The sequence below is a fragment of the Mycobacterium sp. URHB0044 genome (assembly GCF_000620625.1).
Lineage (GTDB): Bacteria > Actinomycetota > Actinomycetes > Mycobacteriales > Mycobacteriaceae > Mycobacterium.
The window spans coordinates 56,630-113,850 of sequence record NZ_JIAW01000003.1; the positions used below are offsets into that span (position 1 = coordinate 56,630).

General features: G+C 67.7%; 58 protein-coding genes (2 of these 58 running past the window's edge). 23 read left to right on the forward strand and 35 right to left on the reverse strand.

Annotation, left to right across the window (positions count from 1 at the left end):
- The 4 genes in view from N536_RS0107055 to N536_RS0107070 are tightly spaced (at most 58 nt apart) and all read right to left on the reverse strand, a layout consistent with a single transcriptional unit that may run on beyond the window.
- A protein-coding gene (locus tag N536_RS0107055; RefSeq protein ID WP_029112974.1) for a cation-translocating P-type ATPase crosses the window boundary here: on the reverse strand, positions 1-152 show its start. 2,236 nt of this gene lie to the left of the window's left edge; only the first 152 of its 2,388 coding nucleotides appear in the window; its start codon is at positions 150-152; its stop codon lies beyond the left edge, outside the window.
- Positions 149-1,738 (reverse strand): serine hydrolase, encoded by a 1,590-nt coding sequence (locus N536_RS0107060; protein ID WP_029112975.1) that lies wholly within the window; start codon positions 1,736-1,738, stop codon positions 149-151. Before N536_RS0107060 ends, N536_RS0107055 begins: the two co-directional genes overlap by 4 nt.
- Before the next feature lie 58 nt (positions 1,739-1,796).
- Positions 1,797-2,906, reverse strand: a complete 1,110-nt coding sequence (locus tag N536_RS0107065) for an MBL fold metallo-hydrolase (RefSeq protein ID WP_029112976.1) — start codon at positions 2,904-2,906, stop codon at positions 1,797-1,799.
- A complete protein-coding gene (locus tag N536_RS0107070; RefSeq protein WP_029112977.1) occupies positions 2,906-3,637 on the reverse strand; it encodes an enoyl-CoA hydratase in 732 nt (243 codons plus the stop codon). The genes N536_RS0107065 and N536_RS0107070 overlap by 1 nt, the downstream gene beginning before the upstream one ends.
- Before the next feature lie 37 nt (positions 3,638-3,674).
- On the opposite strand from N536_RS0107070, the gene N536_RS0107075 reads away from it, so the two are divergent.
- Complete coding sequence (locus tag N536_RS0107075) at positions 3,675-5,153, forward strand: carboxyl transferase domain-containing protein (protein ID WP_029112978.1); 1,479 nt, start codon at positions 3,675-3,677, stop codon at positions 5,151-5,153.
- Between the two features lie 26 nt (positions 5,154-5,179).
- Positions 5,180-5,872 (forward strand): hypothetical protein, encoded by a 693-nt coding sequence (locus N536_RS0107080; protein ID WP_029112979.1) that lies wholly within the window; start codon positions 5,180-5,182, stop codon positions 5,870-5,872.
- Here N536_RS0107080 and N536_RS0107085 read toward each other — a convergent pair.
- Entirely contained in the window at positions 5,869-6,429 is a 561-nt protein-coding gene (locus N536_RS0107085; protein WP_029112980.1) for a TetR/AcrR family transcriptional regulator, read from the reverse strand. The genes N536_RS0107080 and N536_RS0107085 overlap by 4 nt on opposite strands.
- 125 nt (positions 6,430-6,554) lie before the next feature.
- On the opposite strand from N536_RS0107085, the gene N536_RS37630 reads away from it, so the two are divergent.
- The gene (locus tag N536_RS37630) at positions 6,555-7,196 is read left to right on the forward strand and encodes an NADPH-dependent F420 reductase (RefSeq protein WP_051574302.1); all 642 of its coding nucleotides are present in this window, start codon (positions 6,555-6,557) and stop codon (positions 7,194-7,196) included.
- A gap of 30 nt (positions 7,197-7,226) precedes the next feature.
- Here the strand turns inward: N536_RS37630 and N536_RS0107095 are convergent, their stop codons facing one another.
- Both N536_RS0107095 and N536_RS0107100 read right to left on the reverse strand, forming a co-directional pair.
- Positions 7,227-7,916: a PIG-L deacetylase family protein gene (locus N536_RS0107095; protein WP_029112981.1), complete on the reverse strand. Its 690-nt coding sequence runs from the start codon at positions 7,914-7,916 to the stop codon at positions 7,227-7,229.
- Positions 7,913-8,467: a TetR family transcriptional regulator gene (locus tag N536_RS0107100; protein WP_029112982.1), complete on the reverse strand. Its 555-nt coding sequence runs from the start codon at positions 8,465-8,467 to the stop codon at positions 7,913-7,915. The genes N536_RS0107095 and N536_RS0107100 overlap by 4 nt, the downstream gene beginning before the upstream one ends.
- A 102-nt stretch (positions 8,468-8,569) precedes the next feature.
- Here N536_RS0107100 and N536_RS0107105 point away from each other — a divergent pair, with 102 nt between their 5' ends.
- Complete coding sequence (locus N536_RS0107105; RefSeq protein ID WP_029112983.1) at positions 8,570-9,709, forward strand: FAD-dependent monooxygenase; 1,140 nt, start codon at positions 8,570-8,572, stop codon at positions 9,707-9,709.
- A 31-nt stretch (positions 9,710-9,740) separates the two neighbouring features.
- Positions 9,741-10,571 (forward strand): VOC family protein, encoded by an 831-nt coding sequence (locus N536_RS0107110; RefSeq protein WP_029112984.1) that lies wholly within the window; start codon positions 9,741-9,743, stop codon positions 10,569-10,571.
- A 6-nt stretch (positions 10,572-10,577) separates the two neighbouring features.
- Here the strand turns inward: N536_RS0107110 and N536_RS0107115 are convergent, their stop codons facing one another.
- The 4 genes from N536_RS0107115 to N536_RS0107130 form a co-directional block, all read right to left on the reverse strand.
- Complete coding sequence (locus N536_RS0107115) at positions 10,578-11,624, reverse strand: cupin domain-containing protein (protein WP_029112985.1); 1,047 nt, start codon at positions 11,622-11,624, stop codon at positions 10,578-10,580.
- Positions 11,625-11,763: 139 nt separating this feature from the next.
- Entirely contained in the window at positions 11,764-12,168 is a 405-nt protein-coding gene (locus N536_RS0107120) for a hypothetical protein (RefSeq protein ID WP_029112986.1), read from the reverse strand.
- 44 nt (positions 12,169-12,212) lie between these two features.
- Positions 12,213-13,826 carry an AMP-binding protein gene (locus N536_RS0107125; RefSeq protein ID WP_029112987.1) on the reverse strand — a complete coding sequence of 538 codons (1,614 nt, stop codon included), beginning with the start codon at positions 13,824-13,826 and terminating at the stop codon, positions 12,213-12,215.
- Positions 13,823-15,517 carry an AMP-binding protein gene (locus N536_RS0107130; RefSeq protein ID WP_029112988.1) on the reverse strand — a complete coding sequence of 565 codons (1,695 nt, stop codon included), beginning with the start codon at positions 15,515-15,517 and terminating at the stop codon, positions 13,823-13,825. The genes N536_RS0107125 and N536_RS0107130 overlap by 4 nt, the downstream gene beginning before the upstream one ends.
- Before the next feature lie 58 nt (positions 15,518-15,575).
- Here N536_RS0107130 and N536_RS0107135 point away from each other — a divergent pair, with 58 nt between their 5' ends.
- Entirely contained in the window at positions 15,576-16,427 is an 852-nt protein-coding gene (locus tag N536_RS0107135; RefSeq protein WP_081809114.1) for a LuxR C-terminal-related transcriptional regulator, read from the forward strand.
- A 528-nt stretch (positions 16,428-16,955) separates the two neighbouring features.
- On the opposite strand, the gene N536_RS0107140 is transcribed toward N536_RS0107135, so the two are convergent.
- The 6 genes from N536_RS0107140 to N536_RS0107165 form a co-directional block, all read right to left on the reverse strand.
- Positions 16,956-18,776 (reverse strand): ABC transporter ATP-binding protein, encoded by a 1,821-nt coding sequence (locus N536_RS0107140; RefSeq protein WP_029112990.1) that lies wholly within the window; start codon positions 18,774-18,776, stop codon positions 16,956-16,958.
- A 28-nt stretch (positions 18,777-18,804) separates the two neighbouring features.
- Entirely contained in the window at positions 18,805-20,727 is a 1,923-nt protein-coding gene (locus N536_RS0107145) for an ABC transporter ATP-binding protein (protein WP_369798392.1), read from the reverse strand.
- A gap of 118 nt (positions 20,728-20,845) precedes the next feature.
- Positions 20,846-22,726 carry an ABC transporter ATP-binding protein gene (locus N536_RS0107150; RefSeq protein WP_029112992.1) on the reverse strand — a complete coding sequence of 627 codons (1,881 nt, stop codon included), beginning with the start codon at positions 22,724-22,726 and terminating at the stop codon, positions 20,846-20,848.
- Positions 22,727-22,834: 108 nt separating this feature from the next.
- Positions 22,835-23,380, reverse strand: coding sequence for a chromate transporter (locus N536_RS0107155; RefSeq protein WP_029112993.1), 546 nt, complete (start codon positions 23,378-23,380; stop codon positions 22,835-22,837).
- Entirely contained in the window at positions 23,377-23,946 is a 570-nt protein-coding gene (locus N536_RS0107160) for a chromate transporter (protein WP_029112994.1), read from the reverse strand. The genes N536_RS0107155 and N536_RS0107160 overlap by 4 nt, the downstream gene beginning before the upstream one ends.
- Complete coding sequence (locus tag N536_RS0107165; protein ID WP_029112995.1) at positions 23,939-24,928, reverse strand: phosphatidylserine/phosphatidylglycerophosphate/cardiolipin synthase family protein; 990 nt, start codon at positions 24,926-24,928, stop codon at positions 23,939-23,941. Before N536_RS0107165 ends, N536_RS0107160 begins: the two co-directional genes overlap by 8 nt.
- Before the next feature lie 125 nt (positions 24,929-25,053).
- On the opposite strand from N536_RS0107165, the gene prrA reads away from it, so the two are divergent.
- Both prrA and N536_RS0107175 read left to right on the forward strand, forming a co-directional pair.
- Complete coding sequence (gene prrA, locus N536_RS0107170; protein ID WP_029112996.1) at positions 25,054-25,755, forward strand: two-component system response regulator PrrA; 702 nt, start codon at positions 25,054-25,056, stop codon at positions 25,753-25,755.
- Between the two features lie 4 nt (positions 25,756-25,759).
- Positions 25,760-27,100, forward strand: a complete 1,341-nt coding sequence (locus tag N536_RS0107175) for a cell wall metabolism sensor histidine kinase WalK (RefSeq protein WP_029112997.1) — start codon at positions 25,760-25,762, stop codon at positions 27,098-27,100.
- 98 nt (positions 27,101-27,198) lie between these two features.
- On the opposite strand, the gene N536_RS42535 is transcribed toward N536_RS0107175, so the two are convergent.
- Positions 27,199-27,492: a BON domain-containing protein gene (locus tag N536_RS42535; protein WP_029112998.1), complete on the reverse strand. Its 294-nt coding sequence runs from the start codon at positions 27,490-27,492 to the stop codon at positions 27,199-27,201.
- Positions 27,493-27,544: 52 nt separating this feature from the next.
- Between N536_RS42535 and N536_RS43315 the strand changes: the two genes are divergently transcribed.
- The gene (locus N536_RS43315; protein ID WP_255358409.1) at positions 27,545-27,667 is read left to right on the forward strand and encodes a hypothetical protein; all 123 of its coding nucleotides are present in this window, start codon (positions 27,545-27,547) and stop codon (positions 27,665-27,667) included.
- Between the two features lie 73 nt (positions 27,668-27,740).
- On the opposite strand, the gene N536_RS0107190 is transcribed toward N536_RS43315, so the two are convergent.
- Positions 27,741-28,109, reverse strand: coding sequence for an FKBP-type peptidyl-prolyl cis-trans isomerase (locus N536_RS0107190; RefSeq protein ID WP_036435817.1), 369 nt, complete (start codon positions 28,107-28,109; stop codon positions 27,741-27,743).
- A gap of 31 nt (positions 28,110-28,140) precedes the next feature.
- On the opposite strand from N536_RS0107190, the gene N536_RS0107195 reads away from it, so the two are divergent.
- Positions 28,141-28,389, forward strand: coding sequence for a DUF2630 family protein (locus tag N536_RS0107195; protein WP_029113000.1), 249 nt, complete (start codon positions 28,141-28,143; stop codon positions 28,387-28,389).
- A gap of 36 nt (positions 28,390-28,425) precedes the next feature.
- Entirely contained in the window at positions 28,426-29,988 is a 1,563-nt protein-coding gene (locus N536_RS0107200) for an NAD(P)/FAD-dependent oxidoreductase (RefSeq protein WP_081809082.1), read from the forward strand.
- On the opposite strand, the gene N536_RS0107205 is transcribed toward N536_RS0107200, so the two are convergent.
- The 8 genes from N536_RS0107205 to pdxH all read right to left on the reverse strand — a co-directional run bounded on the left by N536_RS0107205 (position 29,985) and on the right by pdxH (position 39,890).
- The gene (locus N536_RS0107205; RefSeq protein WP_029113002.1) at positions 29,985-33,140 is read right to left on the reverse strand and encodes an adenylate/guanylate cyclase domain-containing protein; all 3,156 of its coding nucleotides are present in this window, start codon (positions 33,138-33,140) and stop codon (positions 29,985-29,987) included. The two genes, N536_RS0107200 and N536_RS0107205, sit on opposite strands and share 4 nt — an antisense overlap.
- Before the next feature lie 79 nt (positions 33,141-33,219).
- Positions 33,220-33,639, reverse strand: coding sequence for a MarR family winged helix-turn-helix transcriptional regulator (locus tag N536_RS0107210; protein WP_029113003.1), 420 nt, complete (start codon positions 33,637-33,639; stop codon positions 33,220-33,222).
- Positions 33,629-35,062: an MFS transporter gene (locus tag N536_RS0107215; RefSeq protein ID WP_036435818.1), complete on the reverse strand. Its 1,434-nt coding sequence runs from the start codon at positions 35,060-35,062 to the stop codon at positions 33,629-33,631. Before N536_RS0107215 ends, N536_RS0107210 begins: the two co-directional genes overlap by 11 nt.
- Before the next feature lie 89 nt (positions 35,063-35,151).
- Positions 35,152-36,459, reverse strand: a complete 1,308-nt coding sequence (locus N536_RS0107220) for a citrate synthase (protein ID WP_029113005.1) — start codon at positions 36,457-36,459, stop codon at positions 35,152-35,154.
- Positions 36,460-36,522: 63 nt separating this feature from the next.
- On the reverse strand, positions 36,523-37,248 hold the full coding sequence (locus tag N536_RS37640; RefSeq protein WP_051574303.1) for a TetR/AcrR family transcriptional regulator: 726 nt from the start codon (positions 37,246-37,248) through the stop codon (positions 36,523-36,525).
- A complete protein-coding gene (locus tag N536_RS37645) occupies positions 37,241-37,918 on the reverse strand; it encodes a TetR/AcrR family transcriptional regulator (RefSeq protein ID WP_064751524.1) in 678 nt (225 codons plus the stop codon). The genes N536_RS37640 and N536_RS37645 overlap by 8 nt, the downstream gene beginning before the upstream one ends.
- Before the next feature lie 34 nt (positions 37,919-37,952).
- Entirely contained in the window at positions 37,953-39,224 is a 1,272-nt protein-coding gene (locus N536_RS0107235; protein WP_029113006.1) for an MFS transporter, read from the reverse strand.
- Positions 39,225-39,227: 3 nt separating this feature from the next.
- Positions 39,228-39,890 (reverse strand): pyridoxamine 5'-phosphate oxidase, encoded by a 663-nt coding sequence (gene pdxH, locus N536_RS0107240; RefSeq protein WP_029113007.1) that lies wholly within the window; start codon positions 39,888-39,890, stop codon positions 39,228-39,230.
- A gap of 84 nt (positions 39,891-39,974) precedes the next feature.
- Here pdxH and N536_RS0107245 point away from each other — a divergent pair, with 84 nt between their 5' ends.
- Positions 39,975-41,111 (forward strand): citrate synthase 2, encoded by a 1,137-nt coding sequence (locus tag N536_RS0107245; protein ID WP_029113008.1) that lies wholly within the window; start codon positions 39,975-39,977, stop codon positions 41,109-41,111.
- Positions 41,108-41,716, forward strand: a complete 609-nt coding sequence (locus N536_RS0107250) for a maleylpyruvate isomerase family mycothiol-dependent enzyme (RefSeq protein WP_029113009.1) — start codon at positions 41,108-41,110, stop codon at positions 41,714-41,716. The genes N536_RS0107245 and N536_RS0107250 overlap by 4 nt, the downstream gene beginning before the upstream one ends.
- Here the strand turns inward: N536_RS0107250 and N536_RS37650 are convergent.
- Complete coding sequence (locus N536_RS37650; protein WP_064751525.1) at positions 41,647-43,083, reverse strand: cytochrome P450; 1,437 nt, start codon at positions 43,081-43,083, stop codon at positions 41,647-41,649. The genes N536_RS0107250 and N536_RS37650 overlap by 70 nt on opposite strands.
- A gap of 128 nt (positions 43,084-43,211) precedes the next feature.
- On the opposite strand from N536_RS37650, the gene N536_RS0107260 reads away from it, so the two are divergent.
- Positions 43,212-43,673: a VOC family protein gene (locus tag N536_RS0107260; RefSeq protein WP_029113010.1), complete on the forward strand. Its 462-nt coding sequence runs from the start codon at positions 43,212-43,214 to the stop codon at positions 43,671-43,673.
- A 9-nt stretch (positions 43,674-43,682) separates the two neighbouring features.
- Here N536_RS0107260 and N536_RS37655 read toward each other — a convergent pair whose 3' ends face one another.
- Both N536_RS37655 and eccA read right to left on the reverse strand, forming a co-directional pair.
- Entirely contained in the window at positions 43,683-44,786 is a 1,104-nt protein-coding gene (locus tag N536_RS37655; RefSeq protein WP_064751526.1) for a MinD/ParA family protein, read from the reverse strand.
- A gap of 14 nt (positions 44,787-44,800) precedes the next feature.
- Positions 44,801-46,618 (reverse strand): type VII secretion AAA-ATPase EccA, encoded by a 1,818-nt coding sequence (eccA, locus tag N536_RS0107270; RefSeq protein ID WP_029113011.1) that lies wholly within the window; start codon positions 46,616-46,618, stop codon positions 44,801-44,803.
- 186 nt (positions 46,619-46,804) lie between these two features.
- Between eccA and N536_RS0107275 the strand changes: the two genes are divergently transcribed.
- The 9 genes from N536_RS0107275 (at position 46,805) to N536_RS0107315 (ending at position 52,488) form a co-directional block, all read left to right on the forward strand.
- On the forward strand, positions 46,805-47,128 hold the full coding sequence (locus tag N536_RS0107275; protein ID WP_029113012.1) for a hypothetical protein: 324 nt from the start codon (positions 46,805-46,807) through the stop codon (positions 47,126-47,128).
- Entirely contained in the window at positions 47,125-47,481 is a 357-nt protein-coding gene (locus N536_RS37660; protein WP_036435727.1) for a YbaB/EbfC family nucleoid-associated protein, read from the forward strand. Before N536_RS0107275 ends, N536_RS37660 begins: the two co-directional genes overlap by 4 nt.
- Positions 47,482-47,991: 510 nt before the next feature.
- Entirely contained in the window at positions 47,992-48,276 is a 285-nt protein-coding gene (locus N536_RS0107285) for a hypothetical protein (protein ID WP_051574304.1), read from the forward strand.
- A 136-nt stretch (positions 48,277-48,412) separates the two neighbouring features.
- Positions 48,413-49,603: a hypothetical protein gene (locus tag N536_RS42085; RefSeq protein WP_155948478.1), complete on the forward strand. Its 1,191-nt coding sequence runs from the start codon at positions 48,413-48,415 to the stop codon at positions 49,601-49,603.
- A gap of 21 nt (positions 49,604-49,624) precedes the next feature.
- Positions 49,625-49,921, forward strand: a complete 297-nt coding sequence (locus N536_RS37670) for a PE family protein (RefSeq protein ID WP_051574306.1) — start codon at positions 49,625-49,627, stop codon at positions 49,919-49,921.
- 52 nt (positions 49,922-49,973) lie between these two features.
- Entirely contained in the window at positions 49,974-51,053 is a 1,080-nt protein-coding gene (locus N536_RS0107300; RefSeq protein WP_029113014.1) for a PPE domain-containing protein, read from the forward strand.
- Entirely contained in the window at positions 51,050-51,862 is an 813-nt protein-coding gene (locus N536_RS0107305; protein WP_029113015.1) for an ESX secretion-associated protein EspG, read from the forward strand. The genes N536_RS0107300 and N536_RS0107305 overlap by 4 nt, the downstream gene beginning before the upstream one ends.
- 53 nt (positions 51,863-51,915) lie before the next feature.
- Positions 51,916-52,185: a hypothetical protein gene (locus tag N536_RS0107310; RefSeq protein ID WP_029113016.1), complete on the forward strand. Its 270-nt coding sequence runs from the start codon at positions 51,916-51,918 to the stop codon at positions 52,183-52,185.
- Between the two features lie 15 nt (positions 52,186-52,200).
- Positions 52,201-52,488: a hypothetical protein gene (locus tag N536_RS0107315; RefSeq protein ID WP_029113017.1), complete on the forward strand. Its 288-nt coding sequence runs from the start codon at positions 52,201-52,203 to the stop codon at positions 52,486-52,488.
- 66 nt (positions 52,489-52,554) lie between these two features.
- On the opposite strand, the gene N536_RS37675 is transcribed toward N536_RS0107315, so the two are convergent.
- From N536_RS37675 to N536_RS0107340, 5 genes are all read right to left on the reverse strand, one after another.
- Entirely contained in the window at positions 52,555-54,807 is a 2,253-nt protein-coding gene (locus N536_RS37675; RefSeq protein WP_051574307.1) for a hypothetical protein, read from the reverse strand.
- Positions 54,804-55,145: a hypothetical protein gene (locus N536_RS0107325; protein WP_029113018.1), complete on the reverse strand. Its 342-nt coding sequence runs from the start codon at positions 55,143-55,145 to the stop codon at positions 54,804-54,806. The genes N536_RS37675 and N536_RS0107325 overlap by 4 nt, the downstream gene beginning before the upstream one ends.
- 112 nt (positions 55,146-55,257) lie before the next feature.
- On the reverse strand, positions 55,258-56,787 hold the full coding sequence (locus tag N536_RS42875; protein ID WP_231514446.1) for a hypothetical protein: 1,530 nt from the start codon (positions 56,785-56,787) through the stop codon (positions 55,258-55,260).
- 4 nt (positions 56,788-56,791) lie between these two features.
- Positions 56,792-57,019: a hypothetical protein gene (locus N536_RS0107335; protein WP_155948480.1), complete on the reverse strand. Its 228-nt coding sequence runs from the start codon at positions 57,017-57,019 to the stop codon at positions 56,792-56,794.
- A protein-coding gene (locus N536_RS0107340) for a hypothetical protein (RefSeq protein WP_029113020.1) crosses the window boundary here: on the reverse strand, positions 57,019-57,221 show its 3' portion. The gene runs 52 nt beyond the window's last position; only the last 203 of its 255 coding nucleotides appear in the window; its start codon lies beyond the right edge, outside the window — the gene reads right to left on this strand; its stop codon occupies positions 57,019-57,021. Before N536_RS0107340 ends, N536_RS0107335 begins: the two co-directional genes overlap by 1 nt.

Below are 57,221 nucleotides of genomic sequence, written 5' to 3' on the forward strand. Positions count from 1 at the left end.
CCGAGGATCGCGTTGATCCGCGTGAAGACGTTGGCGCGCACGATCTCCGAGGCACTGCGGGCTGCACGCGCGGGCACGTCGTTGGTCTTGCCCTCGGCGACGCGCTGGGCGACCTCGGCGTCCGACAAACCTGCGGCGAGGGTGGTGGTCATCGCGAGAATGTCCCCGTGCCGTGCTCGTCGTAGTACTCGAGGATCAGCTTGTCGCCGTCGAAGGTGGCCTTGGAAATCGTTCCAGGCGGCGCATTCTCGGTGACGAACGAGAAGGTGAACACGTTCCCGTCCCAATGCTCAAGCGGAACAACCAATTTCGGGCCGATCGCCAACTCGAGGGCGCCGTCCTTCTCGGTCACGCGCGCGGGTCCCCAGTAGTCGTTCTGGTAGGTGCCGACGTAGCCGGCGAGCGGCCCGGGCGGGGCCGGTTTCGCCGGGGGCTGCTGTCCCACCAGCGAGCCCTCGGGTTTCTCCATCGGCACCATCAGGCCTTGGTACAGCTTGAACCAGTCCTCGCGAATCTCGCCGAACTGCACCAGATCGGCGAACTGTGCCGTCAGCGCCTCTGGCACTCCGGCGGGTGTCGCGTTGGTCAGCGCAACGATCGCGACGTCGGCCGACGGCAGGATGACGACGTTCGTGCCCGCCCCGAGTTCGAAGGCGCCGGAATGGCTGAACTCCATCCGGGCCGCCGACGTCGGACCGACGTTGAAGCCGAACCCGTAGAAGCCCGAACGCATCGCGGGCTCACTCGGCGGACTGGACACGATCTGCGGGGTGAGCGCGGGAAGCAGCGCCTTGGCGTCGACGATCTGCCTGCCGTCGTAGCTGCCGTCGCCGAGCACCATGTTCATCCAGTGGGTGAGGTCGTTGACCGAACTGCTGACACCACCCGCGGGCGCCTCCGGCTGCGGGTCGCGGACGTAGCGCGGATCGTAGCGGCCGTCGACGTGGATGTGGCCGACCGCACGGTTGGGGCGGGACACGAACTCGTCGAACCGCGAACTCGTCGACGCCATGCCCAGCGGACGGTACAGCACGTCCTGACTGAGGTCCTCCCACGACTTGCCCGCACCGACGGCCACCGCCTCTGCGCCGGCGGTCAGGCCGAAGTTCGTGTAGGCGTAGGAGATTCGGAACGGGTCCAGCGGCAGTTGGCGCAGCCGCTCCAGGATGTAGCGGCGGTCGTACCCCATGTCCTCGAGCATGTCGCCGGAGTGGTCCGGCAGGCCCGACCGGTGCGAGTACATGTCACCGACCGTGACCATCCGGGTGACGGCCGGATCGGCCAACGCGAACCACGGCAGCTTCTCGACGATCGGGGTGTCCCAGCTGATCGCGTTCACCCCCACCTGATGGGCGACCACCGTCGCGCCCAACGGCTTCGACAACGATGCCAGTTGGAACACCGTGTCGGGATCCACCCGATTGTCGGCGCCGTCCCCGTTGCGGACGTCCTTGACCCCGAACCCCTTCGCGTACACGGTCTTTCCGCCGTGCACCACGGCGACGGCCATGCCGGGGATGCCCGACTTGGTCATCAGGTCCTGCGCCAGGCCGTCCAGCTTCGCGACGGCGTTCTCGACGGCGTTGTCCGGCAACGGCATCGCGGGCACCAGCGGCGGTGGCACGTCGGACAGCGTCTGCGTGGTCGAGGGCTTCGGCGGCTCCGGCGGGGCGGAGCCGCAGCCAGCCGCCAGAACCACGAGTAACGCGATGGCGACGGCCTTGGCCTGTGCGGTCATGGGTGCACGGTAACGGCCGAATGCGCTGCGCATCGGGCAACGCGACGACGAGACGGGCCTAGAGCCGCCACCACGGTTCGAGCGTCGACCCGGGCCCCACCTCGACGCGCTGGCCCGGCTTCGGGACCGCGACCGTGACACCCTCGGCGTCGGCGGCCGCAAGCGTCCGCTCAACGGGCTCCGACCACGGATGCGGCGCAAGTCGGAACGTCGCCCAGTGGATCGGCAGCAACACGCCTCTGTCGGAGACGTCGCGGTGGGCGCGCACCGCATCCTCGGGATTCATGTGAATGTCCGGCCAGCCGGGGTGATAGGCGCCGACGGGCATCAGCGTCAGGTCGAACGGCCCGTGGTCGGCGCCGATGTCCGCGAAGCTCTTGGTGTAGCCGGTGTCGCCGCCGAAGAACGCCCGGTGTCGGGGGCCGATCAGCGCCCACGACGACCACAGCGTCACGTTGCGGGTCAGGAATCGACCGGAGAAGTGCCGCGCCGGGGTGCAGACCAGGGTGAGTTCGCCGAGCTCGGCGCTCTCGTTCCAGTCCAGTTCGACGATCCGGTCGTCCGGGATGTGCCACGACCGCAGGTGCGCGCCGATGCCGAGGGGAACGAAGAACTTGGCGCGCTGCGTGCGGGCCAACTGCTTGATCGTGTCGATGTCGAGGTGGTCGTAGTGGTCGTGGCTGATGATGACGGCGTCGATGGCGGGCAGCGCGTCCAGCGGTGCGGGTGCGGGGTGCAGCCGCTGCGGGCCCACCGCGCGGGAGGGCGAACACCGGTCGCTCCACACCGGATCGGCGAGCACGCGATAGCCGTCGATCTCGATCACTGCCGACGAATGGCCGTACCACGTGACCGCGAGGTTGGCGGCAGGCAGATCGACGGCCGGGGTGACCAACGGGATAGGCGCCGACGGGTGCTGGCTGGAGCCGCCGCCGATGACGTCGCGCACCAACAACCACTGCTCGCGGCGGGTGAGGCTCGCCGTCGACGCGGGTTCCAGATTCTTGAAGGCGCCGTCGTGGCGGTTCGGCGAGCCCTTCACGACTGCCTCGATCTCGACCGGTGAGGCGCCCAGTGCAGCGGGGGCGCCCTGCACGGCACGGAGCACCCAGCCGCCACCGACGAGCGCTGCCGTTCCGCCCGCCAGCCGGACCGCCTCCCGCAGCATCAGGCGCCCTTGAAGTTGGGTTGCCGCTTCTCCATGCGCGCCACCTGCGCCTCGATGACGTCCTGACTGCCCCACGCCTTGTCGAAACCCTCCTTGTGGGCGGGCCACTGTTCCTCGTACGCGCCGTCGTCGTTGAGCACGCGCTTGCTGTGCCGCACCGACAACGGCGCAAAGCCCGCGATCTCGGCAGCCCATGCCTGGGCGTCCTCCAGGGTGCCGATGCGGTTGGCCATCCCGGTCTGCAGCGCCGCCTCGGCCGTGAGCTTCTCCGCCGCGATCAGCATTCCGCGCGCCCGCCCGTAGCCGACGAGCGACGACAATCTGCGGATGCTCCAGTTGTCGAGGGCCAGGCCATATTTCGCGATCGGGAACTGAAAGAACGCCTCGGGCGCGACGACCCGCAGATCGGAGATCATGGCCAGCTGCACACCGGCTCCGATGGCGGGACCGTTGATGGCGGCGATCACCGGGATGGGGACGGCGTCGATGGCCTTGTTCAGCGCGATCGCCTTGTCGGGGAAATTGGCGGCGAAGACGTCACCCGACAGGTCCGCGCCCGCACAGAACACCGTGCCCTGACCGGTCAGGACGATGGCGCGGACGTCGTCGGTGTCGACGTTTTCGATCGCTTCCCGCAAACTGTCGGCTAGTTCGCTGTTGAGCGCGTTGCGGCGCTCGGGGCGTTGTAGCTCCAAGGTCACGACGTGGCCGTCGCGGCTGACTCCGATCATGGGTCAACCCTATCGAGCCGTCCGATAGCCTCTTCCCGTGAGCCGGATCGGCGCCGTAGCGCTGCGCGATGCCGTACTGGACGAGGGCTCGTTCCGCAGCTGGGACACCACCCCGTTGGACGTCGGCCCGGACGACGCGTACCTGGCCGAGCTGGCCGAGGCCGCGGCGGCAACCGGTTTCGACGAATCGGTGCTGACCGGCGAAGGCCGCGTGTTCGGCCGACGCGTCGCCGTCGTGGCGTGTGAATTCGACTTCCTCGCCGGATCGATCGGCGTGGCCGCCGCGGAGCGGATCACGGCGGCCATCGAGCGCGCGACGGCCGAGGGACTGCCGCTGGTGGCGTCGCCGAGCTCGGGCGGCACCCGCATGCAGGAGGGCACCGTCGCGTTCCTGCAGATGGTCAAGATCGCGGCCGCCGTGGAACTGCACAAGCGGGCGCATCTGCCGTACCTCGTCTACCTGCGGCATCCGACCACCGGCGGGGTGTTCGCCTCCTGGGGCTCGCTGGGCCACGTCACCGCCGCCGAGCCCGGCGCCCTCATCGGGTTCCTCGGCCCGAGGGTGTACCAGCACCTGTACGGCGAACCGTTCCCGTCGGGGGTGCAAACAGCGGAGAACCTGCTCCGGCACGGCGTGATCGACGGCGTCGTGCCGCTGGAACTGCTGCGCGACACCCTGGACCGCGCGCTGAAGGTGGTGTCCGACGAACCGGGCGCTCCGCCGCAGGCGCCGGATGCCGAGCCCGTCCCCGACGTGCCCGCATGGGAATCCGTCGAGGCGTCCCGCCGGCCGGATCGCCCGGGTGTGGGGTATCTACTCCGGCACGGGACCAGCGACCGGGTGCTGCTGTCGGGGACCGGTCTTGGCGAGGCGGCCACGACGCTGTTGGCGCTGGCGCGGTTCGGCGGGCAGCCCGCCGTGGTCGTGGGTCAGCAACGCGTGGTCGGCGGAACCGTCGGGCCCGCGGCACTGCGGGAAGCGCGACGCGGCATGGCGTTGGCGGCCGGGCTGCGGCTGCCGTTGGTGCTCGTCATCGACACCGCAGGTCCCGCCCTGTCCGCCGAGGCCGAGCAGGGCGGTCTGGCCGCCGAGATCGCCCGCTGCCTGGCCGAGCTGGTCACGCTCGACACGCCGACGGTGTCGGTGCTGCTGGGCCAGGGCAGCGGCGGCCCGGCGCTCGCGATGGTGCCCGCCGACCGAGTGCTGGCCGCGCTGCACGGCTGGTTGGCTCCCCTGCCACCGGAAGGGGCGAGCGCCATCGTCTACCGCGACACCGATCACGCCCCGCAACTGGCTGCGGCGCAAGGCATTCGGTCGGTGGACCTGATGCGGCACGGGATCGTCGACGCGATCGTGCCCGAACACCCCGACGCCGCGGATACCCCGCTGGAGTTCACCGCACGGCTGTCGGCGACGATCGCCGACGAACTGCACAAGCTGCGTGCGCTACCCGCCGACACCCGGATGGCCGATCGGCTTCGCCGCTACCGCAACATCGGCCTGCCGGGGCGCTAGTTCGAAGCGGTGGCATTCTGGAAGCTGTGGAGGCGCTGCTGCATTTCGCAGGAAACTTCTGGTGGCTGATCTTTCCGCTGGGCGGGGTGATCGGTGGTGGCGTCAGGGCGGTCGCGGCGGCCAACGAGCGGCGCGCCGAACGCCGGCTGGAGCGGTACCGGATCAAGCAGCAGACGAAGATCGCGCTGGCCGAGGCGTCCGGCCGCGGCAAGATCGACGAAGCCGCGTCCCGACGGGAACTGACCAAGCTGCTCGCGCAGCACGACCGCATCGACGCGCGCTGGCTGGACTACGAGATGGACGTCGCCAAGCTGCTCGACTTCCCGATGATGACGGACATGCGCCAGCCGCTCACGGTGGCGTTCCACAAGGCCCGCAGCCACGCCGACCTGCTGCGTCCGGCGACCGTCGACGACGCGATCGGTGACCGCGGCACCCAACTCGACTACCGCGACGCCGTCCACGAGTACGCGGCCGCGTTCGACGTCGCCGAGGCCGAGGCGATCCGGCGGCGGCGCAGTGACTTCTCGGCCGAGGGACAGCAGCGACTGGAACGTGCGCAGCGTCTGCTGCGGGTGGCCGCCGACGAGTCAGCGACGCCCGACGAACGCCGCAGCGCGTACGCCAAGGCCCGTCACGAGCTCGATGGCCTGGTGGTGCTGCCCGCCGTCACGCGCGCCGGCATCGAGCGCAGGATCGCCGGGGAGATCGAGGCTTAGGCGGGCCCGGCCTCTGGCCACGCGCGCAACGCGATGTCGGCCACTGCCCGTAGTCGCTCTCGCGGCACACCGTCGCGTGCACGGGCCGCCAATCCGTTGAGCAGTACGACGAGGAACTCGGCAAGGTCGTCGGGGTCGTCGTCGCCGGGAAGGTCGCCGGTGCTCTCGGCGTGCCTCAGCCGGTCGGCGATCACTGCGCGGCCCTCGTCGCGTCGAGCACCCAGCAGCGGGTCGGCGTTGATCAGGCAACCGGGCGGATGCTCGTCGCTGGTGTAGTCCTGCACCGCCGCATCGAGCATCTTTTCGACGACCTCTCGCGCCGTCGCGGCGGTGATCGATTGTGCGACAGGAGCACTCGGACGTTCGGCGTAGCTGGCGACCACTTCGTCGAACAGACTCTGCTTGCCGCCGAAGGCGCCGTACAGGCTGGGCGAGGAGATGCCCATGGCCGACGTCAGCTCGCTGATCGACGTGCGGTCGAACCCGCCGCGCTCCCAGAACACGGCCATCGCCTGCTCGAGCGCCGTCGCGCGGTCGAACTCTCTTGGGCGGGCCATCGCCGCAGTCTACGTGTTTTGTGCAGACCGTTATGAAACCTGTTAACCTCCGATCCCGCGGGGTTTCATAACGGACAACACAAAACCCCCACTGCAGGCCACAGTCGCGGAGAGGACCCACCTTCATGAAGTACGCCATCATCGGTTCCGGCAACATCGGCTCGGCCGTGGCCCGTCAGTTCGCCCGCATCGAGCTGCCGGTCGGCGTGGCCTCCGGCAGCGGTGTCGGCGCCGTGGCGCGACTCGTCAGCGAGTTGGGTCCCACCATCACGCCCGTCGAGGTGGCGGACGCTCTACGGGCCGACGTCGTGATCCTCGCGGTGCCGTTCGAAGCCGTCCGCGGGCTCGTCGAGCAGGTGCCGGACTGGAACCGGCGCATCATCGTCGACGCCACCAATGCCATTGACTACACCGACTTCTCGCCTGCCGACCTCGGCGGTCGTCCGTCGTCCGACTTGGTCGGTGAGTGGGCGGTCAACGCCCGGGTGGTGAAGGCGTTCGGCTCGACGTGGGCGAAGGTGCTCGCTCGGGAGCCCGGCGCCGATGGCGGAGGTCGACGCGTTCACTTTCTGTCCGGCAACCATTCCGACGCCAACGCCGAAGTGAGCGAGTTGATCGACGCCATGGGCTTCCATCCGATTGACTTGGGCCGCAACGACGCCGGCGGCCTGCTGCAACAGTTCGGCGGTCCCCTCACGACGCTCAGCCTTATCTCGCAACCGATCGGCGGCGATTCGCCCCGTGAGATGGACCTCGTCACTCCCTGACGGGCAGCAGCGGAGCCGCGATGATGTTCATCATCCGTATGGGGTTCTGCTCCGCTTCAAGATGAACTCCACCGTGCGCCGGCCGCCGAACTCGGGCCGCGGCTTCGTTGCCGCGTCGATCTGCTGGCGAGCCTGCTCCTCGACCGGAGTGTCGGGATCGAGCACCGAGAGATAGTGGAAATGGGCCGCCAACGACTCGACTGCCACGTCGATGAACCCGTCCACAACCTCGCCGTGGGTGATCTCGGGACCACTCTCGAAAAGCCATTGCGGCGGATCGGTGACTGAGTCATAGGCGGCGGCAACGGCATTGGCGAACTCGATGTGGTCGCGCTGGTTCGGTGCGCCCGGTTCCCATTCCGGCCCGCTGTAGAGGGTGATCACCGCATCGGGCGCCACCTCGGTGATGGTTTCTGCGATCTTGGCGCGCAGCTCTGCAGTGTTGCGGATGTTGGTGTCGGGGAAGTCCCAGAAATCCACGTCGTCCACCCCGACGATCGCCGCGGCTCGTCGCTGCTCGGCTTCGCGCAACGGACCGGCTTCCTCCGGTGGCATGCCTTCGATGCCGGCTTCGCCGCGGCACGCGAAGACATAACGGACCGTCTTGCCCGCGAAGGTCCACTTGGCCACAGCCGCAGAACATCCGTACTCGGGATCGTCCGGGTGCGGCACCATCACCAGCGCCGAACGCCAGTCCGTGGGAAACGGTTGGGGAGTCACGGCGTGCGCTCCGGTTCGTCGAGGTAGCGCTGCAGCGTCGGTCCGAGCCAGCCTACCAGCTCGGGTTGGGTCATCTCGACGACCGGCGGTAGTCGCAGCACGAAGCGGCAGAACGCCATGCCGAGCATCTGGGTGGCGATCAGGCCGGTCCGACGTGGCGCGTCGTCGGATATCAGCTTCGCGACCACGGGCAGGAGCTGCACCGCGAACATCTCCTTCATCCGTTGTGCGGCTTCGGCATTCGTGGTGGCCGAGCGCAGCAGCACGATCAACGCATCGTCGCCCTCCCATCGGGCCAAGAAGTGCTTCACCATCGCCGCACCCAGCTCCGACCTCTCGACGTCGGAGAGATCCGGAAACCGCAGGTCGAATTCCGCCGCCGCCGCGAACAGCTGGTCCTTGTTGCCGAAGTAGCGCATCACCATCGACGGGTCGATGTTCGCGTCGGCCGCGATGGCCCGGATGGTGGCTGCCTCGTATCCCGACTCGGCGAATCTCTCACGTGCCGCGGCAAGGATCGCCGCCTTGGTCTGGTCGGCCTTCGTACCCATGTCAACGAGTGTAGGCCAACAACTGTTGACTTTTCTACGGACACGGCGCACCATAGAAATGCCAACGCACGTTGGCAAAGAACTCACCAAGGGAGTCCGACCATGAACGACACCGACGTCCTCATCGTGGGAGCCGGCCCCACCGGCCTCACACTCGCCGCATCACTGCTGGTCCGGGGCGTGCACGCCACGATCGTCGACGGGCAGGCCGCCGGCGCCAACACGTCGCGCGCCGCCGCCATCAACGCCCGCACGCTCGAGGTCCTCGAAGGCCTCGACGTGTCCCGCCGGATGGTCAAGGAGGGCATCGCCGCGCCGCGGTTCACCATCCGCGACGGCAAGCGGTCGCTGATCCCGATTGACTTCAGCACGTTGCCGACCGCCTACCCGTACACCCTGACGCTGCCCCAGTGCGACACCGAACGACTGCTCCTGGACCGCCTCGTCGAACTCGGTGGCGAGGTGCTCAGGCCCAAGGTGCTGGCGTCGACCACACAAGACGCCGAGGGCGTGACGGCCATCTTCACCGACGGCGACACCATCCGCGCCCGCTACGTCGTCGGCGCCGACGGCGTGCACAGCACGGTGCGCGAGCAAGCCGGAATCGGGTTCGCCGGTGGCCAATACGAGGATTCCTTCGTGCTGGCCGACGTGCGCCTGACCGGTGAGGCCCCCACCGACGAGGTGATCCTGTTCTGGGCGAAGGCCGGGCTGACGGTCGTCGCGCCGTTGCCCGACGGCACGCACCGCGTCGTCGCGCCGGTCGACGACGCCCCGCAGGAGCCGACCGTCGAATTCATCCAGCAGATCCTCGACGACCGCGGCTTCGGCCCCGGCCGGACGACGGTCACCGAACTCACGTGGGGCTCGCGGTTCCGCATCCACCATCGCGTGGCCGACACCTACCGCGCCGGACGCATCCTGCTGGCCGGCGACGCCGCCCACGTGCACAGCCCCGCGGGCGGACAGGGCATGAACCTCGGCATCCAGGACGCGGTCGCGCTGGCCGACGCCCTGACCGCCGCGCTGGGCGGAGGTGCCGACAGCGTGCTCGACGACTACGCCGCCGCGCGCCGGCCGATCGCCCAGCAGGTGGTCGACCTGACCGATCGACTCACCCGGCTGGCGACGCTGCCGCGGGCGTTGCGGCCCATCCGCAACGTCGCCATGGGCGTGGCGGGACGCATCCCCGCGGTGCGGCGGGCCCTGGCGCAGCGGCTGTCCGGATTGGTGTACCGCTGAGCGTGTCGGTGCCGTGGGGAACGATGGCGTCGTGCCCGAGCCAAAGACCTATCCCCACGGCGTGCCCAGCTGGATCGACACCGTCACCCACGACCTCGACGACACGCGCCGGTTCTACGCCGGCCTCTTCGACTGGACGTTCACCGACGTCGGGCCCGCACCAGGGAGCTACCAGATCGCCACCATCGGTGGGCACGACGTCGCCGCCATCGCGTCGGCGGAGTCCGACGACGAGGCCGCCACGTGGCGCACGTACGTCGCCGTCGTCGATGCCGACACCACCGCCAAGGCCGTCGAAGCGGCCGGAGGCACCATCACCGTCGCACCCGTCGATGCGGGGCCCGGCGGCCGGCTGGCCGCATGCGTCGACCCCCGCGGAGGACAGTTCCGGCTGTGGCAAGCACGCCTGCGCCTCGGTGCACAGATCGTCAACGCGCCTGGCACGTGGAACTTCAGCGACCTGCTCACGTCGGACCCGACCGGCGCCGCCGCGTTCTATGCGCCGCTGTTTGGTTGGGAGATCGACGATGTCGGGTTCGCGACGGTGATCCGCAGGCCCGGCTACGGCGAACACCTCGCCTCGACCGTCGACCCCGGCATCAGGGAGCGGCAGTCCGCCATCGCGGCACCCCCGGGGTTCGAGGACGCCGTCGCCTGGCTGGCCGACGCCCCGGACGGCCAGCCCGACTTCTGGCGGGTGACCTTCGCCATCGCCGACCTGGACGCCTCCGCGGCCACCGCGGAGACCCTCGGCGCCACCATCCTCGCCACCGACGTCACCGAGTGGACGAAGACGGCGACCGTCCGGGACCCGCAGGGTGCGCAGTTCGTGCTGAGCCAGTTCACGCCGCCGACGGGCTAAAACACCCTATGCGTCAACGGGATTGATGCGGTCGACGATCAGCGGGTCGGCGGGGGTGAACGGGAAGTCGGGCAGGTCGTCGATGTGGGTGTTGAACGCCGCGGCCAACACCTTCCGCGAGTAGGCACTCGCCGAGGCGCGGTAGCCGATGTCGGCGGGGAAGGGCTGGTCGAAGAAGATGAGGAAGTGCCATGGATCGGTGCCGATGTTCTCGATGTGGTGCGGGTAGGCGCGAGGGATGAAGTACATGTCGCCGGTGGTCATGGTCCAGGTGTCGAGGGTGCCGTCGGGGTTCATGACGGTCATGCGGGCGTCACCGTGCTGGACGTAGCCCATCTCCGCAGTGACTGGATGCCAATGTGGTTCGCGCATACCGTCTTCGGTGACGCGCAGCGAGTACATCGAGATGTCCTTCAGCACCGGCCAGAACTGATCGCGGGCGAAGCGCGCGTTGCCGCTGACGTAGTTCAGCCCCGGCGCCTGGGCCTCGATGTCGAACTTGTGCGGGTCCTTGAAGTACGCCGCCGCCGGGATGTCGGGGGCGCCGATCCGGGCGGCGAGTTTGTGGTCGGTGGTGTCGCGGCGGATCTTGGACAAGTCGGACGCGGGCAGGTCGTAGGTGTTGCCAAGCACGGCATCGGAGAAGGCACCGAGCGTCGCACCGAACCCGAAGTCCTCTGGCCGCTCGTTGCGGAAGGCGATGATGAACTCCGCGACGTCGTCGCCGATGTTCTCGATGTGGTGCAGTGAGCCGGACTCGGCGTGGAACATCTGCCCCGCCGTGACGATGAACGTGGAGAACTTGCTGCCGTTGTCGAGGATCGAGACCAGCGCCGTTCCCGACACGCAGTAGGTAAGTTCGTTGGCGTTGGCATGCCAGTGCGGGGTGCGCATCGCGCCGGGGTTCAGCAGCACCCGCTTGATGGACAGGCCCTTGAGGATCGGCAGGTTGTCGGCGGTGACGCGTCGCATTGAGCCGAGGTCGGATTCCTCGACGATCTCGCCGTCGTGCAGTGACGTGGTGTGAGTGCTACGTGTGATGGACGTGGTCATGATCGTCTCCTTCGGTGTCTCCGCTGAGTGTCTGTCACCGGCGCCGAACCGGCGGGCATGACGAGTACTTTCGTCGAGAAAACTGCCGCCGTCGTCAACGCTGGCGGCACCATCGCCTACCGGCTAGCCCCCAGAAGCGCTACGGAACGAGGCTGACCGCGCGCCCCCGGGTATGGACCAAGAGCACCGCGGTGGCCACCACGGCTTCGAATAGCGACACCGCGGTCGCGACCGTCATCAGCGTGGAGGTGGGGATTGTCGCGGCGACGTCGACCACGCCAGCGTGGTGATGGCCAGGCGCCGACCAGTGCACCGCGACCATGCCGAGGTTCATCACCGCGACGACGCACCAGGCCCGTGTCGAGCTCGTCTTCCAGAGGTCGCGCGCGCAGTAGAGGCATGCGGCCGCCATTGCGATGACGAGCACCACCAGGACGGCGCTGTTCGTGCGGCCGAGCATCAGCCCGTGCACCACCGCCGAACCGACGGCGACCAGCGCGAACGCCCGTCTACCGACGACGGCGGAGCTGGTCGCGGTGGACATCGTTCAACTCTGACACCGGTGTGACGGCGGCGCCACCGGTGTGGTCACAGGCCGAGCAGCCGGACGGTGTGCTCGCGCATCTCGACCTTGCGAACCTTGCCGGTGACGGTCATCGGGAACTCGTCGACGACGTGGACGTAGCGCGGAATCTTGTAGTGCGCCAGCTTGCCTGCCGCGAAGGCGCGCACGGCCTCGACGTCGAGCGGCTCGGTGCCCGGCTTCATCCGGATCCAGGCGCAGACCTCCTCGCCGTACTTCTCGTCGGGAACGCCGATCACTTGCGCATCCTCGATGTCGGGGTGGGTGTAGAGGAACTCCTCGATCTCGCGCGGGTAGACGTTCTCGCCACCGCGGATCACCATGTCCTTGATCCGGCCGACGATGTTGCAGTAGCCGTCCTCCCGCATGACGGCCAGGTCGCCGGTGTGCATCCAGCCCTCGGAATCGATTGCCTCCGAGGTCTTCTCGTCGTCCTGCCAGTACCCGAGCATCACGGAGTAACCGCGGGTGCAGAATTCGCCGGGTTCGCCGCGCTCGACCACGACACCCGTTGCGGGGTCGACGATCTTGATCTCGACGTGCGGGTGTGCCCGGCCGATCGACGACGTACGCCGGTCCAGGTCGTCGTCGATCAGGGTCTGACAGGACACCGGCGACGTCTCCGTCATGCCGTAGGCGATGGCGACCTCGGTCATGTGCATGTCCTCGACACAGTGCTTCATCACCTCGACCGGGCAGACGGCGCCCGCCATGATTCCGGTGCGCAGCGACGACAGGTCACGGTCGGCGAACTTGGGGTGATTCTGCATGGCGATGAACATGGTCGGCACGCCGTACACGGCGGTGCACCGCTCCTGCTCGATCGCGGCGAGCGTCAAGCCCGGATCGAAGCCGGGCGCGGGGATTACCATCGTCGCGCCGTGCGAGGTGCAGCCGAGGTTGCCCATCACCATGCCGAAGCAGTGGTAGAACGGCACCGGAATGCACAACCGGTCACCGCGGCCGAGGTTGATGAGCTCGGTCGTGAAGAATCCGTTGTTGAGAATGTTGCGGTGCGACAACGTGGCACCCTTCGGGAAACCCGTTGTACCGGAAGTGTATTGGATGTTGATCGGCTCGGTGCTGGTCAGGCTGGCGAGACGGTCGGCCAGCGCGTCGGCCGGCACCTCGTCGGCCCGCGCCCGCAGCGCGGCCCAGTCGTCGGTGCCGAAGAAGACGACGTCGGTCAGGCCGGGCACCTCGGCGCGCACGGCGTCGACCATGGCCACGTAGTCGGAGTTCTTGAACGCGGTGGCCGCGAACAGCATGCGCGTGCCGGACTGGTTGAGCACGTAGGCGAGTTCGTGCGTGCGGTAGGCAGGGTTGACGTTGACCAGAATCGCGCCGATCTTGGCCGCCGCGTACTGGGTGATGGTCCACTCGGCGCAGTTCGGCGCCCAGATCCCCACCCGGTCGCCCTTGTCGATGCCGAGAGCCAACAAACCCCGTGCGACGACGTCGATCTCGGCGTTGACCTGTGCGTAGGTGAAGCGCACACCCTGGGCGAGGTCGACGAGCGCTTCGTCGTCCGGGTACCGCGCGGCGGTCCGTTCGAAGTTCGCGCCGATGGTCTCCTCGAGGATCGGCGCGTCCGTCGGGCCTGCGTCGTAGGACTTCATCCGTTCACCAGATCCTCGTAGCGGTACTCGGTCGCGATCGGCGTGCCGGCGGCGTGCGCGTCCTCTTCGCGCCCGCGCAGCTCGACGCGGCGGATCTTGCCCGAGATGGTCTTCGGCAGCTCGTAGAACTCGACGCGACGCACCTTCAGGTACGGCGCGAGATGGTCGCGGGCGTATTCCATGATCGCCTTGGCGGTTTCGCCGTCGGGATTCCAGCCGTCGGCCAGCGCGACGTAGGCCTTGGGCACCGACAACCGCGTGACGTCCGGTTGCGGCACCACCGCCGCCTCGACGACGGCGGGATGCTCGATGAGCACGCTCTCCAGCTCGAACGGCGACACCTTGTAGTCGGAGCACTTGAACACGTCGTCGGTGCGGCCGATGTAGGTGATGTAGCCGTCGTCGTCGCGCTGGGCGACGTCGCCGGTGTGGTAGTAGCCGCCCGCCATCACCGCCTCGTTGCGCTCGGGATCGGCGAGGTAGCCGGTCATCAGATTGACGGGGTTGGCTTGCACGTCAAGGCATATCTCGCCTTCGTCACCGGGCTGCCCGCTGACCGGGTCGATCAGCACCACGGGAACGCCGGGCATGGGCCGTCCCATCGACCCTGGCTTCACCGGCTGGCCGGGCGTGTTGCCGACCTGCAGCGTGGTCTCGGTCTGGCCGAACCCGTCGCGGATCGTCAGGCCCCACGCCCGTTCCACCTGAGCGATGACGTCGGGATTGAGCGGCTCACCGGCTCCGAGGATTTCGCGCAACCCTTCAGGCTTCGGGCCCAGGTCGGATTGAATCAGCATGCGCCACACCGTCGGTGGCGCACAGAACGTGTTGACGCCGGCCCGACGGATCTGATGCAACAGGGCCGCGGCGTCGAATCGGCGGTAGTTGTAGACGAAGATCGTCGCCTCGGCGATCCACGGCGCGAAGAAGCAACTCCACGCGTGCTTCGCCCAGCCCGGCGAGCTGATCGCCAGGTGTACGTCGCCGGGGCGCACGCCGATCCACGCCATCGTCGACAGGTGGCCCACCGGATAGCTCACCTGGGAGTGCTCCACCAGCTTCGGCTTGCTCGTCGTGCCCGACGTGAAGTAGATCAACATCGAATCGTCGACGGTGGTGCACGCGTCGAACCGGCCCGTTGGGGCGACGGCGTAGGCAGCCGAGTACGAGTGCCATCCGTCGACGGGGTGGCCGACGACGATGCGGCCGTAGTCGCCGGCGACGTCGTCGAACTTGGCGGTGTCCTCGTCGTTGGCGATGACGAACTTGGCACCACCGCGGTCGATGCGGTCGGAGAGGTCGGCTGGGCCCAGCGCACCGGTGGTCGGCATGATGACGGCGCCCAGCTTGGCGACCCCGAGCATCGATTCCCACAGCTCGACCTGGTTGCCGAGCATCAGGATGACGCGGTCGCCCTTGCCGACGCCGAGCCCCGCGAGCCACGTCGCGACCCGGTCGGAGCCTTCGGCCATCTCCGCGAAACTGACCTTCTGTTCGGCGCCGTCTTCCTCGACGATCCAGAGCGCCGTGCGGTCGTTGTCCCTGGCAATGACGTCGAACCAATCGGTGGCCCAGTTGAAGGTGCCGCGTAGCTGCGGCCAGGCGAAGGCATCGACCGCCTTCTCGTAGTCGCCGATCAGGTCGACAAGCTGGTCGCGCGCGGTGCGATACAGATCGGTGTTACTAGCCATGCCCGTAGGATCTACGTCACAGTAACTCGTCCGCTACCCCCGAAAGAGGGTGTTCGCCGTGTCCGCCTCGCTGCTGCGCCCGCGCGACGGTGATGCATTGCGGGCCGAACTCCGCCAGGTCGCGGATGCCACCGGGCTGCCACTGGCGTTCGGCGGCGAGGTGCACGGCGACACGTTGCTGCTCACGGAGTTCTTCGGCGCCCGCACGGGCGGCATGCGCGGGTTGGCGGTCCGGCCGAGCGCCGGGCTCGGTGGGGCGACGATGGTCGCCGGGCGGCCGATGGCGGTCGCCGACTACCGCCATGCCGCCACGATCACGCATGACTACGACGGGCCCGTGGTCGAGGAGGGCATCCGGTCGATCCTCGCGGTGCCGGTGGTGGTCGACGGCCGGGCGCGTGCGGTGCTCTACGGTGCGTACCGCGCTTCCGCTCCGATCGGCGGCAGGGCTGCCGACGCGATGCTGGCCTCGGCGCGGCGCCTGGGACACGAGTTGCGGGTGCGCGACGAGGTCGATCGGCGGATGCGGCTGCGGGAGGCGCAGTTGGCGAACTTCGCCGACGCGGTGGCCAATCCCGAGCAGATCCGCGAGGTGCACGCCGAACTTCGCCGCCTGGCGGCGGAGCCCGACGCCGCGCCGGCGATACGTGGCCAATTGCGCGAGCTGGCCGACCGGCTTGCGGGCGCCCTCGATGGCGATGGCCGGCCGGAGTCGGCACCACTGACGGCGCGCGAACTCGACGTGCTCTCGCAGGTTGCGCTCGGCTGCACGAACGCCGAAGCTGCCCAACGTCTTTCGCTGCGGCCAGAGACGGTGAAGAGCTACCTGCGCAGCGCGGCTACCAAGCTGGGCGCCCGGTCCCGTCATGAGGCAGTGAGCAAGGCGCGCCGGTCGCGACTGCTGCCGTAACGCACCGCCTCTCGTCCAACCTCCCGCTCCGCCCGTACCGCACCCTCCCCTGCCACCTATCCCGCGCCGCACCCTCCCCTGCCACCTATCCCGCACCGCACCCTCCCCTACCTCGTCGAAACTGCTGTCAGATCGTGAGTTTCGGACTTTTTGCGGTCTCACAGCAGTCTCGACGGAGCGGGCGGCGAACGACGAGCCTAACCCACGCTGGCTCAACCACTATTGAATTTGCCCACCTACGAGCGACTTTCGTCGATCACTGCCCACGCGCTCCTACCCAGTGGCCCGAAAGTCGCTCGTAGGTGGGCAAATAACGCAACCTATATTCCGGAGGCAGGTGGTGCGCATGTTGTCCACAATGTCCTCTGCGCACCTCGAAACTGCTGTGAGATCGCAATTTTCGCACTTTTTGCGATCTGACAGCAGTCTCGGCGCGGAGGTGTGGGGTGCGGCGGCCCGGGCATGGGCGCTGGCGCGGACGGCAGGCTGGGGCGGGGGTGCCAGCGCGGGCCGGGCGAGCACCGCCCCTCAGGCCAGGGAATCCACCCAGGCTCGGTGCAGGGCGGCGTACCTGCCGTCGCTGCGAATCAACTCGTCGGGCGGGCCGTCCTCGACGATCTGGCCGTGCTCGAGGACCAGCACCCGGTCGGCGATCTGGACCGTCGACAACCGGTGCGCGATCACCACCGCGGTGCGGTCGGCCAGCACGGTCGCGAGCGCCCGCTGTACCAGCCGCTCGCTGGGGATGTCCAACGACGACGTGGCCTCGTCGAGGATCAGCACCGCAGGGTCGGCGAGGAACGCGCGCGCGAACGCAATCAACTGCCGCTGCCCTGCCGACAGTCGGCCGCCGCGCTTGGCCACGTCCGTCTCGTACCCGTCGGCGAGCGTGTCGATGAACCGGTCCACGCCCACCGCCGTGGCAGCCGCCCGCACCTCGGCGTCCGTCGCATCGGGACGGCCGAACCGGATGTTGTCGGCGATGGTGCCCTCGAACATGAAGTTCTCCTGCGTCACCATCACCACGTGGTGACGCAGATCGGCCTGCGAGAGATCGCGGAGGTCGACGCCATCGAGCGTCACCGAGCCCGCAACGGGGTCGTAGAACCGGGCGATCAGCTTGGCGATCGTGGTCTTGCCCGCCCCCGTGGTGCCGACCAGTGCCACGGTCTGGCCCGCCGGTATTTCCAGGTGCAGATCGGGCAGCACCGGCCGGCCGGGTTGGTAGGAGAAGTCCACGTGATGAAAGCCGATGTCGCCCTTCACGTTCTGCAACTGCACCGGGTGCGGCGGATCCTGGATGCCGGGCTCCTCGGCCAGCACGCCCGCGATCTTCTCCAGCGCCGCGGCCGCGGACTGGAAGGTGTTGAAGAACTGCGAGATCTCCTGCATCGGCTCGAAGAAGATCCGCAGGTACAACAGGAACGCCGTCAGCGTGCCCAGCGTCATCTCGCCCTGCAGCACCCGATAGCCGCCGTACAGCAGCACCACTCCGGTGGTGATGTTGCCGACCAGCCGGACCCCCGGCATGAAGACCGCGAGCAACTTGAAGGCCCGCTCGTTGATGGTCTTGTACTGGTCGGCGACGTCTTCGAAGATCTCCTGGTTGCGCGGCTCCCGGCGGTACGCCTGAACCGCCTTGATGCCCGTCATGGTCTCGACGAACTGCACGATCACCAGCGCGGCGCTCTCGCGCACCTTCTTGTACGTCTTCGACGACTGCGCGCGGAACCACCACACCAGCAGCACCAGGACGGGGAAGGCGCACAGGCACATCAGGCCCAGCCGGACGTCGAGCACGACGAGCAGCACCGCCGTGCCGCACAGCGTCAGGATCGCGGTGATGAGACCGTCGAACCCGGTCTGCAGCATGTCCTGGATGGCCTCGACGTCGTTGGTCGAACGGGCGACCACCCGGCCGGACGTGTAGCGGTCGTGGAACGCGACGTCGAGACGCTGGAAGTGCCGGAACAGCCTACGGCGCAACTCGAGAAGCACCTTCTGGCCGATCCGTCCGGACCGGCGCAGGAAGAACATCCGGCTGGTGGCCTGAATCAATACGACACCGCACAGCGCCGCGACGATCGTCAGCAGCTCGCGGGACGAGTGGCCCTCCACGATGGGCGGGATGCCGTGGTCGATCCCGCGCTGTACGAGCAGCGGTACGGACAGCCGCGCGGCGTTCTCCGCCACCACGACGATCGCCAACAGCGCGACCGTGGTGACGTAGGGCCGCAGCAGTGAACCCAACAGCGAGCGGGCCTCGCGGCGGCGCGAGACCGATTCGTCGATGGGCAGGTCGTCGTCGTCATTGGTGACGGCGCGGCCGCGCCAGTCCGTCGTCGTCATGACCGTTTGCTCTTCGCGCAGGCGCTCATCATCGGCGTTCCGCCGCTTCCCGCTCGCGGCCGTCCTCGTGGGCCTCGGCCGCCTCGCGCTCCAGGTATAGGCGATCCAGACGGTTGCGGTCTTCGTCCTGCGCCCAGTCGCAGCTGCGCTCCACGTCCTCGTCGAGGTCGTCGTCGGCGGCCAGCAGGTAGCGGTACTCCGGTGCGGTGGCGAGCAATTCGGCATGGGTGCCGACGTGCGTGATGGTGCCGGCTTCGAGCAGAGCCACCCGATCGGCGAGCAACACCGTCGAGGCGCGGTTGGCAATCACCACTCCGGTCAGCGACCCCAGCACCCGGCGCAGCGCCTCGGTGACGACAGCCTCGGTGTGCACGTCGAGCGCCGAAAGGGTGTCGTCGAGCACCAGGATCGACGGACCCGCCAGCAGCGCGCGTGCCAGCGCGAGGCGCTGCCGCTGCCCGCCGGACAGGCTCATGCCCTGCTCGCCGATGCGGGTGTCCAGGCCGAACGGCAATTCGTAGACGAAGTCGGCCGCGGCGACCTCGACGGCCTCTGCGAGCTGCTCGTCGGTGGCGTCGGGCCGGCCCAGCCGCAGGTTCTCGGCCACCGACATCGAGAACAAGGTCGGATCCTCGAACGCCGTCGCAACGGCCTGCCGCAGCGCGGGCAGCGACAAGTCGCGGATGTCGCGGCCGTCGATGAGGATGCGGCCCTCGGTGACGTCGTAGAGCCGCGACAGCAGCGACGCCAGCACCGACTTGCCCGAGCCCGTCGACCCGACCAGGGCCAGCGTCTCGCCGGGCTCCACGGTGACGCTGAGATGCCGAAGCGCCCAGTCGTCCTGTGCGGCGTCTGGGAACCGGAAGCCGACGTCGATCAGCTCCAACCGCCCGCCGCGCGGCGTCTCGGCCGTCGGCCCGTCGGTGATCTCGCGCGGCGCGTCGAAGATCTCGGCGACGCGGTTGGCCGCCGTCATCGACTCCTGCGTCATCGACAGCAGGAAGCCCAGCGACGCGATGGGCCACACCAGCGACAGCATCATCGTGATGAACGCGACGAGCGTGCCCATGGTGACCAGGCCGTTGCCCGCCGCGTAGGCGCCGACGCCCAGCACGATGATCAACGTGAGGTTCGGGATGACCTCGAGCAGCGTCCAGAAGTTCGCGGACACGCCGACCTTGCTGACCTCGGTGTCGAACAGCTTGGTGGCGCGCTCGTCGAACCGTTGATAGGCGTACTCCTCGCGGCCGAACGCCTTGACCACGCGCAGCCCGAGCGCCTGCTCCTCCACGTGGGTCGCGACGTTGCCGGACTGGTCCTGGGCGGCGCGGGAGAGCTTGGTGAACTGGCGCTGGAAGTGCAGCACGGTCGCGGTGATCGGCACGATCGACACCACCACCACGACGCCGAGCGGCCAGTACATCGCCAACAGGATGCCGGTCACCACGACGATCTGGATGACGTTGAGCAGCAGGAAGAGCAGCCCGAATGACAGAAACTGGCGGATGGTGCTCAGATCGTTCATCACCCGGGAGAGCAGCTGGCCGGACTGCCACTTGCCGTGGAAGGACATCGGCAGGATCTGCAGGCGCGCGTAGAGGTCCTTGCGGATGTCGGCCTCGACGCCCATGGTGGCCCGGGCCACCAACCAACGCCGGATGAACCACAGCACCGCCTCGGAGACGAGGAGCGCGGTGGCGGCGGTGCCGAGGACCCACAACTGTTGCTGATTCTGCTGCCGGACCGGACCGTCGATCACAGCCTTGGTCATCAGTGGGATCGTGACGGTGGCGGCGAGGCTCAGCAGCGCCGCGACGAGCATGGCGGCCCACCGCGCCCGGTACGGCTTCAGGTACGGCAGCAGCCGCAGGATGTCCGACGACGCCCTGATCCGCCGCGGCGGCGGCGCGATGGCCGGCACGGAGCGAAGCCCCGACTCGTCAGCGCGCATCGATTCACCCATCAACTCTTGTCTATCCCACACCTACGACATCGACCCCGTCGACGCGTCGCCACCGAAAACCCCCGGCTTCAAGGTTCCCACGGCGGACAACCGAATAACGATCACGTCAGGCCGCGACCGTGTCGTCCCGGAACTGCGTTTCGTACAGCTCGGCGTAACGCCCGCGGCGGCCCAGCAGCTGTGCGTGGGTTCCCCGTTCGACGATACGGCCGTCCTCGACGACCAGGATCAGGTCGGCGGCGCGGATCGTCGACAGCCGGTGGGCGATGACGATCGACGTCCGGCCCTCCAGCGCCTCGGCCAGCGCCTGCTGCACCGCCGCCTCCGACTCGGAGTCCAGCGACGCAGTGGCCTCGTCGAGTACGACGACGCGCGACCGGCCCAGCAACAGCCGCGCGATGGTCAGGCGTTGACGCTGACCGCCGGACAGCCGGTAACCGCGCTCGCCGACGACGGTGTCCAACCCGTCGGGCATGTCCTCGACCACGTCGGCGAGGCGGGCGCGCCGCAGCGCGTCCCACAACTGGTCGTCGTCGGCATCCGGCGCCGCAAGGGTCAGATTCGACCGGATCGACTCGTGGAACAGGTGACCGTCCTGGGTGACGACACCGACCGTCTCCTTCAACGACGCGAACGTCACGTCGCGCACATCGGCCCCGGCAAGCCGGACCGCACCCGAGTCGACGTCGTACAGCCGCGCCACCAACGACGCGATCGTCGACTTGCCCGCACCCGAGGAACCCACCAACGCCACCATCTGCCCGGCGGGCGCGGTGAACGAAACACCGTGCAGCACTTCGTCGCCGCCGCGATCGTCGAGCACCGCGACCTCCTCCAGCGAGGCCAGCGACACCTTGTCCGCCGACGGATAGCCGAAGCGGACGTCGTCGAACTCGACGGTGACCGGACCGTCGGGCACCGGCACCGCGCCGGCCCGCTCGCGGATCAGCGGCGTCAGGTCGAGCACCTCGAACACCCGCTCGAAACTCACCAGCGCACTGGCGATTTCGACGTGCGCGTTGGCCAGCGCCGTCAGCGGCGCGTAGAGCCGGGTCAGCAGCAGCGCCAGCGAGACGATCGCACCGGCCTCCAGATGGCCGCCGATCGCCAGCACGCCGCCAAGCCCGTACACCAGCGCCAGGGCGAGCGCCGACATCAACGTCAACGAGTTCATGAAGGTGGACTGCAGCATCGCCGATCGGACGCCGATGTCGCGGACCCGGTCCGCGCGCACCGCGAATTCGTCGGACTCCCGGACCGGATCGCCGAACAGCTTGACGAGCGTCGCGCCGGGCGCCGAAAAGCGTTCCGTCATCTGGGTATTCATCGTCGCGTTGTAGATCGCACTCTCGCGGCTGAGCTTCGCCATGGTGCGCCCGATCCGGCGCGCGGGCAGCAGGAACAGCGGGGTCAGCAACAGCGACAGCGCGGTGATCTGCCACGAGATGCTCAGCATCACGCCGAGCGTCAGGGCCAGCGTGACGAGGTTGCCCACCACGCCGGACAGGGTGTCGGAGAACGCGCGCTGGGCGCCGATGACGTCATTGCCGAGCCGGCTGACGAGGGCGCCGGTGCGGGTCCTGGTGAAGAACGCCACCGGCATGCGCTGCACGTGGTCGAAGACGGCGGTGCGCAGGTCCAGGATGAGGCCCTCGCCGATGTTCGACGACAGCCAGCGGGTCAGCAGTCCGACCGCGGTTTCGGCCAGCGCCACGACGGCGATGATCGACGCGATGACCACGACGGTGGACGCCGGGCCGCCGTGCACGATGGCGTCGACCACCCGGCCGGCAAGCACCGGTGTGGACACCGCAAGCAGCGCGCCCACCACGCTGACCGCGACGAATCCGCCCAGCCGCCGATGGTGGCGCGCCGAGAAGCGCCAGATCCGCTTCAGCAGCTCGCGGTTGGCGAGCGAGCGCAGGTTGCCGCCATTCGCTCGTGTCTGCCGGTACAGCGTCTGACGCGCGACCGTTTCCAAGTTCATGTAATCACCGTAAAACCTCAACAATGGATGAGGTCAATTCACTCCCCCCGGGCGATCTGTGGAGTTTCGGCGGCGGTTAGCGCGGCTAAAACTCCACAAATCGCAGGGTCAGACGATGCCGAAGTACCCGATCACCCCCGCCGCGACCACGATCAGCAGCGGGTTGAGCTTGGTGAACACGAAGATCAGCGTGCAGATCCCGGTCAGCGTGTAGGCCCGCCAGTCGTGGTCGGCGGCGCGGCTCATCACCAGCGACGTGGCCAGGATGAGCCCAACGGTCAGCGGCGCGAAGCCCCTCTCGACGGCGATCCGCCACTTGGAGTCCTGCGCCCGCTGCCAGAACTGCGTGATGACGTACACCAGCGACGCCGCCGGGATCACCATGGCGGCCGTCGCGATCACCCCGCCAAGAATGGCGCCGGGCACTCCCCCGACCGGCAGGCCCGCGGCGTACCCGACCATGGCGACGATCAGGATGCTCGGGCCCGGCGCCGTCTGGGAGATGGAGAAGACGTCGGCGAACTGGCTGTCGGTCAGCCAGCGGTGGTCGTGCACCGCGCGCAGGTGCATCTCGGGAAGGACTGCGTTGCCGCCGCCGATCGACAGCAGGGACAGCGTGCCGAATAGCGCGATGATCTGCAGATACGTGCTCACGCCTTGGCCTCGCGGCGGGGCCACGCCCAGATCAGGCTGAGCGGCGCGAGGACCGCCAGTGTGCCGAGCAGCGGCCACCGCAGCAGGCCGTTGAGCACGAACGCGCCCGCGAACAGCGCGATCGGCACCAGCCCGGTGAGGCACTTCTGGCCGGTCTTGATCACCATCGCGACGGTCAGTGCGACGGCCGCAGCCGACGCTCCGTGCAGGACGCCCTTGACCGCGGGCACCTCCTTGAAGCGGAAGTACAAGTAGGCCATCACCAGCACGAACACCAGCGGCATGACGCACAGCCCGACCACGGCCGCGACGGCACCGGGGATGGCCCGCATCTTGGTGCCGACGAACACGGCCATGTTGACCTGATTGGCGCCGGGGAGGATCCGGCACATCGTCATCGCGGAAAGGAACTCCTCCTCACCCATCCACTGCTTCTCGACGACGAGCACCTCGCGCGACCACGCCGACAGCCCACCGCCGAACGAGGCCAGCGCGATGTGGTTGAACGTCCACGCCAGTTCGAACAATGAGACTTCCCCCGACTTGGTAGCCGGGACTTCACTCATGACGCAGTTCGTGGTCGTGCGGGAAGTCGTCCTCGTGGTGCGTTGACGGGTCGAGCGGATCCGGCGCGTGGTACTGGTGCGAGAGTTCCCAGTCCTCGTCGAAGACCGACTTGAGGCGCGCGACGACGGCCGGTTCGGTGACCTCGAGACCGAGCTCGCGACGCAGGTCGAAGGCACTGCGGTCGATGTTCATGGAGCCGACCAGTGCCCGTTCGTCGTCGACGATCAGCAACTTGGCGTGCACCCGGAGGTTCTTCTGCTTGTGCACCTTGACGCCCAACCGGCCCAAGGTGCGCAGCGACGCGAAGGTGTCGAGCACGTCCACGTCGCTGATGCCGTGTCTGCCGCCGCACAGCACGTGCACCTTCACACCGCGTTGGGAGGCCGCCGCGAGATGGTCGAGGATCACCGCGTCGACGTACTTGGGGTGCTGGACGTCGAGGCGGTGCGTGGCGGTATCGATGAACTGGGCCATGTGAAACCGCGAGTTGGAATTGCTCCACAGCAGGCCCTCGTACACCGATGGCACCCAGTCGACGTGGTTCCAGTCGGCGTTGAAGACCTCGACGATCTGCGCCACGTGACACGGGTCTTGGGTGATGACGCCGTAGTCGCGCGTAAGGGTGAAGTACTTCTCGCACAGGTTGAACGTCGCGACCAGCGCTGCCTTCTCGTCGACCACGATCGACTTCTCGTGCGTAACGTAGAACTTCGGATTCGCCCACTGCACCGTGATGCCGGCGTTGGTGAACCGTTCGTAGGTCTCGTCGTTGGCGCGGTCGCCGCCCGACCGTGCGGCGTTGAGCATGACCCGCACGTCGACGCCCGCCTGCCGTCGCCCGATGACCGCGTCGATGAGGTCTTCCGAGGTGAAGGTGAACTGCTTGAGGAACAGTGACTGCTGCGCCGATTCGATGAACTCCCGGACCGGCCCCAGGCCGTCGTCGGGTTGGACGATCAGGCGGGGACCGTTGGGCTGCACGACTGACGAAGTTAGCACTGGTGACGGCGGTTTGGGCGGGACGCGACGTGAACTCTCGCAGACGGTAGAGCAGCGCAGTCCCGCGCCTAACACGCCCGGAGACGGTCATCGGGCAAGATGACCCTATGGACAGCGGAGGAGCGTCACCCCGGGTGCTCGTGGTGGACGACGATCCCGACGTGCTCGCGTCGTTGGAGCGCGGGCTTCGGCTATCCGGATTCGACGTGTCCACCGCCGTCGACGGCGCCGAGGCGCTGCGCAGTGCCACCGAGACGCGGCCCGACGCGATCGTCCTCGACATCAACATGCCCGTGCTCGACGGCGTCAGCGTGGTGACCGCGTTGCGCGCGATGGACAACGACGTGCCGGTCTGCGTGCTGTCGGCGCGTAGTTCGGTCGACGACCGCGTCGCGGGCCTCGAGGCAGGCGCCGACGACTATCTGGTCAAGCCGTTCGTGCTGGCCGAGTTGGTGGCGCGGGTGAAGGCGCTGCTGCGCCGGCGCGGCGCCACCGCGACGTTCTCGTCGGAGACCATCAACGTCGGGCCGCTGGAGGTCGACATCCCCGGCAGGCGCGCCCGCGTCAACGGCGTCGACGTCGACCTGACCAAGCGCGAATTCGATCTGCTCGCCGTGCTCGCCGAACACAAGACCGCGGTGCTGTCTCGCGCCCAGTTGCTCGAGCTGGTCTGGGGCTACGACTTCGCCGCCGACACCAACGTGGTCGACGTGTTCATCGGCTACCTGCGCCGCAAGCTCGAGGCCAACGGCGCGCCTCGCCTCCTGCATACCGTTCGCGGCGTGGGATTCGTCCTCCGAACTCAGTGATGCCGTGAATCTGCTGTCGCGGTTCCTGCGGCGCACACCGTCGCTGAGGACCCGCGTCGCGTTCGCCACGGCCATCGCGGCGGCGATCGTCGTCGGCATCGTCGGCACCATCGTCTGGGTCGGCATCACCAACGACCGCAAGGAGCGGCTGGACCGTCGCCTCGACGAGGCCGCCGGTTTCGCGATCCCGTTCCTGCCGCGCGGTCTCGACGAGATCCCGAAGTCGCCCAACGACCACGACGCCGTCATCACCGTGCGCAAGGACGGGGACGTCACGTCGAATTCGGACGTGATCCTGCCCGAGCTGCCCGCCGGGTACGCGGACACCGTCGTCAACGGGGTGCGCTACCGCGTGCGGACGGTGGAGATCCGGGTCCCGGAACCGATGCAGGTTGCCGTCGGCGCGACCTACGACGCCACGATCGCCGACACCAACAACCTGCACCGGCGGGTGATCATCATCTGCTCGTTCGCCATCGGCGCGGCGACCGTGGCCGGCTGGCTGCTGGCCGCGTTCGCGGTGCGCCCGTTGAAGCGGCTCGCGCAGCAGACGAGGGCGATCGACGTGGGAGGTGAGGCGCCCGACGTCGAGGTGCGCGGCGCCACCGAGGCCGTCGAGATCGGCGAGGCCCTCAACGGCATGGTGCAGCGCATCTGGGAGGAGCAGGACCGCACCAAGGCCGCGCTCGCGTCGGCACGCGACTTCGCCGCGGTGTCGTCGCACGAATTGCGCACCCCGCTCACCGCGATGCGAACGAACCTCGAGGTGCTGGCCACGCTCGACATGCCCGAGGAGCAACGCAAGGAAGTGCTCGGCGACGTCATCAGGACGCAGTCGCGCATCGAGGCCACCTTGACGGCGCTCGAGCGGCTCGCCCAGGGCCAGCTGTCCACGTCCGACGACCACGTGCCCGTCGACATCACCGAGTTGCTCGACCGCGCCGCGCACGACGCAATGCGGGTCTACCCCGACCTGGACGTCTCGCTGGCGCCCGCGCCGACGGTCATCATCCTCGGCTTGCCCACCGGGTTGCGGCTAGCCGTCGACAACGCGATCGCCAACGCGGTGAAGCACGGAGGCGCGACCCGGGTGCAGTTGTCTGCAGTCAGTTCGCGGGCGGGCGTGGAGATCGCGATCGACGACGACGGTGTCGGCGTTCCCGAGGAAGAGCGCACGGTGGTGTTCGACCGGTTCAGCAGGGGGTCGACGGCGTCGCACTCCGGGTCGGGGCTCGGCCTCGCACTCGTTGCCCAGCAAGCCGAATTGCACGGTGGCACGGCGTCGTTGGAGCACGGCCCGCTCGGTGGTGCCCGGTTGCTGCTGCGGCTTCCGGGCCCGTCGTAGCGGGGCTTCCCCGTCGGTCAGTGTGCGGTTTCGTACGCCTGCACGGCGAGTCGCGTACGAATTCGCACGGTCACCGGGAGTTCGAATCCCGTTTTCGGTCAGCGCGGAGGCGGCGTCGTCGCCGAGGCGTTGACCCGAATCTCGTTGACCACCTTGACGTTCGGCCACTCCTGCGCCGCGGTCGATGCGGCAGCGGCCTTGACGTCCTCGGACGGGGCGGTACCGGTCAACGTGATCACGCCACGCTCGAGTTTCAGGCCGAAGCCGGTGATCTCCACTGCGGTGCTGAACACGCCGCCCAGCGCGGCGAGGTCGGGCGCCTGGGCGCCGGGAACGACCCTGAAGTCGTCGACGATCTCGGCCCCGGGCAACGCCGACCTGAGCGCGTCCACGAACGACGCCTTCGTCGCCTCGTCGGGAAGGTCACCGGCGAGCCTGAAGCCGTTGCCGGTACGGAAGATCGAGAACGGTGCGTACGCCGAGGCGGGTGGGTTCGTCGTCGTCGTGGTCGTCGTCGTGGTGGCCGACGTGCTGGACGGCGCGGCGTCGTTCGCCGGCCCGCCCTGACCGCCACACCCGGTCAGCGCGAAGAGCCCGACGAGGACGAGCGCCAGCAGCCCGGTACGCAGTTCGTGGCCAGTCAGCGGACGTCGAGCAGATCGATGACGAAGATCAGCGTCTTGCCCGACAACCGGTGCCCCGAGCCCGCGGCACCGTAGGCCTGAGCCGGCGGGATGACCAGCTTGCGTCGCCCACCGACCTTCATGCCCGGGATGCCGTCCTGCCAGCCCTGGATCAGGCCGCGCAGCGGAAACTCAATCGACTCGCCGCGGTTCCACGAGCTGTCGAATTCCTCGCCCGTGTCGTACTCGACACCGACGTAGTGCACCTTGACGGTGCCGCCGGGCACCGCCTCGGCGCCGTCGCCGACCGTGACGTCCTCGATCAGCAAGTCAGCGGGTGCGGGACCATCGGGAAATTCGATCTCGGGTTTCTTGTCGCTCGCCACGTCCCACACCGTAGTCGGGCAGACTGGTCGGGTGGACAAGGACCATGACATTCTCGCCCAGGTCAATCAGCTCGTCGCCGAGGAGCAGCAGCTTCGCGACAAGGTGCAGCACGGCGACATCGATGAAACCGAGGAGCATCGCCGGTTGCGCGCCGTCGAGGTTCAGCTCGACCAGTGCTGGGACCTGCTGCGGCAGCGCCGGGCCCTGCGTGAGACGGGTCAGGACCCCGATCAGGCGCAGGTACGCCCGCCCGATCAGGTCGAGGGCTACCTGAACTGACGCAGTGACATCCCCCGTCGCTTCGCTCGCCCCGCCGTGACGTCCGACGATCGCTTCGACGTCGTCATCGTCGGTGGCGGCCACAACGGACTGGTGGCCGCCGCGTACCTGGCGCGAGCCGGTAGGCGGGTCCGACTACTCGAGCGCCTCGGCCACGTCGGCGGCGCAGCGGTGTCGGCGCATGCGTTCGACGGGGTCGACGCGCGGCTGTCGCGCTACTCGTATCTGGTCAGCCTGCTGCCGCGACGCATCCTCGACGACCTCGGGGCGCGGGTTCGGCTGGCCCCCCGCCGCCATTCGTCGTACACGCCGGATCCCGCGACCGCCGGCGCGACCGGCCTGCTGGTTGGGCCGCACAGCACCTTCGACGCCGTCGGAGCGGCCGCCGACCAGGCGGGTTTCGACGAGTTCTACCGGCGCTGCCGCGCCGTGACCGAGCGGTTGTGGCCGACGCTGACCGAGCCGTTGCGGACCCGGCACGACGCGCGGGCCCAGGTGCTGTCAGGCGGTGACCAGGACGCCGCGACGGCCTGGCAGCAGCTTTTCGCCGACCCGATCGGTGCCGCGATCACCGGCGCCGTCGGCAGTGATCTGGTTCGTGGCGTGATGGCCACCGATGCGCTGATCGGCACGTTCGCCCGCACCGACGATCCGTCGCTGCGACAGAACGTCTGCTTTCTCTACCACCTGGTGGGCGGAGGCACCGGCGACTGGGACGTCCCGATCGGCGGCATGGGCGCGGTGAGTGGCGCGTTGGCCGGGGCGGCGTTCAGCCATGGCGCCGAGATCGTCACGGGTGCCGACGTCCAGGCGATCAGTCCCGACGGTGACGTGACCTACCTCCACGACGGCACCCAGCGACGGATCCACGGGCGGACGGTGCTCGCCGGGGTCACACCGACGGTGCTGGCGCGACTGCTCGGAGAACCGGAGCCGCAGCAGGCTCCGGGCGCACAAGTCAAGGTGAACCTGATGCTGCGCCGGCTACCGCGCCTGCGTGACCAATCCGTCAGTGCCGAAGAGGCTTTCGGCGGTACGTTCCACATCAACGAGAACCTCAGCCAGCTCGACGCCGCGTACGACCGGGCGTCAGCCGGCGGCGTGCCCGACCCGCTGCCGTGTGAGATCTACTGCCATTCCCTGAGCGATCCGACCATCCTGTCCGACGACCTACGGGCGACCGGCGCTCAGACTCTCACGGTGTTCGGTCTGCACACCCCCCACCAACTGCTGACCGGAGCCGATCCCGACGTCATGCGCACCAGACTGACCGACGCAGTGCTGGCATCGCTGGATTCCGTTCTCGCCGAGCCCATTCGGGACGTAGTGATGAACGACGCCCACGGCCGGCCCTGCATCGAGGCCAAGACCACCGCGGATCTGGAGGAGGCGCTCGGCATGACGGCGGGCAACATCTTCCACGGCGCGCTGCGCTGGCCGTTCGCCGAGGACGACGAACCCTTGGAGACGGCGGCCCAGCGCTGGGGCGTCGCCACCCGACACAATGCGATCTTGTTGTGCGGCTCCGGATCTCGCCGGGGCGGGGCGGTGTCTGGCATCGGCGGCCACAACGCCGCGATGGCCGTGCTCGAGGGCTAGGCCATCGCCTTGGCCAACGCCACGTGGCCCTCGAAGCCGAGATCGGTGGCCATGGCGCGGTAGCGATCCGCATACTGCCGGTAACCCGTGTCGTCACCGCAAGCCAGAGCGACCGTGGCCCGCATCCGCAGCAGCCCAACCTCGCATAGCGGCAGACCCCTGACGGGCGAGTGCGCCAGTCGTTCGATCGCGCATCGCGCCTCTGCGACGTCACCTTCCTCGCCGCGGCCCAGCAGGGTATCGGTCAGAATGCCGGCGCATACGACGCCGTAACCGAACTGCCGGTTGGTGAAGACGGTATCGACCGACGCGCGCATGATCGGAATCGCGCCATCGGCGTCGCCCTGGCGCGCACGCTCGCGCGCGAGGTAGAGATCGATCATCGGCAGTTCCGTCGCGAAGAACTGTCCCGTCAAACACATTTCACGGGCCTTCACGAGGTAGCGAAGTCCGCGTTCCCGGTCGGTGTCGCTCTCGATCAGGACCGCACCAAAGATGTAGCGGGTGAGGACCACCGCGGTGTGATCACCGGACTTCACGGCGATTTGCAGTGCCTCCTCCAGGTCGGCAACCGTCGTGGCGTCGGGCTCGAGAACGTGGTTGACGACGGGACCGGCGTACCGGTACACGGCGGCGCGGGCGAACGTCAGCCCGTCGGTGGCCCGCGCCATCGCGAGGGCATCGTCGAGATCGGTTCGCCAGCCGGGGATTCCGAGCCAGTATCGGGCGTAGCCGCGGAAGAGGATCGACAACGACAACGGCGAGCCGACGATGTAGTTGCCCATCGTGGAATCGCCCGCGGCGAGGTCGATCGCGCGTTGGGCCCACCGCAGAAGTTCGGTGATCTGGCCGGCTTCCTGACAGATCACCATCGCGCCGAACGCCATGCCCACGATGAGTTGGGGATCCCCGATCGCCTCCAGGAGACCGATCTGCTCGGTCGCCAATCGGTCGGCCTCGACGGCGCGGCCGTGCAGCATGCACTCCGTGATCTGACCGAGCATGGCCATGGCCAGCGACCGCTTGTCGTCAGCGGCTGTGCACAGCTGACGGAGCTCCTCGAACCCGGAGTGTGAGACGTTGGCCGCCGTCCGGTATGCGGTGGCGCACAGCAGCGTTCGAGGGGCGATGCGCATAGCCATTCGATTCGGGTCGTCGGTGGGCAACGCATCGGCGACGCCGCGCGCGCGGGACCAACTGGTGCGGGCGGCGATGATGTCCCTGCTGATCGACCAGCCCCCGGCACGCATGTGCCAGCCGTAGGCGGCATGGGCGTCGCCGGCCGCCTGTAGGTGCCCGGCGATCAGAGCGGCGTTCTCGTCGGCTGACTCCGGATGGCGCGTTGCGATCGAGGACCCGAGCCGGCGATGCAGGTCCGCGCGGTCGGCCTTGAGCTGTGACTCGTAGGCCACCGCACGGATGAGCGGATGGTGAAATACGTACTCGGCGGGCTGGGTCGACTTCACCCGGTCGATCAGATCCGCCCCGACCAGTTCGTCGACGACGGGAGTGACGCCGAGAGCTTCGAGCAGCTCGGGGTCGAACCGAGATCCGATCACGGCGGCGGCGTTGAGCGTGCGCTTGCAGGCCGGGGTGAGACGGTCGATGCGGGCCGCGATGGTCGCCTGCAGGGTCGGTGGGACGGTGACCTCGGCGACGCCGTGGTCGCGGACGTACGAGCCACGCTCGCCGCGAAGCACGCCCTGCTCGACGAGGTCGCGGACCAATTCCTCGGCGAAGAAGGGGTTGCCAGCCGCGCGGTCGCCGATGGTGCCGGCAAGCGCAGCGACGGACGGATCGGTGCCCAATTGTTCGGTGATCAACGTCGCCGAATCCGACGCGTTCAGCGGCGCGAGTTCCAGCGTTTGAGCACCGGCGACGGCCCGCAATGCCCCGTCGTACTCGGGACGGTAGGTCACGATCACCAACGTCGGGGTCGCCGGTATCACCGACGCGAAGTCCGCCAGCATCGATTCGCTGACTTCGTCGATCCAGTGCGCGTCCTCGATGACGTAGACAGCAGGCGTTTCCCTCCTGAGCAATGCGGCGTTGATCAACGCTGTCAGTCGCCTGCGGCGCGCATCCGGATCCACCTTGGGCGTCGCAACGTCCGGGTCGGCGACACCCAGCAGGTCGTGCAGCATGAGCAAGTCGTGCGAGTCCGCCTCGGGGAACAACGTCTGGAGCCACGCCCGTGCCGTCTCGTCGTCGGCTTCTTTGACGCCGGTGCCCGCCCGCAACAACTGGCCTGCTGCATGGAACGGCACGTCGCGGACGTGCGATTCGCAGAACGCACTGAAGACGTCGATGCCCGCGGAGACTGCGGTCGCGACCACTTCGCGGACCACGCGGCTCTTGCCCATTCCGGCGGGTCCGACGATGCCGACCACCCCACCGTGGCCGTCGATGGCGCGGCCCAGCATTCCCTCCACGGCCGTCATCTCTTGCTGGCGGCCGACGAGGCTCAGCTCGCCGTGGTGGCGCATACCGGAGTTCGGGGTGAGCGCGAACAGGCGTCGCGCCAGAACCGGATCGGTGCGGCCCTTGATCAGCACCGGCTCGCGGTCGCCCAGTTCGGTGACGTCTCGAACCAGATGCGCCGTCGACTCGGACACCATCACACCGCCGGGCGGAGCGGCGGCTTCCATCCGCTGCGCCATCCCCACCTGCTCTCCGATTGCGGTGTACGACTTTGGGCGAGAACCGATTTCACCGGCAATCACTCGGCCGGAGTTCAGCCCGACGCGCACGGCGAACGTCGCACCGTCGCGTTTGGCGACCTCCTGCGCCAACTGCGCCACCCCGAGTTGAATGCTCAACGCCGCCCGGCATGCGCGTACCGCGTGATCCTCGAGTGCAATTGGCGCCCCGAACACCGCCATCACGCCGTCCCCGGTGAACTTGTCGACCGTGCCGCCGTAGCGTCGGACGATGTCGGAGCACGTCTCGAAGAAGGCCACCATGACGTCGCGCAGCCGCTCCGCCCCCAATTCCGCCGCGATGTCCATGGATCTGACGACGTCAGCGAACAGCACGGTCACTTGCTTGTACTCGGCGGCGTTCGCGGCTGAGCCAAGGGGCCCGCCGCACGCGTCACAGAACCGAGCACCCTCGCGCGGTGCCGTGCCGCATACCGCGCACGCAGTCGTCACCGTCTCCGACCCCCCGCCAGCGGGCTGATCCGTCCAAGGATAGGTCAGAACGACCCAATATTGACGATATCGTCGATAGCTAACCGGCGCCCAGCTTGGCCAGGATGGCTTCGAGCGCCCGCAGTTCGGGCTCGCTCAGTGCGGTGAACGCGCGCGGTGCCGGATCGTCGACTTCATCGATGCGTGCCACCATCTTGCGGCCCTCGTCGGTCAGCGAAACCAACTTGCAGCGCCGGTTCGACGGGTCCGCGGTACGCACGATCAGGCCACGGTCCTCGAGGTCGTTCAACGCCACGGTGGTTGCGGGCGCGTCCATGGTGGCTGCTTCGGCGATCTGCTTGGCCGTCATGGACCGTCGCGCCAGCCTGCGCAGTACCCGCACGCGGCTGAACGGCAACCCGCTGGTCTCGATGACGTCGCGCTTCCAGGCGTCGCGGTTGTCGAACACCACGGCGGCCATCGCGCGCCAGACCTCGTCGGCGCGAGGGTTATCCGACACGTGTCCCCTCCTTGACCGGCGTGCCGGCGATCAACGGCGCCACGCGCTGAGCAGACCGTACCGCCCGCGCCGACGTCGATAGCAGGGCCAGTGCGAACACGACGATGCCGAGGCCGGCGCAAACGAACCACAGCGGCCTGGCGGCCGTCGCGAAGTCAGACCCGCTGTGCGACAGCGCAGCGCCTGCGACCGAACCACACAGCGCCACACCGATGCTCACGCCGATCTGCCGGCTGGTGGAGGTCACCGCCGATGCGGCGCCCGCACGGTCCAGCGGCATGCCGCTGACGGCGGCGTTGGTGAGGGGCGCGTTGACCATCGAAAAGCCGATGCCGAACACCGCGAAGATGGCGAGCAGGCCCCACACCGGGGTCGTCGCCGTCAAGAACGTCAGCAGCACTCCCGAGGCCGTGATGAGCGTCCCCGCGATCAACAACGACGGGCGGGCCCCGTAGCGGCCGACCATTCGTCCGGACAGCGGCGAGAACAACAACGCACCGATGGCGATCGGCAGATAGATCAGGCCGGTGTGCATGGCGCTGAAGTGCCGCTCCGACTGCAGGTAGATCGACATCATGAAGAGGAAGGCACCCCAGCCCGCGAACGCGCACACCGCGGTCAGCGTCGCCGACGCGAACGGGATGCTGCGGAAGAAGCGCAGGTCGATGAACGGATCGTGGCGCCGGGACTCGTAGCGCAGGAAGGCTGCGAACGCCACCAACGCGAGGACCGCGACGGCGATGACCCGAGGGCTGCTCCAGCCGAAGCCGGGACCTTCGATGAGCGTGAAGACGACGCCGAACAGGAACAGCACGGCGAGCGCCTGCCCGATCGGATCGATGTTGCGCATGGTCAGCGACTTCGTCTCGGGCACGAAGATCGCCGTCAACAGAACGGCGACCGCGCAGATCGGCAGGTTGATCCAGAACACGGCGCGCCAGCTGATCAGTTCGATCAGCAGGCCACCGACCACCGGCCCCAGCGCCATCGAGATCCCGACCACCGCACCCCAGAAGCCCAGCGCGCGGGCCCGCTCGACGCGACCGGTGAAGACCTGCGAAATGATCGACAGTGCAACGGGATTCAGCATCGAGCCGCCCACGGCCTGCAGGAAGCGGGCGCCGATCAGTGCCTCGATGTTGGGAGCCAGACTGCACATCAGCGACCCGAGCGCGAAGACGACGAGGCCGATCTGGAAGACCCGCCTGCGACCAAACCGGTCTCCCGTCGCGCCGGACAGCATCAGCAACGAGGCGAGCACCAGCGTGTAGACGTCGACCACCCACTGCAGTTGCGATGGCGATGCGCCCAGGTCCTCCCGGATGTTCGGGATCGCGACGTTGACGATGGTGGCGTCCATCGACACGATGAGCAGGCTCAGGCAGCAGGACATCAGGACGATGACCTTGCGCCGCGGCGTCAGCGTGCCAATGGTTTCATTCACACAACCATTGTGAAACTACAACTATCTAGATCACAAGCGGGTGTGGCCCATCAGACACACTGGAGGGACTAGCTGCGGCCGTCGATGTCGGCGTAGTCGCGCTCGGTGTAGCCGGTGTAGATCTGGCGCGGGCGGCCGATCTTGCTGTCACCCTCGTCGTGCATCTCCCGCCAGTGTGCAATCCAGCCGGGCAGGCGGCCCAGCGCGAACAACACGGTGAACATCCGGGTCGGGAAGCCCATCGCGCGGTAGATCACGCCGGTGTAGAAGTCGACGTTCGGGTAGAGCTTGCGCTCGACGAAGTAGTCGTCGGTGAGCGCGACCTCTTCGAGTGCCTTGGCGATGTCCAGCAGCTCGTCGGCGACGCCGAGCTTGCCGAGGATCTTGTCGGCCTGCTCCTTGACGATGCGTGCCCGCGGGTCGTAGTTCTTGTACACGCGGTGCCCGAAGCCCATCAGCTTCACGCCGTCCTCGCGGTTCTTCACCTTCTTGACGAAGCTCTGGACGTCCGATTCCTGCGTGCGGATCTTCTCGAGCATCTCGAGCACCGCCTGGTTGGCGCCACCGTGCAGCGGACCCCACAGCGCATTGATGCCACCCGAGATCGAGGTGAACAGGTTGGCCTGCGACGAGCCGACCAGCCGCACCGTCGACGTCGAGCAGTTCTGCTCGTGGTCGGCGTGCAGGATCAGCAGCATGTCGAGCGCGCGGACCATCTCCGGGTCGACCTCGTACGGCTCGGCGGGGAAGCCGAACGTCATCCGCAGGAAGTTCTCGACCAGCGTCAGCGAGTTGTCCGGGTAGAGGAACGGCTGGCCGACCGACTTCTTGTATGCGTACGCGGCGATGGTGGGCAGCTTCGCGAGCAGGCGGATGGTCGACAGCTCGACCTGCTCGTTGTCCAGCGGGTCCAGCGAGTCCTGGTAGTACGCCGACAGCGCGTTGACCGCGCTGGACAGCACCGGCATCGGGTGGGCGTTGCGCGGGAAGCCGTCGAAGAAGCGCTTGAGGTCCTCGTGCAGCAGGGTGTGCCGCTGAATCTGGGTGGTGAACTTCTCCAGCTGCTCGGTGGTCGGCAGCTCGCCGTAGATCAACAGGTAGCTGACCTCGATGAAGGTCGACTTCTCCGCCAGCTGGTCGATCGGGAAGCCGCGGTAGCGCAGGATGCCCGCGTCGCCGTCGATGTAGGTGATCGCGCTCTTCGTCGACGCGGTGTTGACGAATCCGCCGTCGAACGTGGTGTATCCGGTCTTGGCCAGCAGCGAGCCGAGAGCGATGCCATCGGATCCCTCCGACGCATGCACGACCTCCAGGTCGATCTCGCCCCCCGGGTACTGGAGCTTCGCGACCTCGTCGGGACGGGAGTTGTCGGGCACTTTAACCCCTTCTGCGGTTAGTCGACCGGAACAAAGCGGTCCGTCACTAGTGGAAGGTAGTCGCTATCGAGTTGGCGCGCTTGCGGGGGGTTGGCAGCTGGCGTCCACGGCCCGCTCGGCTCCATTCCGACCTTGATTCCCATCTTGATTCGGACCTTGACTCCAGGGCGACCACGACCGGCGAAACAGCTCGAAGTGCGCGCACAACCGCTCGCAGACGATCTTCGGTGCGATCGGTTCGTTGCCGGGCTGCCCGAGCCCGGCGAACGACGTCGCGAACAACGCCGTCCACGTATCGGCGATCATCTGCACCGCCGGATGGTCGCGGGGCAGCCCCATCCGTCTGCTCATCACCGTGGTCGACGCGTTCTCCGAGAGCCCCTGCTGATGGGTGAACGCCGAGGCCTTGAACGACGTGGACGAGTTGACGATCTGGATCATCACCGCCATTGCCCGAAAGGCCGCCGTCTCGTAGGTCAGCTCCGGGGCGAACACCTCGAGATGTGCGGCGAGAAGTGCCTCGTATTCGTTGATGTCGAGTGGCTGCTGCTCGAGTGCCGCGGCGATGTAGGTGTCCATCTCATCGGCGATGGCGGCGACGACGGCGTCCTTCGTCGCGAAGTACCGGCTGAAGGTCCGCGGCGACACGTCCGCGGCGGCGGCGATCTGGTCGACGGTGGTCTTGTCGAACCCTTGCCGCAGACACAGGTCGGCCGCCGCGTCGATCAGCGTCGCGCGCGTCCGCAGCTTCTTTCGTTCCCGCAGACCAGAGGCCGAGACGTCAGACATACACCGGCTCGTAGTCGGCGACGGCTACGGCGGCCGGTAGGTCGGCGGCGAAGAGCGCCACGTGCGCGAAGGCCTCGTTGAGGCGATCGACCATGACGGTCGGGCCGAGCTGAATGGTGTCGGTGTCGGCGATGAGGTCGCCGCAGGCGGTCACGATCGTCGAGGAGAAGACGGCTCCGACCAGTCGTCGGCGCCGGTCGTCGACCTCGACGCCCATCCGTTTGGCCAAGATCGCCTCGGAGGCCTCGTGCCGGTACTCGAAGGCCGCTCTGCGCAGCGCATCGGAGGCATTGATCACCCGCAACATCAGGATGACCCGCTCGGTGGTCAGGCGCCCGACCTGCCCGCTCGAGACGCGCGTCAGGATAGCCACGTTCGCCTGCCGCAAGGCCTCGAGGGGTCCGACGTTCCACGGCACCGCCTCCAGCGCGATGGCGACCTCGTGGGAGTAGTCCTCGATGAGGGTGAGGAAGACCGCGTCCTTGGTGGCGAAGTACCGGCTGAAGGTGCGCGGTGAGACGTCGGCTGCCGCGGCGATCTGCTCGACGGTGGTGGTGTCGTAGCCGTTGCGCAGGCACAACTCGATGGCCGCGTCGACGAGCGTGGCGCGGGTCCGTTGCTTCTTGCGTTCGCGCAATCCGGGGACGGCATCCTCCGCGCGTTCAGCCACGCGCGAGATATTAACTCTCCTACCTTTGAAAAACTTAAGTCGTTAGACCCGTTACGCGATACCGGACGAATGCGGGAACAGCCAACGCGGCGATGGCGACACCCACGACGACCAGCAGGCCTCCGCCCGCGGCCGCCACCGTGGTGCCCACCGCGGCGGCCGCCGCACCGTGCACTGCGTCCGCCAGACGCGGACCACCCGCCACGACGACGGTGAACACGCCCTGCAACCGGCCGCGCAGCTCGTCGGACGCCGCCTCCTGCAGGATCGTCGACCGGAACGCTGCCGACACCATGTCGGCAGCGCCTCCGATAGCCAGAAACGCCAACGCAATCCACAGCCAGGTCCGCGCCGTTCCGTGGGCGAGCCCGCTGGCAGTACCGAATCCGGCCATCGCCAGCCCCCACACGACGATGGCGAGCACCACCGCGAGGCCCTGTCTTCGGATCCTCGGCAGCCACCCGGAGAACACCCCGCCCACCACGGCTCCGACGGCCATCGCCGCCGCGAGCAGGGCCATCGTGGTTCCGCCCTCGATCGGCCCGCCGAAGCTCTGGTGCGCCATTTCGGGGAAGAGCGCCCGCGGCATGCCCAGGATCATCGCGATCAGGTCGACGACGAACGACATCAGCACCACCCGGTTGCCCGCGAGATACCGGAATCCGTCGAGTACTGCCGAGAACCCCCAGCGATTGGTGACCTGCGGCGCCGTGGCCGGCATCGGCGCGAGCCGGAACGTCGCCCAGATCGGCACCAGACACGTGATGGCGTCGATCAGGTACAGCGTGGAGAGGTCCACCCAGCGCAGCATCACCCCGGCCATGAGCGGTCCCACGATGGCGCCGAACTGATACACCGTCATGTTGAGCGAGTTGGCCGCGGGCAACTGGTCGCCGGGAAGCATCCGCGGGATGGCGGCCGACCGGGTCGGCGAGTTGACCGCGTAGAACGCCTGCTGGAACGACAGCAGGCACAGCACCACCCACACGTTGTTCACCGCAAAGGCCGACTGCAGCCACAGCAGCACGGACGCCACCGCCAGCCCGCAGGAGGTGATGATCAGCAGCAGCCTGCGATCCATCGCGTCGGCCCAGGCGCCGCCCCACAACCCGAACACGATGAGCGGAACGAGGGCGAAGATGCCCGCCAGCCCGACGTAGGCCGAGTTCTGCGTCAGCGCGTAGAGCTGTACCGGCACCGCGAAGATCGTCAGGTTGCCGCCGATGACGGTGACGATGCCTGCCAGCCACAGCCGGCGGAAGTCGAGCGTCCGCAGCGGTGTGGTGTCGGCGAAGAGCCTAGCCACTCTTTACGGCTGGAGCCGCTCGACGCGGCCCTCTGTCACGCGAATCCTGTTGTGCACCCGGTTCTCCCGGCCCTGCCAGAACTCGACGACCTCGGGCGCAATGAGGTAGCCGCCCCAGTTCGGGGGCACCGGCACGGCGTCGAGATCGGCGAACCTCGCGGTGACGTCGGCCAGCTGCTCGAGCAGTGCCTCCCGGGAGGCGATCGGACAGGACTGCTGCGACGCCCACGCTCCGAGCTGTGAGCCGCGCGGGCGCTTGGACCAGTAGTCGGCGGTGGCCTCCGCGGACGCCTTGGTCACGGGGCCGCGGACGTGGACCTGGCGGCCCAGCGCGTACCACGGGAACGTCGCCGAGGCGTATGGCGTCGCGGCGAGTTGCTCGCCCTTGTCGGAGTCGTAATTGGTGAAGAACGTGATGCCGGTTTCGTCCACGTTCTTGCACAACACCGTGCGGGTGACGGGCCTTCCCGCTGCGTCGACGGTGCCGACGACCATGGCGTTCGGCTCGGCGACGCCCGCCTCGTGCGCGTCGGTCAACCATCTGCGCAGCAACGCAATCCAGCCGTCGTCCAGCCAGTCGGCGTCGAGGTTGGGGCTGCCGTCCTTCTCCACCGAGCCGTACTCGACCCGCATCCGCGCCAGTGGTTGATCTTCCGAATCCGTCATCGGGGTCGACGCTACGCCCCGCGTTCGCCCACTTGTTACCGACCGGTATCGGGTGCGCCGGCGCGTGGTGCAAGAATCTGGCACATGACTGGCAAGTCCGCCGTACCCGACGACTTCGTCGAGGGCCTCGAAGGCGTCGTAGCCTTCACCACCGAAATCGCGGAACCCGACAAGGACGGCGGCGCCCTTCGCTACCGCGGCGTCGACATCGAGGATTTGGTCATCCAGCGCGTCACGTTTGGCGACGTGTGGGCCCTTCTGGTCGACGGCAGGTTCGGCCACGGGTTGCCGCCCGCCGAGCCCTTCCCGCTGCCCATCCACAGCGGCGACGTCCGGGTCGACGTCCAGGCGGGCCTCGCGATGCTCGCCCCGATCTGGGGGTTCTCCCCGATCCTCGACATCGACGAAGCCACGGCCCGCGACCAACTGGCCCGTGCCTCGGTGATGGCGCTTTCGTACGTGGCGCAGTCCGCCCGCGGCATCCACCAGCCCGCCGTCCCGCAGCGCACCATCGACGAATGCACCACCGTGACAGAGCGTTTCATGACGCGCTGGCAGGGTGATCCCGACCCGCGGCACGTGGAGGCCATCGACGCCTACTGGGTGAGCGCGGCCGAACACGGCATGAACGCGTCCACCTTCACCGCGCGCGTGATCACCTCCACCGGTGCCGACGTGGCCGCCGCGCTGTCGGGGGCGGTCGGTGCGATGAGCGGTCCCCTGCACGGCGGCGCGCCGGCCCGCGTGTTGCCGATGATCGAAGAGGTCGAGCGCAACGGCGACGCCCGCGCCGTGGTCAAGGACATCCTCGACCGCAAGGACAAGCTCATGGGCTTCGGGCACCGGGTGTACCGGGCCGAGGACCCCCGCGCCCGGGTGCTGCGCGCCACCGCCGAGCGACTGCATGCGCCGCGCTTCGAGGTGGCCGCCGCACTCGAACAGGCCGCACTCGCCGAACTGCGGGAACGGCGGCCCGACCGCGCGATCGAGACCAACGTCGAGTTCTGGGCGGCCGTCATGCTGGACTTCGCGGGCGTCCCGCCGAAGATGATGCCCGCCATGTTCACCTGCGGCCGCACGGCGGGCTGGTGCGCGCACATCCTCGAACAGAAGCGGCTCGGCAAGCTCGTGCGTCCGTCGGCGATCTACGTCGGACCGGAGCCCCGCAGTCCGGAGTCGGTCGACGGCTGGAACGAGATCACGGTGCCGTCCGGATCGTGAGCGCGGCCCTATTCGCTTCTGCCGCAAGGGCATTCGCGGCGCTGGTGCACGACATTCCGGCGACGAAGTGGGACGGTCCTGGGCTTGGCGAATGGGACCTGCGGTCGCTCGTCGGCCACACGTCACGGTCGTTGATCACCGTCAGCGCCTATCTGCAGACCACCGCCGAACGCGAAGACCTGGCCGGCGCCGTCGAATACTACGTGTACGCAAGGGATTTCGCCTCCAACGCGGGTACGGAGGCGATCGTCGAGCGTGGCCGCCAGGCGGGGCGGGACCTGGGCGAGGATCCCGCGGCCGCCGTCGACCACCTGCTCGCAGGTGCACTCGACGATCTGAGCGGCGCGGGCGACCCCTTGATCACCGTGATCGGCGGCGTCGGCATGAGGTTGAGCGGCTACCTGCCGACGCGGACGTTCGAGTTGGCCGTACACGGCTTCGACATCGCACGGGTCACGGGTCTGACCTTCGCGCCGCCCGAGGACGTGCTGGCCGATGCCGCCGCGTTGGCGGCGCGCATCGGCGTGGCCTTCGGTCAGGGTGAGACGGTGTTGTCGGCGCTCACCGGCCGGGCGGCACTGCCCGAGGCGTTCTCCGTCGTCTGACCGGTAGGCCTCGACACCCGCGCCATCACCGGCGCCGAGGCCACCAGGGTGAACGGCGCTGCCATCGGGAACTCGGGGTCGGCCGAGCGGATGTCGGTGCGCCGCACGACCGTAGCCAGCGCCAGGGCCAGTTCCAACATGGCGAAGTGGTCGCCGACACAGGTCCGCGGGCCCGCGCCGAACGGAAGGTACTGCCAGCGGTCCATGGACTTGGCCACCTCGGGGCGGAACCTCTCCGGATCGAACGCCGTGGCGTCCTCCCACAGCGACGGATCGCGCTGGAGCGCGTAGATGCCGACCACCACCATCGTGCCCGCCTCCACCCGGTACCCGTCGACGTCGATGTCCTGCATCACCAACCGGGCCGACGCGGCGCCGGGAGGGCACAGGCGCAGCGCCTCGTGCAGCACCTGCACCGTGTAGCCGAGATTGGCGACGTCGTCGGGCCCGAGTTCGCGGTCGCCGACGGCCGCCGCTTCGGCCCGCACGCGTTCCTGCATCTCCGGATGGCGTCCGAGTTGCCACAGCGCGTAGGCCAGCGTGGTCGCGGTGGTGTCGTGCCCGGCGCCCATGAAGACGATGAGCTCGTCGCGAATCTCCTCGTCGGTCAAACCCCTTCCAGTTTCCGGGTCGGTGGCGGCGATCAGCGCGCGCACCAGTGGAGCGTCGCGGTCGGGGTCCTCCCTGACGGCCCGAAGCACGTCGGCGGCGAGGTCGCGCAGGGTGGCGCTGGCCGCGTACGCCCGTCTGCGTGCACGTGTCGGCACCCAGCCGGGCAACCGCACCGGCGCCGCGGTGCGATCGGCGACGTGCTGAAGCATCACCCGCAGCGGTTCGGCGATGCGGTCGGACTGCGCGTCGAGGTCGATGCCGAGCACCGATCTACCCAGCGCCCGAAGCGTCAACTTCCTGCACTCGGCGTCGAGATCGACGTCGCCTCCGTCGGGCCAGCTTTCGGCGATGCCGTCGGCCGCCTGGGCCATGTGGCCGCCGTACCCGCGCACGTGCTTCTTGGTGAAGAGTGGTTGCAGCAGCCGACGCCGGGGCAGCCACTCGTCGTGCGGGACGTCGAACAGATTGGGGCCGATGAGGCTGCGCATCTCGGTGTGCGTACGCGTCCGCTCGGTGATGGCGTCCGACCTACCGAGGACGTCGTGAGCACCCTGCGGCGACGTCGTCACCACGATGACGGGTGCCAGCCACTTCGGTGCCAGCTTGATCCGCGTCACCGGGCCCCCTGCGTCGCGCAGGACTTCCGGTCCGCTGTGGAACATGCGAAGCGCCTTGATCTGTTGCCGCAGCGGCATGGGGTTCCGCGGGGCCAGCGGTAGCGCGTCGAGCACCGTCTCGCGAGTGTTCTCGGTCATTCCCGCAGCGTGGCGACTGCGACGACGGTTGCCTAGGGTAGTCGGCTACTCGAATCTCGAACCGCGATGATTATTCGGCCGCCGCGCAGTCGATACCTGTACGTTCCCGCACACCGAAGGAGACCTCCATGGCCAGTTCAGATCAAATCCAGGTTCAGCCTCTCGTTGCACCGCACCTCGTGGTGGACGACGCGGCCGCGGCCATTGACTTCTACGTGAAGGCGCTCGGCGCCACGGAACTCGGCCGGGTGCCACAACCGGACGGCCGACTCATCCACGCCGCACTGAACGTCAACGGGTCGATGATCATGCTCAACGACGACTTCCCCGAGTACAACGACGGCAAGTCGACGACGCCCAAGGCGTTGGGCGGAACGCCCGTCACCATTCATCTGCAGGTCACCGATGTCGAGGCGGCATTTAAACGCGCCGTCGACGCGGGCGCCACGATCGTCATGCCGTTGGAGGACCAGTTCTGGGGCGACCGCTACGGCATGATCCGCGACCCGTTCGGGCATCAGTGGTCGCTCGGCCAGCCGATGCGCGAGGTCAGCCCGGAGGAGATCCAGAAGGCGATGCAGCAGGGGTAGCCTGCCCGCCTACATCCGCGAGAACCGGTCCGGGGCGCTCGTGCTGAACAGACTGTTGGCGATCGTGCCGGCAAGCTGTAGGAAGGCCTGCCGGGTTTGGCGGCTGAACAGTTCGGGGTTGATCTCCGAACCCTCCGCGAGGTGATCGTCGAACGGGATCATGTGCAGCGCGTGCACCCGCGGCAGGAAATTGCTGGCCAAGCGGTTCATGTCCAGTCCGAGTGGGCCCGGCTGCGACGCGCAGACCACCACCGTGGCCCCCGGGATGAGACGCGAATAGCCGTTGTGTTCAAGCCAATCCAGGGTGGCGAGCGCACTGCGCGCAGAATCGACCGCCGGCGACGCGACGATGACGATGGCATCGGCCTCGGCCAGCACCCCAGCCATGGCGGAGTGGACCAACCCGGTGCCGCAGTCGGTCAGAACGATGTCGTAGAACCGTTCCAGCACGCGGAGCACACCGCGAAAGTCCGCTTCCGAGAACACTTCCGACGTCGCGGGGTCACGCTCCGATGCCAGGATCTCCAACCTGCTCGCGCCCTGCGAGGTGTGTCGACGCATATCGGAGTACCGAACGATGTTGTCATCGAGCAGCACGTCGCGCACCGTCGAATCGGTCTCGTCGGGCCCGCGTTGGGCCAACGTGCCGAAGTCGGGATTCGCGTCCACCGCGATGACCCTGTCACCGCGCATCGCCGCCAGGGTGGCACCAAGACCGACCGTCGTGGTGGTCTTGCCGACGCCACCCTTCTGCGACAGCACCGCGATGCTGATGGGGCCGCGCACGGGCCGGTTGACGCGGTCGATGAGCGCCCTGCGGTTCGTTTCCTTGGCCGATTCGCCGAGATTGAGCCCCGTGGCCCGGTATACGGCCCTGCGCCACCCGGACTTCGGCGCCCGTCGAACACGGATCAGCCCAAGCTCGCTGTTCGTCGGCGCCAGTGCCCGAGGGGCATTCGGGGCGGCGCTGGTGAACGGCGTCGGAGTCGAGGTGTGCATCGGGGGCGTGTCGTGACCGTCCGGGGGCAGTGCCAGTCGACGCATCGGCACGGTGTCGTCGTCGCGCAGGGCTCGTGCGGGACCGCCCACCGACGAGTCATTGATCCGGGTCACGTCGCTTGTCCTCGTCAGTTCGGAGTTAGCATGCCGAGCACCTGCTTGAGCGCTGCCTGCATGTCGGGAAGTTCGATGCGCATCAGCGCAGCCTCGTCCAGATCCTGCAGGTTCGAGCCATGGCTTTCACTCAGGCGGTATTCGCGTTCTTCCTCCGCCGCCTCGATCACGTTGCGCACGAAGCGCCCGTTGCCGACCAGGTCGATGTGGGGCCGCAGCTGCCCCGATGCGTCAGGCGCCTCACCCTGGCACAGGACGGTGCACGTCGCGACGAGTTCTTCGTAGGCGGACTCCGACAGTTCGGAGTCGCGGGTTCGGGCGATCAGGCGCCCGATGTCGCCCAACTCCGGCGCGTTGTAGGAGGAGAACCGAATCCGTTTGGAGAAGCGGGAAGCCAGACCTTCGTTGGACATCAGGAACCGGTCGATCTCCGCGTCGTAGCCGGCGATGATCACGACGAGGCGGTCCCTGTCGTTCTCCATCCTGGCGAGCAACGTGTCCACCGCTTCCCTGCCGAAGGCGTCACCACCGGACAGTCCGGTCTGGATCAGCGTGTACGCCTCGTCGATGAACAACACCCCGTCCATCGCCGAGTCGATGAGCGCGGTGGTCTTGATCGCGGTGCTACCGAGATGTTGTCCGACGAAGTCGTGGCGTTTGACCTCGACGACCGACGGGGTCCGCAGCAGCCCTAGCCCACAGTAGGTTTGGGCCACGACGCGCGCGATGGTGGTCTTGCCGGTTCCGGGCGGACCGGTGAACGCCAAGTGCAGGCTGCGCGCAGCCGCGTTGAGACCCTTGTCGCCGCGCACCTTCGCCAGCATCGCAGCCGACTTCAGCTTGGCGACTTGCATTTTGACCTCCGACAGGCCGATCTGCCGGTCCAATTCCTGCTGCGCGGCCCGCAGGTACTCGTTGCCACGTTCGGACAGGTCGTCGCCGAGGAGGTCCTCGGCACTAGGGGCGCTCGCCGGATCCCACCGATCGACGCGAGATTCGATCATCTCCTTGCTCGTCACGATCAGGCGGAACTTCGGGTCCGCCAACGCCGCGGCGTTCGCCTCGAATCCCGGTTCCTCGCTGTAGATCCGCTCGAAGATGACGCGGGCCTCCTGCTCATTGCCCATCTCGCGCAACGTCAGGCCCTTGCAGAACTCGGCCGCCCGCCGTGCCGCCGGAATCGGACCATCGACCGCCTGGTCCAGCCTGCGGATCCCCTCGCCGAACAGACCCATCTGCGCACACGCCGACCCCACCATCAGGTGGGCGCCCGCCGCGATGTACTCGTCGGTGAACGACGCAGAATCGCTCAGCGCAGTCAGCACGTCGGTCCAGCGCTGGGTGGTGAAGTGCAGGACCCCACGGATGTAGGCGCAAATCTGTTTGGACGCGGCGTCGTCGTCGCGCATCGTCGCCCGCAAGGTGTCCAGCTCGTCGAGGACCTGCTCGGCCTCGTCGTAGTCCTTGGCGGTAATCATGCTGGCCGCGTAGGCAAGCCACATTTCGGTCTTCGTGCTCAGCGGGTAGTCCAGGTACAGCCCGGTTTGAAATCGCCCACTCAGCGAGCGCGGGGGCAGTCCCAGCCGCCGCTGCTCACGTAGGTACGAGATCGTGCTGGTTCTGTACAGGTGATAGATGACCTCCGGACTGGCGTCACCCGCCGCGGCACGGCCCAACCATGCATCGCACATGTCGGGGTCGTACTCGGTGGCGCGCTTGAAGGCGAGCGCCGCGTACTGCACGTCGCGCTCGGTCTCCATCCCGTCGATGGGAACGCCAAGCGACAACACGCCCGCGTCGAACACCCTCTGGGCGTCACTGGTGCGCGTCATCGGTGACGACCTGTCTCCTCAATGCTGATCCGATCAGAAATGCGCGGTCAATACCAATGATTCGCACACTACTTCCGTCCGGGAAGGCAGCGAACGGATGCCCGCGATTGTACTAAGTTCGAAGGCTCTGACATGCCGCCGTTCGTCGAACTCGCTCGGAGCGCCCAGTCGCAAGGAGGCAAACGCATGACGCAGCAGCAGCCGGTGCAATCCCGGCGCGGCACCATATCGGTGCTCACCACCGAGCGCGGGCTTCCTCTCGCGCTGCGGCTCGACCCACTCGAACTGAAGAAGTCGCCGGACCAACTCGCGGGCGACATCCTGGCGCTCTGCCGGCTCTCGGCGGCAAGAGCCCAGGTCACCCGTCGTCGTGACCTGGTCGAAAAGGGTTTCAGCGCAGCGGTTGTCCGCGGTCTGCCGCTGGCCACCGAGGACGATCTGGTCAGGGCGGAAGAAGAGGTCCTCGGCGACGAGGACGACTTGCCGACGAGTTGGACGCGGTCGGTATGACCGGCCTGGCGGATTCCCTGGTCGCTCGCATCGCCAAGCAACGTGACCTGGTGGCCGCGATGAACGATCACTGCAATTCCATTTCGGCGCGAGTGATCAGCCGCGACAGAAACGTCAGTGTCGAAGTCGACGGCTACGGCGCGATGACCGGGCTGTGGTTGGGGCCCAGCGCCCACAAGCTCGGTGCCGACGCGTTGGCCAAGCTCATCGTCGAGACGGCGCAGGCCGCCGCCGGCGTGGCGACCGAACGCCACCGCTATCTCTCCGAGGAATTCACCAGCCGCCTGGACGAGCTACGACAGGAGCCCCTAACCCGTTGGGACGGGACGACATTCGAACCGACCCCCAGCTGACGTAGCCATGTTTGGGGGCGCGCGCTTGCCGACGTTGCGGCGAGTGCGCATCGGCGCAGGTCGTGGCGGTGAAGGTACGTTGCGAACGTCGGTTCATGACGTTTGCCCTACCTCTCATCAACTTCAGAGTGGGGCAACGCCTTTCGCCCCGGATCCCCGGGCTTGGTTACGAGCGCGGAAATACCGCCCGACACGTTAGCCAACCAAAGGAAAAGCAGTGACCGCACATTCGCCCATCGCGCGGCCCGCGATTCACCGACCCGGCAAAACGGGCAAAGCCCGTCGCTTCACCACTCCGCCCGTTTCTCGAGGTAGTTGGTCGGCTTACCGGACGTTCGTCGTAGGACGGCGATTTGCTCAGCAATTTGACTGCTCGTCAATTATTCCATCGTCAATATCGGGTTTCGAAATGCGGCCGAAAAGAGTTAGCTGCGACCGACATTGGCCGCTATAGTTTTCGTGTCTGCCGCAGACGGAGCTCGGGCACCGAGCCGGGAGGGTATTGACACAATGGGTGAGGTTTTTGCCGCAGTGCCGGACGGCATGGCGGCGTTTTCCGCGGCCAACGAGGCCGCCTCCGCAGCCATAACGGCCGCGGGCTCTGCCGATTCTGCTGCGATGCTCAACACCGCCGCAGCCGCCCTCGGGCCGATCGGTGCGACGTACTTGATGGCGTATGGCCCTGCGCAGTCAAACAATTTGGCCGCCACACTGCTCGTCGGCGGGGTGCACGCCGGTGTCAGCGCCGGCACCGATGCCTCCCAGTCCGCCATCACCGCCGCCGACAGCGCCTGACCCGGCGGTATCGATGGCCGCCCTCCCGCCTCCACCTCCAGGTAATCCGACGGGTCAGCTAGCTCAGTCCGTGCCCAGCTACGATCCAGCGCCGGTTATCGCTGCTCAAGAGCAAAGTCTGCAAGACTATTTGAATTTGCCAGTCAAGGAAATTCTCGAACGGCTCGGGTTGCCGCCATTTACCGACGGAAGACCACAAGAGGGCCCTCCCCCGCCCGAGGCGCAGCCCGATGCCGCGCCGGCGCAGGGCAGCCCGATGGACCCGAGCGCGCTGATCAGTCCGGTGACCGACGCGCTCGGCACCTTGGGCAACGGCCTCTTCGAGGGTGTCGACCCAACGGCGATGCTGCAGGGCATTTCCCAGGCGTTCCAGTCCACCGGCAGTTCCTTGAAGCCCGCACTGAGCTCGGTGGACGACGCGTGGCAGGGCGCCTCCGGCACCACCGCAGCCGCCAAGACGGCTACCGCGATCGCCAACGGAGCAGACGTCGGCGCCCAATCCGAAACGCTGAAGGGCAATCTGACTTCTGCGGCTACCAACGTTGCACAGGCACGCGCGCGACTGATCGAGATCATCGCCGAATTCCAGGCAACCATGGCGGCGATCGGTCCGAGCATCATCTTCCCGTGGGGGTGGGCCGCCGCGATCGCGGCGGCCAACAAGGCCGTCGCATCGACCGCCGAGGTGATGACGGAACTGCAAACGTCGTTGGGCGCACAGGCAGCCGAGGTGACGGCCGCGGGCGCTCCTGTGGACGTCACCGCCGCCCCGCAGCTGGCGGCCTCGTCACCGATCTCCAGCTTGGCGTCGCCGCTGATGTCGATGGCCACCAAGGGCGCGCAGGCCGGAATCCAGGCCGGAACCGGTGCGGCGTCGGCTGCGAGTCAGGCCGCCCAGCAGGCGCCGACGGGCGCGGAAGCGGCTGCGGGCGTTGGTGGGCCGCCGATCGCGGCGCCGGGAGCGGGCGGTGGTGGTGGCGTCGGCGGAGGCGGTGCCGGTGGCGGTGGCGGGTCCTCCGCTCTGCGTTCGATGGCGACCTCGACGATGGTGCAGCCCGAAACCGCCGCCACGGCCCAGTCGGCGAGCGTGCGGGCATCGGGTGGACCGGTCGGGTCTGGTGGCGCGGGCATGATGGGCGGCGGCGCGCCATACGGGCCGATGGCCGGCCAGGGTGCGAACGGTTCGTCGAACACCCACACCGCGGCAGCGTTCCTGCACACCACCGATCAAGGCGGCGCGATCGTCGGGGACCTCGGCACTGCTGCGCCCCCGGTGCTCGGCGAAGCCGACCCCACTGAGCCTCCGGACATCGAACTCCGGATCTAGTCATGAACGAGGAGAAGCGCAATGGCCGATAACGCCGGCATGTCGATTCAGCCCGATGACGTCGCAGACGTCACCCGTCAACTCGACGAGCTCGCCAATCGAGCACAACGCGTGTTGGCCGACGAGGCAACCAATCTCACGGTGACCGCCCCGGGCCGCGACGAGGTCTCCCAGCGGGTGGCAGGCACTCTCAACGAAGTTCATTCGACGTTCAGCGCCGCGGCCGACCGGGGGCTCGTCGAGATGCACGAGGTCGCCGCGACATTACGCGGCCATTCCGAGAACATCGTGGCCGCCGACGAGGACTTCATCGGCTGACCGACGCGCGGGCGGGGTTCACGGGCACTGATCGGCGAAGGGAGGTCTGCGCATGGGTTTTACCAATGTGGTGTGGGAATCACGAAGCACCGAACAGCTCGCGCGTGACCTCACCGAGGGCCCCGGCCCGGCGTCGGTCGGCGGAGCGGGTGCCGCCTGGGTCCGGGTTGCCAACGAATTCGCCGCCATCTCCGGCGATTTCGACAAGTTGGTGACGCGCCTGCGAACGGTGTGGGACAGCCAGGCCTCCAACGCGGCCGTGCAACGACTGGAAGAGTTCGGCAAATGGCTGCAGGCCGTCAGCCTGAGCGCCGCCGCCAACGGCCAGCTGGCCGAAGAGGCTGCCGTCGCCAACACCGTCGCCGTGCTGGCCATGCCGAGCGTGTCGGAGGCCGTCGAGGCGAAGGCCGCACAAGACATGATGGCCTCCCTGGCCGCCTACAACGGTGCCGTGCTCACCGGTAACTTCGCCGAATTCGACGAAGCGGCGACCGCCGATCAGGCCAACGCCGCCGCCGTCATGACGCAGTACGAAGACGCGGTAGTACGACTCGCGCAGCCGTGGGAGCAACCGTCGCCTCCCGACGTGTCGAAGGGCAACGCGCTCAAGGCCGAACAGAGCGGATCCAGTGGTGGCGGCGCTGGCGGCGGCGCCGCCTCCGGTGGCGGCGCACCCGCGGTTCCGTTGGCGCCGATGATGGGCGCCGAGGTCAAGGCCACCGCCGAGGCAAAGACCTTGCAAAAGACGGGATTCGCCGCTGCGAGTGGTACCGGCGCCGGTGGAATGTCCGGCGCTCCGTACGCTCCGATGGGGGCGATGGGCCGCGGCGACCAGCGCGGCGACTACGAATCCAGTCAACCCGGCGGCACTCTCGAAGGCGGAGGGGAACACGGCGCGGGAGTGTCGGACGCGGGCCAAGCCTGGCTGCCGGCCGCCGAGCAGAACGACGCGCCATTCATGGTGTCCAGTGTCAGCTGGGGACCCGATACCGCGGTGTTCGACGAACTCGCGGTACCGGATCAGCCGCAGCCAGAGGGCTTCGCCGATGCGCCGGAGGGCACGCTCGAGCAGGTCGACGACCGATGGGTATCTCCGCCGGTGATCGGCGTCGACCGGGAGCTGAGGCTGTGACCGCAACGCTGACACCGTATTTCGTCCTCAGCGACGATGAAGTACAGGTGGTCGCCTCTCGGCTGGGAGTTCAGGCGATGCCCGCGGTGTTGGGCCTACGACCCCGATACGGCACGGAATCCGATCTCACCACCGCCCTCGACCATGCCAGCCGCACGCTGGCCGAGCGTGAACTCATCCGCGACGGCGAGGTGACACCCGAACTGGCGCAACTGGTGCAGTCGCTGCAGCGGCCCGAACGCGAGCTGGCGATGCGTCTGGTGACGCCCGACGGGACGGCGCGGGTCACCGTCATTCGTCAAGGCACACGGTGCATCTCGGCGGTGCGAGTGGGCAATGAGCTCGTCATCGAGGGGCTCGACGGGGAACCGACGCAGACCAGGGCCGCTCAGGCGGTACTGCGCCAGCTGCCCGTATCCCCCGCTGCAGAAATCGAACCGGTCGGCGCACCGTTGGACGCAACCAGTGAGGCGCTGTCTGGCACACACGACGCGGCGCTGCTTGCCGACCGGATCCGGTCGCTCGGCGCGGATACGCGCACCGCGATGCGGCTCGGTTCGGCGTTCGCGTCGCGTCAGGCCTTCGCGGAGATCGTTTACCACGTGCTGGATCGCGACGAGGGACGGATCACGAGAGTTCCCAGCGCCGTTGGCGTCTTCTACACGAAGCGCGGACGCATCGTCGGTGCGCCAAGCACCTCACCGAGCGGTCAGCTGTGGACGACTCTCAAGGCGGGTTCCGACCACGCCATCAAGCAGGCCATCGGTCAGCTTGTCGAGCTTCCCACCGAAAGATGGGAGGAGTTCTAGTTCCTTATAGCGCTTAGTTGTGAACTATCGACCAACTCATATGAGGAGAAACTGTGACGCTCCATCTCACGCCCAGCGACGCCCAAACCAAAATCCAGCAGGTAGACGAGGCGATGTTCAACCTCCGGTCGCTGGCAAGCCGGATTCTGGACAGCACCGAAACCATGACGGGCAGTTCGTGGCAGGGCGGCAGGGCCATGACGTTCCGCGGGATCATGTCCCAGCACCACGACGACTTCAACTACGTCATCAACCAATTGACACACGTCGCCGAGAAGGGCAAGAGCGACATCCAAACGCTCGTCAGCCACGACACCGACTAGAAGAAGGGCTTCACCATGGACGGCACGATTCGCTACGAATACGGAAACAACTACGCATCCCTGGACGACATCCAGGGCCGGACCAACGATGCGCAAGCGTTGCGGGACGAAGTGAACAAGGTCTTCACCGCACTGTCCGGCGTCTACGAGGGCCAGGCCGCTGCAGCGTTGCAGCAGAAGCACATTGAGATCTCTTCGATGATGGACAACATCCTCAACGAGATCACCCAAACCCGGTCCGGTGGCAACCAGTCGCAGGAAGACGCCGCGGCGCTCGACAACCACCTCGCCGGCGGCTTCTAGCAGTCACAGCGCGGGCAGGCGCAAAGGCCCCATGCACGAGGGCTTTTGCGCCTGCTCAGCGCATGATCAACGCGGCCCGGTGACGGCGATCGTGCCGGTGTGCATGCCGAGGGTGAAATTCGTGTACCAGCTATCCACGTCGATGCCGTACCGGGAATACAGAAGATCGCGTATTGCCGCTTGGTCGTTCAGGTTCTCGACGTTGATGTAGGCATCACCGCTGCCGTTGACATCGCGGTACGGCGCGAAGTCCGGGTCGTTGACGATCGACGGGTCCTTCGAGACGAGGCCGTTGGCGATGTTCTCCACGGTCATGTTGGAATCGACGAGTGTAGTGGCGGATTGGTTGGGCACGGCATTGCCGGGGTCGGTCACCACGCTGGGGTCCACGATGCCCACGATGCTGGGCTTCAGCGCAGGGCCAGCCACGTCGATGAGGGCCTTCAGTTCACTGCCTCCCGGCAGGTAGCTGACGATGGCGCCGGCCGCCTTGTACGAGCTGTCCCAGGTGGCGGCGTCGACGGCGGCTTCCCAGTTCGCCTTGTACACATCACCTTGGTCGAGTGACTTCATCGCCGACGCCGTCCCGGTTTCCAAGGCGTGCTGCATCTGACCGGCGACCTGCGCGTAGGTGCTGGGCCCTTCGCCACTCCCGTACATGGCGGCCAACACGTTCTCTTGCGCGTATGTGGCCTGGGCGGCCTTTACGCCCGCGTCGGGATTGCTGGCAAGCACCGAGTACATGTCGGCGAGTTGGTTGGCAGTGTCGAAGTGCCCCACGTTCGGTATCGACTGCGCGCCTGCGAAGGTGCTGTAGTACGGGGCCAGATCGTCGGCGAGGTTGACCATCAGATCCGGGTTGCGTTCGCCCGCAGACGTACTCGGGTCCCCGGGGAGGTGCAGCAAGTCGCCGTGGTGATCCGACATGTACCGAGCGACGCTTTCGGCGATGTCACCGGACTGCCTGGCCAGTGCCGTGTCGGGCCGGTTGCCGGGGTCCGCGACGGCGTCCTGTTCGCTGATGTGGAACAGCTCAGAGATGCTCTTGCCGTTGTCCTTCCACTCGTGGTTGAAGACGTCGGTCATCAACGTGTCGCCGCTGTGACCGGACAATGCGTTCGCGACGGTCGCCCTGTCGTTGGCGACCGCGTGAAACATCTGATCGGTCAACGGCGCATCCACGTGCTCACCATGCCCGTCGACGAAGAACAGATCGTCGGAGTCCGCCGCGTTCTGGGCGTGAAGATACTTGGCCGCCGTGTCGAGCACCGCCGCGTCGAGCCCGGTGCCGTGCTTGAACGTCGGGTCACTCATGTCGGCGATGCGGGCGGCGGCCTGATTGTCGGCAACCCCGTTGAGATTCCAGGTGTTGTAGGGCCAGCCGCCGACGGTCTCCCAACTGTTGGTGACCAAGTCGTCACGGGTCAGAGACTCGTACATGTCGTGCGGCAACAGATTCGCCCTGCCGGTGGTGGGCACTTCCCGGTCTCCGCGCACGTTGGCGGTGACGCTCGTCGTGGACAGCATTTGCAGCGCGTTCGCCACGCCTCGCCGCGCGTCGGGCGGCAGCTGGTTGAGCATGTCCTCGATCTGTTGCGGCGACTTGTCGTCCAATGCGCGTGCCAGCGCGTTGATGTACTCCATCTGGGAGGCGGGGATGTCGACCATGTCTCCGGAGGCGAGGTCAACGAGCTGATCGGGCGTGAGGGAGCCAGCCTCGATCAGCCGCTGGATCTGTTCTGGCGTCAGGTCCGACGGATCGGTCAACAGTTGGTTGGCGTCGGTGCGAGCCTGGTCCGATCCGAGCGCCCCTGGCGCCACGAACGTCGCGCGCAGGTCGGCGCGGGATCCGTTCAGCAGCGTGCGCACCTCACTGTCGGCGCTCTCGGCGTCACTGGCGGCGTTGTCGATCGCGACCTGCCACTGAGCCCTGGCGATCTCTTGCTCCGGCGTGAGCCTGCCGGTGCGAGAAACGGTCAGATTCTCCGACACCGTGAAGCCCGCGCCCTCGGCACCGGTGATCGCGTTGCGGGCGCGCTGCAGCGGCGGGTCCACCTTGTGGAAGCCGTCGAGTGCAATCTGGGCTACCCGTTCGAGGTGATCCGCCACCCGAACCGCGGATCGCCGGTCCGCCTCGGCCCGGCTCAGCGCCGCCTCCGCGGCAAGCCCCTCCCAGTGGCCGCCGTTGATGTTCTCGACGGCCGACTTGTAGCGATCGAACAGCCCCTCGACCTTGGCGGCCATCGCCTTCCAAGCATTGCCAATGTCGGTGAGCGTCGCAGGATTCCACGATTCGACCTGAGTGCGGTTCAGGCTCACCGAGGCACCTCGGGCACGTCCCAGCCACCGGTGGCGTCGGTGTAGGTGGTCATGGCCACTTCCAACGCTTCATCGTCGCCGTTGCGGAACTGATTGGCGACGTTGACCATGATTTCGCCGGTCTCCGACAGGCGTTCCTTCACGGCGGCCACCAACGCGGAGTCGACCAAGTCTGCTGCGATGCTGGACGCCTCCAGCACCGCGGGCTCCATGCCGCCGGGCGCAGACAGGTACGGCCCGGCCGACGGGCCCGTCCGCAACGACGCAGCCTCGACGGCCAATCCCTGCAGGACGGGTCCCAGGCCTGCGAGGCGGTCCATTTCCACGTGCAAAGTCATCGAAAGCCCCCATTTCGCATAGCATTTCACGCTATTACGGAGCGGGCAGTGGAGCTATTCTCGACGGCCTTGTTCGCCAAGAATTCGGTTGCCGGTCAGTTCGGCGTAAGGGTCAGGCAGTCAGCAATCCGGCGAGGCTGAGTTGGTTGCGTGCGGTGTCGACGTCGGCTTCGGGCCTGTCGCCGAAGATCGCCTCCACGTCGACGGACGTGACGCTCTGGTTGAGGGCCGCAGCCAGCAGCGCCTCGCATTCGTCTTCCCTGCCGGATCCCACCTGGCTGACCATCGCCCGTACGGTTTCCTCCGCACTGCCGATGGCCGGCAGCGCGGCATCGAGTTCACCCGACGTGTCGGCGCCGCCGCGCAACCACCGGCCACCGCCCCACCAGTAGCAGAAACTCAAGAGGCCGTTGCGGTTGCGGGTGTTGAGCACACTGTCGGTAACCCACGCCGGTGCCCCGGCGTAGAGGTCCGGCAGAGGCTGGCCACCGTTGTAGGCGGCATCGAGCAGTCCGGAATTCCACTTCCCTCCCGACAGCACGGCACGGTCGCCCGGCAGCACGAAAAGGGTCGACCCGCTGCGCTGGTCGCTCTCGTACCAGGCGTAGCCGGGGTGGATGCGCGGACCCCATTGCGATTCGACCCCGGCGTAGGCCGCTGACAGCACGGCCCAGCGCGCCCAGAGATCACGCAGTGGAGGCAATTCGTCGGCAGCCGTGGCGCTCCCGATTGGGACCGCCGCCTGGCGGGGCGACCGGCTTTGGGCTTCGGGGCCCTCGATGTAGCCGGCCAGCCATACCGGAATGCGTTCGCGTGGATAGGCTTCCAAGTCGCTGCGGTAGTGCTCGGGCGCCAGCAGCTGGTCGTCGGGGAACGGTTGGTCCCCATAGTCGTAGTCCACGGTCGTTTCGCCGCCGTTGGTGACGGTCAGCAGCAACCGCCACCACGGACCCGCCGACATCCGGGCGGCAACCTCCCGCTGCCGGCGAATCAGCTCGGCGACCTGCTGGGGCACCGGCACCAGGCCTGCCCGGTCGGCGGACCAGAACCGCAGCGCCGCGACCTGCGCGGTGACGGTGAACGCGAACTCCGCCGAGAACTCCTCCCAACCGGCCGGGCCGAGCTGGGCCAATTGTTGAACGATCGGCTCGATCAGACGGGCGGCCTCCTCGGCAGTTGCCTCCTCATCACCGCGGGCAGGGCTGCTTCCGTTGCCCGGCGGCTCACCGACGATCGTGAAGTCGGCGATGGCGGACCCACCATCTGATGCGGCCGCGTTGAACTGCCGCTCGAACTCCGTCATGAAGGCTGCTTCATCGGAGGCGCCACCGGCGTTCCCGTTGACCGGCTCCGCAGCCATGAACTGGGCAACCGCCTGCTGTGGGGGGACCGACGACGACACCTCCTCGATGCGCCCCGAATCACCCACCAGAAACACCGAGCGACCGACCGGCATGTCCAGGAACGCCATCGGATCGCTCTCGTCGACATCGACCGGCGCGTACACGCTCCAGCCGGCCTCGAAGCGATCCGCCGCCAAGCCCTCCGTGGGGTAGTCCAGGCCGCGGGAGCGGATCCAGTCCGACACCAACGAGATCGCCTGCGTCGCCTCCATTGCGTTGTCCTCTCGTGTGTTCGCCATCACCCTACGACCGTTGCTCGGCTTCGATTTGGTCGGCAAGCGCTGATCGCTCCGCCTGATGCCGAGCCAGCAGCTCTGCGCTGAAGGCAGTCCAAGCGACGTCTTGTGCCGGCGTCATCTGGGCGCCGTCGACTTCGGATTCCACGTCGGGGTGGGCGTCCAGGAACTGGGCGAACAGCAACCCCATCTCCCGGCTATGCCTGCGGTTGAGCTCGAGCCGTCGCGGGTCCATCACTGATCCTCGCAAAGCGCCAACTGGTCGAAGACCACCAATGCGACCCGCGTCGGGTCATCCGGCGGGTGAACCCGAAGCGTGTGGTGGGGATTCGGTTCGTCGTCGAGGATCACGACGGTCTCGATCCCGGCCGGAAGGTCCGCGGGCCAATCGATCTCATCGGTCGGCTCGTCGACGAGCACCCGCGCGAGCCTTCCGC

Bases quoted from the DNA above. Each gene is read 5' to 3' on its own strand.
- N536_RS0107130 (WP_029112988.1), bottom strand. From the start codon at position 15,517: ATGGCTAGTAACACCGATCTGTATCGCACCGCGCGCGACCAGCTTGTC.
- N536_RS0107325 (WP_029113018.1), bottom strand. From the start codon at position 55,145: ATGACTTTGCACGTGGAAATGGACCGCCTCGCAGGCCTGGGACCCGTC.
- N536_RS37670 (WP_051574306.1), top strand. From the start codon at position 49,625: ATGGCCGATAACGCCGGCATGTCGATTCAGCCCGATGACGTCGCAGAC.
- pdxH (WP_029113007.1), bottom strand. From the start codon at position 39,890: ATGACGGATTCGGAAGATCAACCACTGGCGCGGATGCGGGTCGAGTAC.
- N536_RS42875 (WP_231514446.1), bottom strand. From the start codon at position 56,787: ATGGCGAACACACGAGAGGACAACGCAATGGAGGCGACGCAGGCGATC.
- N536_RS0107060 (WP_029112975.1), bottom strand. From the start codon at position 1,738: ATGACCGCACAGGCCAAGGCCGTCGCCATCGCGTTACTCGTGGTTCTG.
- N536_RS37660 (WP_036435727.1), top strand. From the start codon at position 47,125: ATGACCGGCCTGGCGGATTCCCTGGTCGCTCGCATCGCCAAGCAACGT.
- N536_RS0107285 (WP_051574304.1), top strand. From the start codon at position 47,992: ATGGGTGAGGTTTTTGCCGCAGTGCCGGACGGCATGGCGGCGTTTTCC.
- N536_RS0107160 (WP_029112994.1), bottom strand. From the start codon at position 23,946: ATGAGTGAAGTCCCGGCTACCAAGTCGGGGGAAGTCTCATTGTTCGAA.
- N536_RS0107065 (WP_029112976.1), bottom strand. From the start codon at position 2,906: ATGCTGCGGGAGGCGGTCCGGCTGGCGGGCGGAACGGCAGCGCTCGTC.
- N536_RS0107140 (WP_029112990.1), bottom strand. From the start codon at position 18,776: ATGACGACGACGGACTGGCGCGGCCGCGCCGTCACCAATGACGACGAC.
- N536_RS0107335 (WP_155948480.1), bottom strand. From the start codon at position 57,019: ATGGACCCGCGACGGCTCGAGCTCAACCGCAGGCATAGCCGGGAGATG.
- N536_RS0107145 (WP_369798392.1), bottom strand. From the start codon at position 20,727: ATGCGCGCTGACGAGTCGGGGCTTCGCTCCGTGCCGGCCATCGCGCCG.
- N536_RS0107085 (WP_029112980.1), bottom strand. From the start codon at position 6,429: ATGGCCCGCCCAAGAGAGTTCGACCGCGCGACGGCGCTCGAGCAGGCG.
- N536_RS0107300 (WP_029113014.1), top strand. From the start codon at position 49,974: ATGGGTTTTACCAATGTGGTGTGGGAATCACGAAGCACCGAACAGCTC.
- N536_RS37630 (WP_051574302.1), top strand. From the start codon at position 6,555: ATGAAGTACGCCATCATCGGTTCCGGCAACATCGGCTCGGCCGTGGCC.
- N536_RS0107150 (WP_029112992.1), bottom strand. From the start codon at position 22,726: ATGAACTTGGAAACGGTCGCGCGTCAGACGCTGTACCGGCAGACACGA.
- N536_RS0107105 (WP_029112983.1), top strand. From the start codon at position 8,570: ATGAACGACACCGACGTCCTCATCGTGGGAGCCGGCCCCACCGGCCTC.
- N536_RS0107260 (WP_029113010.1), top strand. From the start codon at position 43,212: ATGGCCAGTTCAGATCAAATCCAGGTTCAGCCTCTCGTTGCACCGCAC.
- N536_RS0107275 (WP_029113012.1), top strand. From the start codon at position 46,805: ATGACGCAGCAGCAGCCGGTGCAATCCCGGCGCGGCACCATATCGGTG.
- N536_RS0107100 (WP_029112982.1), bottom strand. From the start codon at position 8,467: ATGGGTACGAAGGCCGACCAGACCAAGGCGGCGATCCTTGCCGCGGCA.
- prrA (WP_029112996.1), top strand. From the start codon at position 25,054: ATGGACAGCGGAGGAGCGTCACCCCGGGTGCTCGTGGTGGACGACGAT.
- N536_RS0107070 (WP_029112977.1), bottom strand. From the start codon at position 3,637: ATGATCGGAGTCAGCCGCGACGGCCACGTCGTGACCTTGGAGCTACAA.
- N536_RS0107315 (WP_029113017.1), top strand. From the start codon at position 52,201: ATGGACGGCACGATTCGCTACGAATACGGAAACAACTACGCATCCCTG.
- N536_RS0107120 (WP_029112986.1), bottom strand. From the start codon at position 12,168: ATGTCCACCGCGACCAGCTCCGCCGTCGTCGGTAGACGGGCGTTCGCG.
- N536_RS37640 (WP_051574303.1), bottom strand. From the start codon at position 37,248: ATGTCTGACGTCTCGGCCTCTGGTCTGCGGGAACGAAAGAAGCTGCGG.
- N536_RS0107125 (WP_029112987.1), bottom strand. From the start codon at position 13,826: ATGAAGTCCTACGACGCAGGCCCGACGGACGCGCCGATCCTCGAGGAG.
- N536_RS37650 (WP_064751525.1), bottom strand. From the start codon at position 43,083: ATGACCGAGAACACTCGCGAGACGGTGCTCGACGCGCTACCGCTGGCC.
- N536_RS0107245 (WP_029113008.1), top strand. From the start codon at position 39,975: ATGACTGGCAAGTCCGCCGTACCCGACGACTTCGTCGAGGGCCTCGAA.
- N536_RS0107115 (WP_029112985.1), bottom strand. From the start codon at position 11,624: ATGACCACGTCCATCACACGTAGCACTCACACCACGTCACTGCACGAC.
- eccA (WP_029113011.1), bottom strand. From the start codon at position 46,618: ATGACGCGCACCAGTGACGCCCAGAGGGTGTTCGACGCGGGCGTGTTG.